Here is a 57671-nt window from a genome sequence, read left to right on the forward strand (position 1 = left end):
AGAACGGCAGCATCGGCTGGTTGTGGCAGCTGTACGAGGTACCGGCAGCGATGAACGACGACATGGCGCCGGCTTCGTTGATGCCTTCCTCGAGGATCTGGCCCTTCTTGTCTTCGCGGTAGAACATCACCTGGTCTTTATCGACTGGCTCGTAGAGCTGGCCGACCGACGAGTAGATACCCAGCTGGCGGAACATGCCTTCCATACCGAAGGTACGGGCTTCGTCCGGGATGATCGGCACGATGCGCTGGCCGATGTCCTTGTCCTTGACCAGCTGCGCGAGGATACGCACGAAGGCCATGGTGGTGGAGATTTCGCGGTCGCCCGAGCCGTCCAGGATCGCTTTCAGCGTTTCCAGAGGCGGGGTCGGCACGCTGAAGCTCTTGGCACGGCGCTGCGGTACGAAGCCACCCAGGGCTGCGCGGCGCTCGGCCAGGTACTTGGCTTCGGCCGAACCTTCTTCGGGCTTGTAGAACGGCAGGCTTTCAAGGTCGGCATCCTTGACCGGGATGTCGAAGCGGTCACGGAAGTGGCGCAGGCTGTCGACGTCGACCTTCTTGGTGTTGTGCGCGGTGTTCTTGGCTTCGCCAGCACCGGTGCCGTAACCCTTGATGGTCTTGGCCAGGATGACAGTCGGTTGCTCTTTGTGGTTGACCGCCTGATGGTAGGCCGCATAGACCTTGTACGGGTCGTGACCGCCACGGTTGAGCTTCCAGATCTCGTCGTCGGACAGGTCTTCGACCATGGCCTTGAGCTCTGGCGTGTTGAAGAAGTTCTCACGAACGTACGCGCCGTCTTTGGCTTTGTAGTTCTGATACTCGCCGTCGATGACTTCGTCCATGCGGCGCTGCAGGGCACCGTTGGTGTCTTTGGCCAGCAGTGGGTCCCAGAAGCGGCCCCAGACGACTTTGTTGACGTTCCAGCCGCCGCCACGGAACACGCCTTCGAGTTCCTGGATGATCTTGCCGTTGCCGCGAACCGGGCCGTCGAGGCGCTGCAGGTTGCAGTTGATGACGAAGATCAGGTTGTCCAGCTTCTCGCGGCCTGCCAGGGCGATGGCACCGAGGGATTCCGGCTCGTCGCACTCGCCGTCGCCCATGAAGCACCAGACTTTTTGCTTGCCGGCCGGAATGAAACCACGGGCTTCCAGGTACTTCATGAAGCGCGCCTGGTAGATCGCCTGGATCGGGCCCAGGCCCATGGAAACGGTCGGGAACTGCCAGAAGTCAGGCATCAGCCATGGGTGCGGGTACGAAGACAGGCCTTTGCCGTCCACTTCCTGGCGGAAGTTGTTCATCTGCTCTTCGTTGATGCGGCCTTCCATGAAGGCACGGGCGTAAACGCCTGGCGAAGCGTGGCCCTGGAAGAAGATCAGGTCGCCGCCGTGTTCTTCGGTCGGTGCCTGGAAGAAGTAGTTGAAGCCGATGTCATACAGGGTGGCACTGGAGGCGAAGCTGGAGATGTGGCCGCCCAGGTCCGAATCCTTCAGGTTGGTGCGCATCACCATGGCCAGCGCGTTCCAACGCACCATCGAGCGAATGCGGCGTTCCATGAACAGGTCGCCAGGCATGCGTGCTTCGTGGGTGACAGGGATGGTGTTGCGGTATGGCGTGGTGATCGCGTATGGCAGCTGGGAGCCACTGCGGGTGGCCAGCTCGCCCATGCGGGTCATCAGGTAATGAGCGCGGTCTTCGCCTTCTTTGTCGAGGACCGACTCCAGGGCATCCAGCCATTCCTGGGTTTCGATTGGATCGAGGTCTTGCATGGCTTGCTCCAGGGCGGAAAGGCCACCAGAATCGGGGGCCTGAGTTTGCGACTGGCCTTATGGGCAGACGTCGTGAATTCTTGGATTACCGGAGTGTGACCCGGCGGCGTGTAGTTTTACTACATTTGCTTTCGCATTTCATGCTTTTGCACGGTCGGGGTAGTAGTAAAACTACACAAATGCGACGTTTGGTCGCACCTTGGCTTGTGAGGAAAAACGTTCATGTTGGTTGGCGTTGTGCTGCGAGCGGGTGATTCTTGATGTTTCATGCCAATGATTCGTTTTTTTCAGCTATTTCCAACTTTTGTACGACAGTCCAACCGGGGTCCGGTTTCCTCGTGGCCGCTTTTTACTCTCACTTTCACGCCGATCAAGGATAGACCATGCGCCTGCCTTTGCCGCTCGAACTGCCTGCCTCCCTGCAACCGCTGGTCGCCCGTAATCGGCAGTTTCTGCTCGATGCCCTGAGCAGCCACCCGGCACTCGATCCGACCGCCTGGAGCCCGGCTCACCAGCACCAGTTCGACCAGGTGGCCGCCGCCAGCGACTTCGTGCTCGGCCTGGCCCAGCGTGAGCCGGCGATGCTGTTTGCCCTGCTGGCCAGCGGCGAGATGGACCGCCGGTATGCGCCGGGCGAGCTGCGTGGGCAGATCGCGGCAGCGGCCCAGGCGGCGTCGAGTGAAGAAGAGCTGGCACGCAACCTGCGCCGCGAGCGCAACCGCCAGCAGTTGCGCATCATCTGGCGTGATATCACCCGCCAGGCCGAACTGGGCGAGACCTGTCGCGACCTGTCCGACCTTGCTGACGCGGCGATCGACGAAGCTTATCAATGGCTGTACCCGCGCCACTGCCAGCAGTTCGGTACGCCTATCGGCAACCGCAGCGGTGAACCGCAGCATATGGTGGTGCTGGGCATGGGCAAGCTGGGGGCGGTCGAGCTCAACCTGTCATCGGATATCGACCTGATCTTCGCCTTCCCTGAAGGCGGTGAGACCGAAGGGGTCAAGCGCTCGCTGGACAATCAGGAGTTCTTCACCCGCCTGGGTCAGCGCCTGATCAAGGCGCTCGACCCGGTCACCGTCGATGGCTTCGTGTTCCGCGTCGACATGCGCCTGCGCCCCTACGGCTCGGCCGGTTCGCTGGTGCTCAGCTTCAATGCCCTGGAGCAGTACTACCAGGACCAAGGCCGCGACTGGGAACGCTACGCGATGATCAAGGCGCGGGTGGTGGCCGGCGACCAGGCGGCAGGCGCGCAACTGCAGGAGATGCTGCGCCCGTTCGTGTACCGGCGTTACCTGGACTTCTCGGCGATCGAAGCGCTGCGTACCATGAAGCAGCTGATCCAGCAGGAGGTTCGGCGCAAGGGCATGTCCGAGAACATCAAGCTTGGCGCCGGTGGCATCCGTGAAGTGGAGTTCATCGCCCAGGCCTTCCAGCTGATCCATGGCGGGCGTGACCTGAGCCTGCAGCAGCGGCCATTGCTGAAAGTGCTGGCGACCCTGGAGGGCCAAGGCTACCTGCCGCCAGCGGTGGTGGCGGAGCTGCGTGAAGGGTATGAGTTCCTGCGCTATACCGAGCATGCCATCCAGGCCATTGCCGACCGCCAGACACAGATGCTGCCTGATGACGAGACCGACCGTGAGCGCGTGGCCTATATGCTCGGCTTTAGCGGCTGGCAGAGCTTCCACGACCAGTTGATGCACTGGCGCGGCCGTGTCGATTGGCACTTCCGCCAGGTCATCGCCGACCCGGATGAAGAAGAAGGCGAGGGTGACCTGGTGGTTGGCGGTGAGTGGTCGCCCTTGTGGGAGCAGGCGCAGGATGAGGAGGCCGCCGGCCGTCAGCTGGAAGAGGCCGGTTTCAAGCAACCCGCCGAAGCCTTGCGCAGATTGGCGGGGCTGCGTGCCAGCCCCCAGTTGCGCTCGATGCAGCGTATCGGCCGTGAGCGTCTGGATGCCTTCATCCCGCGTCTGCTGGCCCAGGCGGTGGAGCATGACAACCCGGACCTGGTGCTGGAACGTGTACTGCCGCTGGTCGAAGCTGTGGCGCGGCGGTCTGCCTACCTGGTGCTGCTGACTGAAAACCCAGGGGCCTTGCGCCGCCTGCTGACCCTGTGTGCCGCCAGCCCGTGGATCGCCGAGCAGATCGCCCGTTACCCATTGCTGCTCGATGAGTTGCTCAATGAAGGCCGCCTGTTCAGCCCGCCGCTGGCGCCGGAGCTGGCCGCCGAGCTGCGCGAACGGCTGACGCGCATCCCCGAGGACGATCTTGAACAACAGATGGAGGCCTTGCGCCACTTCAAGCTGGCCCACAGCTTGCGCGTGGCAGCCTCCGAGATCAGCGGCAACCTGCCGTTGATGAAAGTCAGCGACTACCTGACCTGGCTGGCCGAAGCCATTCTCGACCAGGTGCTGGCCCTGGCCTGGCGCCAGACCGTGGCGCGCCACGGCCAGCCCAAGCGCAGCGACGGCAGCCTGTGCGACCCGGGCTTCATCATCCTCGGCTACGGCAAGGTGGGTGGCCTGGAACTGGGCCATGGCTCGGACCTGGACCTGGTGTTCATCCACGACGGCGACCCGCAGGCGGAAACCGATGGCGCCAAGCCGATCGACAGCGCGCAGTTCTTCACGCGCCTTGGCCAGCGCATCATCCATTTGCTGACCACGCAAACCAACTCCGGCCAGCTTTATGACGTCGACATGCGCCTGCGGCCATCGGGCGCGGCGGGGCTGCTGGTCAGCTCGCTGGGCGCGTTCGAGCGCTACCAGCAGAACGAAGCCTGGACCTGGGAGCATCAGGCCCTGGTGCGCGCCCGCGTGCTGGTGGGCTGCAAGCAGGTGGCGGCAGCGTTCGAGGGTGTGCGCGCCAAGGTTCTGGGCCAGGCCCGTGACCTGGACAAGCTGCGCAGCGAGGTCAGCGAAATGCGCGCCAAGATGCGCGACAACCTCGGCACCAAGGCCACCGTCGCGGGCACCGCGGCCAATGCCTTCGATGCCGGCGTGGCGTTCGATATCAAGCAGGATGCCGGCGGTATCGTCGATATCGAATTTATGGTGCAATACGCCGCTTTGGCCTGGTCCCACGACCATCCGGCCATACTGCGCTGGACCGATAACATTCGCATTCTGGAAGAGCTGGAGCAGGCGGGCTTGATGCCGGCCAGCGATGCGGTGTTGTTGCGTGAAGTGTACAAGGCGTTTCGCTCAGCCTCGCACCGCCAGGCCCTGCAGAAGCAGGCCGGGGTGATCGATGCGGCGCAGTTTGCCGATGAGCGTCGCGAGGTGCGGCGGATCTGGGGTGAATTGGGATTGGCATGAGATTGTTGGGGCTGCTATGCGGCCCTTTCGCGGCGCAAGGCCGCTCCACAGGGGCCTAAAGGCCGATGTTCCACCACCGGTGTTACACTGTCCGCCACATAGCCTGAATATAAAGAGGGGAGGCCAGGCTGTACCGCAGCCTGCAGCCTCCCCGAGTTTTTCTGGACTAAGCATGAGAATACTGATCATTGGCCCCAGCTGGGTCGGCGACATGGTGATGGCGCAAACCTTGTTCCAGTGCCTGAAACAGCAGCACCCCGACTGCGTGATCGATGTGCTGGCACCCGAGTGGAGCCGGCCGATCCTTGAGCGCATGCCCCAAGTGCGTCAGGCCTTGAGCTTCCCGCTCGGCCATGGCGCGCTGGAGCTGGCTACGCGCCGGCGCATCGGCAAGTCCCTGGCCGGCCAGTACGACCAGGCGATCCTGCTGCCCAACTCGCTGAAGTCGGCGCTGGTGCCGTTCTTTGCCGGCATTCCCAAACGCACCGGCTGGCGTGGCGAAATGCGCTTCGGCCTGCTCAACGATGTGCGCAAGCTGGACAAGGTACGTTACCCGCTGATGATCGAGCGCTTCATGGCACTGGCCTATGCGCCGGGTGCCGAGCTGCCGCAGCCTTATCCGCGGCCTGAGCTGCAGATCCAGGCGCCGAGCCGTGAGGCCGCGCTGGCCAAGTTCGGCCTGGAGCTGGACCGCCCGGTGCTTGCGCTGTGCCCAGGTGCCGAGTTCGGTGAAGCCAAGCGCTGGCCGGCAGAGCACTACGCCAGCGTTGCCGACGCCATGATTCGCCAAGGCTGGCAGGTGTGGCTGTTCGGCTCGAAGAACGATCACCCGGTCGGCGAGCAGATCCGCGACCGGCTGATCCCGGGCCTGCGTGAAGAATCTTATAACCTGGCGGGCGAAACCTCGCTGGCCGAGGCGATCGACCTCATGTCCTGTGCCAACGCGGTGGTGTCCAACGACTCCGGGCTGATGCACGTGGCGGCGGCGTTGAACCGCCCGCTGGTTGCCGTCTATGGTTCGACTTCGCCGGGCTTTACCCCGCCGTTGGCCGAGCAGGTCGAGATCGTGCGCACCGGCATCGAGTGCAGCCCATGCTTCGACCGCACCTGCCGCTTCGGCCACTACAACTGCCTGCGTCTGCTGGAGCCTGGCAAAGTCATCGCCGCCCTGCACAGCCTGGGTGGGCCGAACCTGATCGATACCGTGGCCGAGGTCGAGTAAGTGCGGGTACTGATCATCAAGACCTCGTCGCTGGGTGATGTGATCCACACCCTGCCGGCGCTCACCGATGCCGCCCATGCGATCCCGGGCATCCGCTTCGACTGGGTGGTGGAAGAAGGCTTCGCCGAGATCCCCAGCTGGCACCCGGCGGTCGACCAGGTGATACCGGTGGCCATCCGGCGCTGGCGCAAGAATGTCTGGCAGACCATCAAGAGCGGCGAGTGGAAGGCGTTCAAGCAACGCGTGCGCGAGCGCAAGTACGACCTGGTGATCGATGCCCAGGGGTTGGTCAAGTCGGCCTGGCTGACCCGCTACGTCAAGGCGCCGGTGGCCGGCCTGGACCGTTACTCGGCGCGTGAAGGCTTGGCCAGCCGCTTCTATGACCGGCGCCTTTCGGTCGCCGTCGGCCAGCATGCGGTAGAGCGCGTGCGCCAGCTGTTCGCCATGGCGCTGGCCTATGACCTGCCCGAAGGCATCGGCAACTACGGCCTGGACCTGGACCGCCTGCAACTGCCCCCGGCGGCGCCGTATGTGGTGTTTCTGCACGGCACTACCTGGGCGACCAAGCACTGGCCCGAGGCCTACTGGCGAGAGCTGGCTGAGCGGCTGGGCCGCAGCAGGCTGCAGGTATGCCTGCCATGGGGCAACCAGGCCGAGAAAGACCGCGCCGAGCGTATAGCCCAAGGCTTGAACAACTGCCAGGTGCTCCCCAGATTGAACCTTGCCGGCGTTGCCCGCGTGCTGGCGGCGGCAAAGGCCTGTGTGGCGGTGGACACTGGGCTGGGCCACTTGGCCGCTGCGCTGGATGTGCCGACCATTTCGCTGTTCGGCCCGACCAACCCGGGCCTGACTGGCGCCTATGGCCGTGTGCAGGTCCACCAGGCCAGCGATTTTCCCTGTGCACCGTGCCTGCAGAAAAAGTGCACCTACAAACCGAGCGCCGACGACCTGCGCCGGTTCGATCTCAAACGCGAGTGGCCATTGTGCTTCACTCGCCTGAATCCAGAGCATGTGGCGAGCCGCTTGAGCGCGTTGCTGCTGGCTGAGGATGTCCGTTGATGCAACTGGCTTTCGTGCTTTACAAATATTTCCCCTTCGGCGGGCTGCAGCGCGATTTCATGCGCATTGCCCTGGAATGCCAGAAGCGGGGCCACCAGATCCGTGTCTACACGCTGATCTGGGAAGGCGATATTCCGCCCGGTTTCGAAGTGCTGGTGGCGCCGGTCAAAGCGCTGTTCAATCACCGTCGCAACGAAAAACTCACTGCCTGGATGGAAGCCGATCTGGCCAAGCGCCCGGTAGACCGGTTGATCGGCTTCAACAAGATGCCGGGCCTGGACGTGTATTACGCGGCCGACGCCTGTTTCGAGGACAAGGCCCAGACCTTGCGTGGCGGCCTTTACCGCCGCTGGGGCCGCTACCGGCACTTTGCCGAGTACGAGCGGGCTGTGTTCGCCAAGGATGCGCGCACTGAGATATTGATGATTTCAGAGGTGCAGCAACCGCTGTTCGTCAAGCATTACGGCACCCCCGTTGAACGCTTCCACCTGTTGCCGCCCGGCATTTCCCAGGACCGCCGCGCACCGGCCAATGCCGCCGAGATCCGCGCGGAGTTTCGCAAGGAGTTCAACCTGGGCGATGATGACCTGCTGCTGGTACAGATCGGCTCGGGCTTCAAGACCAAGGGCGTCGACCGTAGCCTCAAGGCCCTGGCCGCGCTGCCAGCGTCTCTGCGCAAGCGCACCCGGCTGATGGTCATCGGCCAGGACGACCCCAAGGTGTTCCAGCTGCAGAGCGCAGCCTTGGGCCTGGGCGAACAGGTGCAGTTCCTCAAGGGCCGCAGTGATATCCCGCGCTTCCTGTTGGGTGCCGACCTGCTGATCCACCCGGCCTACAACGAGAACACCGGTACGGTGTTGCTCGAGGCGCTGGTGGCTGGCTTGCCGGTGCTGGTTTCCAAAGTTTGCGGCTACGCCCATTACATTGCCGAGGCCGACAGCGGCCTGGTGCTGGACGAGCCGTTCGAGCAGGAACAGCTCAACGGCTACCTGCAGCGCATGCTCGAAGCGCCAGAGGCGCGTGCCGAGTGGTCGCGCAACGGGCTGGCCTTTGCCGAAACCGCCGACCTTTACAGCATGCCGCAGCACGCTGCCGACGTGATTCTGGGGCAGGAGAGCGCATGAAGCTGATCCTGGCCGAACCGTTCAAGCGCCTGTGGGCCGGGCGTGATGCCTTTGATGCCGTGGAAGCCCTGCAAGGCGAGGTGTACCGAGAGCTGGAAGGCCGCCGCACGCTGCGCACCGAGGTCGATGGCGAAGGTTTCTTCGTCAAGATCCACCGTGGCATTGGCTGGGGCGAAATCTTCAAGAACCTGCTCACCGCCAAGCTTCCGGTGCTGGGTGCCGGGCAGGAATGGCGGGCCATCGAGCGCCTGCATGAAGTCGGCGTACCGACCATGACCGCAGTGGCCTATGGCGAGCGTGGCAGCAACCCGGCCACGCAGCACTCGTTCATCGTCACCGAAGAACTGGCGCCGACCATCAGCCTGGAAGACTTCAGCATTGACTGGGTCAAGCAGCCGCCTGAGCCGGCGCTCAAGCGCGCGCTGATCGCCGAAGTGGCGAAGATGACCGGCGGCATGCACCGCGCCGGGGTCAACCACCGTGACTGCTACATCTGCCACTTTCTGCTGCACACCGACCGCCCGGTGACGGCGCAAGACTTCAAATTGTCGGTAATCGACCTGCACCGCGCCCAGACCCGGGCGACAATCAGCCGCCGCTGGCGGGACAAGGACCTGGCCGCGCTGTACTTCTCGGCGCTGGATATCGGCCTGACCCGGCGCGACAAGCTGCGTTTCCTGCGCGGTTACTTCCAACGCCCGCTGCGCCAGATCTTGAGCGAGGAAGCCGCGCTGCTGGCCTGGCTCGACCGCAAGGCGCAGAAACTCTACGATCGCAAGCAACGCTATGGGGACGCACTCTGATGGCGGGCTGGACACTGGCGCCAGGCTACGAACACCTGGCGGCGGACTTCGGCAGCCTTGATGCGGTGTTTGCCCTGCAGGGTGAACGCCTGACCCGTGACCCGCTCAGCGAGGTGGTCCGCGTCGAGCGTGGCGGGGTCAACTATTACGTCAAGCGGTACACCGGTGCCGGCAAGCACATGCGCCGTTACCTGGGCCGGCCGCGCATCAAGGCCGAATGGCAGAACCTCAAGCAGTTCGCCAAATGGGACATCCCGACCGCTGAAGTTGTGGCCTGGGGCCTGGAGCGCAATGGCCTGGCATTTGGCCGCGGCGCGATGATCACCCGCGAGCTACCGCGCACCGAAGACCTGTCGGTGCTGGCTGAGCGCAATGATCCGCGCCTGGCTGATCGTGCTTGGGTCGACCACATCAGCCGACAGCTGGCGCGCCATACCCGGGTCATGCACGAACACCGTTTCGCCCACAACGACCTCAAGTGGCGCAACCTGTTGGTCGATGACCAGGGCACGCTATTCTTCATCGACTGCCCGACCGGTGACTTCTGGCGCGGCTTCATGTGGCGCCACCGGCTGATCAAGGACCTGGCATGCCTGGACAAGGTCGCCAAATACCACCTGACGGCGACCCAGCGCCTGCGCTTCTATTTGCAGTACCGCGGGCGCCAGCGCCTGAATGCGCGCGACAAGCGTCGGGTCCGTCAGGTACTGAGCTTCTTCGAGGGAAGGGAATGACCGATTACCTGGCCAGCGCGGACCTCGCGCTGCTCAAACGCCATGGCCTGAATGACTTCGAAGCGCTGTGGGCGCTGCAACTCGATGCCGTGGACGAACCCAATACCGGCCGTGGCGGCTGGAGCAGCGTCTATCGCCTGGAACTCGAGGGCAAAGGGTATTACCTCAAGCGCCAGAGCGACTACCTGACCCGCACCTTGCATCGCCCATTTGGCGAGCCGACCTTCGCCCGTGAGTTCCGCAACATCAGCCGTTACCAGAAGCTGCATATCCCGGCCCTGCAGGCGGTGTTCTACGGTGAGCGCAAGCACGCAGGCCAGCATCGGGCGATACTGCTGACACGTGCCCTGGATGACTGGAGCGACCTGGAAAGCCTGCTGGGCCAGTGGCCGCAGCTCAGTGACCCCGAGCGCAACGGCATCCTCCAGGCCTGTGGCCAGCTGGCGCGCACCCTGCACTGCGCCGGCCAGGTGCACGGCTGCTTCTACCCCAAGCACATCTTCCTGCGCCAACGCCGCGAGGGCTGGGACGCGCAATTGATCGACCTGGAGAAGACCCGGCCGCTGTTGTTCGGCATGCGTGACCGCCTGAAGGATCTGGAGCCGCTGCTGCGCCGTGCCCGCGCCTGGAACGAGGTGAACGTGCGCGCGCTGCTTGCCACCTATCTTGCCCAGCCGGCCGACAGCGTGCTGGTTGGCACCTGGTTGCAACGCCTGACGCAACGCCGTCGTGAAAAAGAGGCCCGCTGATGCGTTTGTCTGAATTGAAAGATGCCGGGCGCAGCCCTTTACTGCCGCTCTCGGTCAGCTTGGCCGACGCCGCTGGCGACGCCGAACTGCAGTTGCTCAGCCTGCTGCGCGTATTGCCGGGCCAGCGCTATGTCGGTGCCGGTGTATGGCGAGGTACGCCGGTGTTGGCCAAGTTGCTGGTAGGCGGCAATGCTGCGCGCCATTTTCAGCGTGAGCTGGAGGGTGTGAAGTTGCTGGCCGAACAGGGCCTGACAACGCCAAAGCTGCTTGCCGACGGGCTCAAGGAAGGTGAGGGTGGCTGGCTGCTGTTCGAGTTCCTCGACGGCGCCGAAAGCCTGGCCGATGCCTGGGACAAGGTGGCGAACCTGCCGGTGCTGGCCGACGAACAGCACCTGGTGCTGGGCGAAGCCCTGACCGCAGTGGCGCAGATGCACGCCAAGGGCCTCTGGCAGGAAGATTTGCACCTGGACAACCTGTTGCGCCACGGCGGCAAGCTGTACCTGATCGATGGCGCCGGCATCAAGGCCGAAACGCCGGGCCAGCAACTGTCGCGCCCGCGTGTGCTGGAAAACCTCGGGGTGTTCTTCGCTCAGTTGCCCAAGCGCCTGGAGCCATTCATCGAAGAGCTGCTGGTGCATTACCTGTTGGCCAATGCCGAGCACGCGTTGCCGATGGAAGCGTTGCAGAAACAGGTGGACAAGGTGCGCACCTGGCGCCTCAAGGATTACCTGGAGAAGGCCGGCCGCGAGTGCACGCTGTTCAGCGTCGAGCGCAGCCTTTCGGGCTTGCGGGCGATTCGCCGTGGCGAAGTCCAGGCCATGCTGCCGGTACTGGAACAGGCCGATACGCTGATCGACCAGGGCCACCTGTACAAGACAGGGGGCGCGGCCAGCGTGGCGCGTGTCGAGGTGGGTGGGCGCTCACTGGTACTCAAGCGCTACAACATCAAGAACACCGCGCACTGGTTCAAGCGGTTCTGGCGCCCGAGCCGGGCCTGGCACTCCTGGATTGAAGGCCACCGCCTGGAGTTCCTGGGCATCGCCACGCCGCGCCCGTTGGCGGTGCTGGAGCAGCGCGTCATGGGCCTGCGCAGCCGGGCGTACCTGGTCACTGAACATGTCGATGGCCCGGACCTGACCGCGTGCTTCGCGCCTTATGTGGAAAGCGGCGAGGTGCCTGAAGAGCAAGTCGATGCCTTGGTGGAGCTGATGCAGCAACTGATCCGCGAGCGTATCAGCCATGGCGACTTCAAGGGCCACAACCTGTTCTGGCACGACGGCCAATGGTCATTGATCGACCTCGACGCCATGTGCCAGCACGCCACCGGGCTCAGCTTTGCCCCGGCCTACGCCCGTGATCGGGCGCGGCTGCTGCGCAACTGGCCGAGCAGCAGTGCCTTGCATCAGCGGCTCGACCGGTTGTTGCCACGGCTCGGCGAGTAGTCATCCGGCAGCGCCAGCCAATCGCTGCTGCGCCCTGCCTGGCGCACGCGGATGCGCCACTGCCGGTCTTGCCAGCGCAGGATCGCCCACGGCACCACGCCGGCTTCCCGGGCGTGCGGAATCAACAGGTGGTAGCGCCCGGCGAGCAGGTGCGCGCGAACTGGCAGTTGCCCGGCAGGGGTTTGCAGATAAAGCTGGTCGTCTGCCCGACACAGCCCTGCCAGCGTGCCCACCGCCTCACCCGCCAACGGCGGCTGCAGGCGGCAGCTGGCCAACAACTGCGGCAGATCGGGCAAGCCGTCGTACCACAGCACCGGTGAGTCGATGACCCAGTTGCCATTGGCCAGGCGTTTGACCGGCTGCTGCAGGTAAGCGTCCGGTTGGGTCGGGTCGATGACCCGCCAACGGTGGCCGTCGAATGCGACCTTGTAATACCGGCCGTGGGCGTCCTGGATGAAATACTGAGTCAGCCCTTCGAACGTTGATGCTTTCTCGAACACGCCTTCGCCGTGTACACCGTCAATGGCGTAGCGCAGGTGTTCTAGCGCAGGCGTGATGCTGTAGCGCGAGGGCAGTGGCAACGGTGGTTGCGTTGGCATGCCACGCATTATCCGGCGCATCAGGCCGGTGCTGACGACGCTGGTACCGGCGTCGTTGGCATAGCTCAGGGCGTTGTAGGTATGGGTCAGCACGCCGTTGATATCATCCTCGCTGAAGGCTTCCAGACCATCCCAGGTTTCGATCACCATTCGTCCCAGGGCCAGGGGAACCTGTACAGGGGCAGGCAGCCCCAGGCTGATCAGGTCGAGCAGGCGCCATACCAGATCGATGCCCTGCTGAAGATCTGCCTCCCCGGTGGTGCGGCTCTGGGCATCGACCACTGCCAACCAGCCTCGCACCTCTGCCATGTAGTAGGCGAAGAACAGCTCTTCCTCAATTGCCGGGGTGCGCAGTGCGGTGCCGAGCCGGCCCTTGCTGAGTAGTTTATCGATGCGTACAGGTGCCAGCAGGGGCAGGCGGCTCGCCACGTAGGCGCGCAGGGCGGGTTGTTTGCGCAGCAACCGCATCAGTTCGCGGGCATTGCTCAGCCCGCGCCAGGCGCGGCGGTCGGGTGCGTCCGGTGTGTACAGGATGAAAGCGCCTGTGCCGGAGCCTTCGGCATTGATCAGCAGAACGCCTTGCAGGGTATGGCCATGGATTGTCAATTGGCGCACGGTGATGCGCTGGTTGTCCACCGGCGGGCGGAGCGCGTTGTGCGGGTAGTCCAGTACCTGCCGTACCCAACGGTAGCCTTGTTCACCCAAGGCGCGAAGGTGCCCGGCATAACGCGCCTTGGCTGCCTCGGCGCGCATGCGGGCTCGGTTGATCAGGGCATGGGCATTGAGCCTCCAGCCCCCGACCGGGGAGTCGATCAACTGGGTTTTCAGGTAGGCATGATAGCTGCCGCCGACATTCAGGTGCCTGATCATCGCTTTGATGTAGGCCGGGTTCAGCGTTTCGGGTAATGGCTTGTCGTGACCGTGTGTTACACGGGCGGTGAGCCAATAGTCGTAGTCGAACCAGTTCAGGTTGCGCAATGCCAGCTCGTGCAGCGGGTAGCTCTCCCGGGTCAGCTCGACCAACTGCCCACCGACGCGCTCGAAACCTCGCCAGGTGACGTAGCTCGATGGGTTGAAGGGGTTCAGCTGCGGACCTGCCTGACGGCTGTGCACCACATGTACCATGATGTCGGCGGCTGCGTAGCGCAGGCCATGATCGTGGCGCAGGCGTTCCTCTACGCGCGCGCGGGCCCAGCCCTGCAAGCTGCGCTGCTCGCGGAACTGCGCCAGGGTGAGGATGCCTGGCGCGGCGATGCGATTGCCGGCGGCGACCAGTTGTTGCATGGTCTGCATGATGTGCGTAAGCGCCTGGGGCCCTGCCGTGCTCAACCAGTTGGGCAGGTTTTTTTCCAGCAGCAGGCCGTAGCGCGTGTCGAGCAACGCTTGTTTGCCGACTTCGGCTTCCAGTGACAGGGCATTGTGCAGCGCCTCGGCGGCGGGTGCCAGGGCGCCATGGGCGCTTGCCCAGGCGTGGTTGACACGCAGGCGCTGCGCTTCGATCAGGGTGTCGACCTGGGCTTGCACCGGGTCATCGGCATACCATTCGTAGCGCAGGCGGTCGGCCTTGGCGGCGTTCTCTATACGTTCGGCATCGACCAGCAGGCGCAGCAGTGGCGGGCCCTGCAGCGGGTCGTCGAGGCGCTCGCACAGCTCAAGGTGCAAGCCGGCCAGCGAGGCGTAGGCTTCGATGCCTTGGGTCAGGCCGCACAGCAACGCTGGCCCGCGGGCATGCTCCGGGGTGAGTTCGGCAGCCTCGTCGTTACCGGTGATGACCACGAACATGCCTGGCAGCACCGCTCGGCTGTGGGGCTGGCTACGGCTGAGGACCAGGCGGTACACCTGGGCACGTGTGGCCATCGCTTGGGGCCGGCGTTGCCAGGCGTTGGGCAGGTCCAGGCACAGGCTCAGGGCATCGGCCTGGGGGGCGGGCAAGGTCCGGTCGCCCTGGCGCAGGGTCAACTCGGCATGCATCAGGGCGCGGCGCAGATCGCACAGGCGGACCCTGCGCGAGCGGCCCTGGGGGTCGCAGGCTGCCCAGTATTCAGCCAGTTCGCCTTGTAGCTGCTGACGGGTGAGTCCCGGCCGGTCGGGGCTTGGCAATTGTGCCAGCAGGGCGATGATCTGTTGGTCGACGAATTCGATACGTTCCAGCGGTAGCATGTTGCGCTCCTTCGGTCAGGGAGGCGCAACGGTAGGGCCCAGGGCAAGGACCGAAGCGGTAGCCGGTTATCGCCGGCACAACCCGCGCAGGCTGAGGATGACGGGCACGCCCAGGCCCAGCCAGGCCAGGGCATCCCACGCACCGTCACCCAGCAAGGCGGCAAACAGGCCGGCGGCACCGAGCAGGCCGATGGCGGCCGGCCAGGTAAAGATGCGCAGGGTCGGTTGCGATTTGTGGCTCATGCCCGCGCCTCCCGGGGTTTGCGCTGTTTGCCCCACCATAGGTAAAGGCCGCTGCCGAGCACGATGATGGTCAACACATCGAGCACTGCCCAGAGGATCTGCATCGGGCGCCCGCCGTAATCGCCAAAGTGCAGTGGCTGCGAGAGGCCCATGGCGTCCATGTACCAGGGGCGTTCGCCCACTGCCGTCACCTGCAGGCTGCGCGCATCGATCAGCACGGGCGTGAGCAGGTGCGATGTCAGGTGGGTGGCGCCTTTCATGAACACGGCGTAGTGGTGCTCGCTGGAGAACCGCGTGCCGGGGAAGGCGATGAAGTCCGGGCGCATGCCGGGTGCGGCCTGCTCGGCGATGTCCAGCAGGCGGCTGGCCGGTGCACGCTCGGTGAGTGGCGGGGCGTCACGGTAGGGCGCGACCATTGCGGCCAGGCTGTCGTTGCGCCAGGCGGCGATGACCAGGTCGGACAGGGCGCTGATGACCCCGGTTACACCGACGGTCAGCGCCCAGGCCAGTGTCACCACCCCGATCAGGTTGTGCAGGTCGAGCCAGCGCAGGCGGCGGGATTTTTCGTGGCGCACCGTGGCGAATTGCAGGCGGCGCATGAACGGTGCGTAGAGCACTGTGCCGGAGATGATCGCGATAACGAACAGCACACCCATGAACGCCAGCAGCAGCTTGCCGGGCAGCCCGGCGAACATGTCGACGTGCAGGCGCAGCATGATCATCATGAAACCGCCGTTGGCGGCCGGCATGGCGACGGCTTCGCCGGTGCGGGCGTCGAGCATGAAGGTGTGTGACGAATTGGGTTCGGTGCCGGCAGTGGCAGCGGTGATCGCCACCACGCCGTTGCGTTCGTCTTCGTCATAGCCGAAGTACTGCATCACCTCGCCGGGACGATGCTGCTCGGCCTTGAGCACCAGCTGTTGCAGGTCCAGGTGTGGGGTGCCTGCAGGCATCTCGCGCAGCTTTGGTGCGTCACCGAGCAGGTGTTCGATTTCGTGGTGGAAGATCAGCGGCAGGCCGGTGAGGGCCAGCAACAGCAGGAACAGGGTGCAGACCAGGCTGCTCCAGGTGTGAATCACGGACCAGCGGCGGATGGTTTGGCTTTTCATCACGGTACCGAAATTTCTCATGGGGGCCGCTTAGCGGCCCCTGGGTACTCAGAACTTGTAGCTGGCGCTGGCGACGACGCTGCGCTCGTCACCGTAGTAGCAGTAGAAACTGTCACAGGTGGAGATGTAGTCCTTGTTGAACACGTTGGTCGCGTTGACCGCTACCGATGCGCCCTTCAAGCTGGTGCTCAGGCGCCCCAGGTCGTAGTGCACGGAGGCATCGAACACGGTGTACGCATCGGCCTTGCCCAGCCAGGTGTTGCCCTGGTCGCCATAGGTATTTCCGGTGTAGCGCGCGCCGGCGCCGATGCCGAAGCCGTCGAGCACGCCGGTGTGCCAGGTGTAATCGGCCCACAGCGAGGCCTGCTGGTTAGGCATCAGCTGCAGGCGGTTACCTTTGTAGATGCCGTCCTGCACTTCGGATTTGGCCAAGGTGTAGGCCGCAGTCACCTTCAGGTTTTCGGTGACGTCGGAGACGGCTTCCAACTCCAGGCCACGAACCTTCACTTCGCCGGTCTGGCTAGTGACGGTCACACCGCCCTCGTTGTTGGTGACCGAGACGTTTTTCTGGGTCAGGTCATACACGGCTGCGGACAACAGGGTGTTGGAGCCCGGTGGCTGGTATTTGATGCCCAGCTCCCACTGCTTGCCTTCGGTCGGCTTGAAAGACTCCGTGGCGGATGCGGCAGCATTGCTGACCGGCTGGAACGACTCGGCATACGAAAGGTAAGGCACGAAGCCCGAGTCGAAGACGTAGCTGATGGCCGCGTTGCCGCTGAATTTCTTGTCTCTCTGGGTGTTGGTGGCATCGCCCTGGTTCAGGAACCTGGTGCTGGTATGCACCCAGTCTTCACGACCGCCCAGCGTCAGGCGCCAGTTGCCCAACGCCATCTGGTCCTGAACATACAGGCCGGTCTGGCGGGTTTTCTGGTTGTAGTCATAGAACGCCGTGGAGCGATCCGGGCGTGTGATTGGCAGCCCGTAGACCGGGTTGATGACGTTGCTGTCAGGCACGTTGAAGCCGAAGATCGACAGGTAGTTGGTGTTGACGCGTTGGTGGTCCAGGCCGATCAGCAGGGTGTGGCTGATGTCCCCAGTGGTGAAGTCAGCCTGAAAGTTGTTATCCACTGCGAATTGGCTGATGTCTTCATCGGTGTTGGTGGACATACGGCTGACGGTACCGTCGTCCTGCACCGGAGGATTGGTTGTGTTGTAGCTGCCAGGGGTGATGGTCTGAAAGGACAGGTCAGTCTTGGTATAGCGAAGGTTCTGGCGGAACTGCCACACATCGTTGATCCGGTGCTCGAAGGCGTAGCCCAGCGCGTAGTAGGTACGGTCGTAGAACTCGTAGTCCGGATCCCCCAGGTTCTTGTGGTGGGAGATCTTACCGAATGGCATGTCGATCTTGGTGCCCTGGATGGGGCGGAACTGGCTGGTAGCGCCTGTATCGTCGCGGGTGAACTGGGTCAGCAGGGTCAGTGACGTGTCGTCGTCGATGTTCCAGGTCAGGCTTGGGGCAATGTTGTAGCGTTTGTCGTCTATATGGTCGATCTGCGTTCCGCCATCGCGAATCACGCCACTGACGCCGTACAGGAACTGCCCTTGGTCATCGATTTTGCCGGTGCTGGCGAAGTTGATCTGGCGGTGGTTGTCGCTGCCGTACTGCACTTCGATTTCGTTAGCGCTTTCGGCCTGCGGACGGCGGCTGACCATGTCCAGCAGGCCGCCGGGTGGGGTCTGGCCATAGAGTGAGGATGCCGGGCCACGCAGTAATGCGAGGCGGTCCAGGTTCCAGGTTTCGGCTTTCGGGTTAGCGTAAACGCCACGGGGCAGCGGCAGGCCGTCGAGGAACTGAGTCGGTTCGAAGCCCCTCACGCGCATCCAGTCATAGCGCGTGTCGCTGCCGAAACTGGCCGAAACGATGCCGGGCATGTAGCGCACCGCATCATCCAGGCTGTGGACGCCGCGGTCGCTCATCTGCTGACGGGTGGCGACGGAGATCGACCGAGGAATTTCGACCAGCGCGGTATCTGTCTTGGTGCCCGCGGCGCTGCGTTTGGCCAGGTAGCCCTCAACCGGGCCCCAGGCGCTTTCGTACGATGCATTGGCATTGATCGCGGTCTCGGGCAACGCCAGAGTGCCATCAGGAACAGCCACCAGGCTGTAGCTGCCGACAGTGCTCTGCTGCAGCTGCAGGCCGGTACCGAGCAGGGCGGCCTGCAGGGCGCCGAGGCCGTCGTACTGGCCGTTGACCGGCGCCGAGTTTCGGCCGCTGACCAATGCCGGGTCGATGGCCAGGGCGATGCCCGACTGGCTGGCGATCTGGTTCAGGGTGGTGGCCAGCGGGGCGCTGGGCAGGTCGTAGGCACGCTGTGCGGACTGCTCGGCGGCGAACAGGGCAGTGCTGGCCAACGGGGCAGCCAGGGCGATGGCCAAGGCCATCAGGCTGGGGCGCAGGATACGATCAACGGCACGGGACATGCAGCGGTTCCTCGACGGATAAGTGCTAATTGCTTCCTTGCCGAGCGAGATTTCAGAAGTGACAGGGGTATCTGGAAAAAAAGTGGAAATGGTTTGTATTTGTACGCAGCCAGCTTAGGCCTTCATTGCCGGCAAGCCGGCCCCACGGGGGCGCTATGGTGCTATTTGGGCACCACGCTCACCCACCACTGGGTATGCCGCTCGATCTTCACCGGCAACGCGGGCACCAGCGAAGCGAGGGCCAGGTCGGTATCGGTCAGCGGGAAGCTCCCCGTCACGCGCAGGTCGGCCACTTCATCGGCCACGCCCAGGTGGCCGCTACGGTATTGGCCCAGCTGCGCTACCAGGTCGGCCAGGCGGATGTTGTCCACCACCAGCATGCCGCGGGTCCAGGCATCCGCACCGGCTTGCACGGGCGCGATACGGCCCAGGCCATTGGCGTTCATGAGCACCTGCTGACCTTCGCGCAGTACCTGCTCGTCGCCACTGTTGAGCGGCTGCGCTGCGACCGAGGACTGCAACACCTCCAGGCGGGTACCGTTATTTTCGCGACGCACCAGAAAGCGCGTGCCCAGAGGGCGCAGGCGGCCATCGTCGGTGCGCACCAGCAACGGGCGAGGGTCCTGGTGGCCGGTCTCCACCGAGATTTCACCCTGGTGCAGCACCAGTACACGCTGGTCGCCTTCGTAGTCGATGTCGACCGCGGTATGAGTATTCAGGCTCAGCAGCGTGCCGTCCTCCAGGCGCAGGGTCCGCAGTTCGCCGGTGGCGGTGCGCTGATCGGCCAGCCAGTAGCTTGCCGATAGCGATGGCGCGCCAACCCAAGCCAACAGTGAGCCGAGCAGGAACATGCCAGCCAGGCCGCCGCCCACCTTGGCCACCCGCCGGCGCAACCCTGCGCGCGATTGCTGCAGGGCCTGGCGCGCGGGGCCGGCTGCGGCACTGACCCGCTGATCGAGGGTGCCCAACTGGCGCCAGGCGCGAGCGTGTTCCTCGCTGGCGGCATGCCAGCGCATGAACTCGCTGCGTTCGTCGGGCGTACCGGTACCGTCGTCCAGGCTCAGTTTCCAGGCGATGGCAGCTTCAAGGACCCCGGCAGAAACCGGTGAGTTGTTCACGTCGGCTCCCCATACAGGGCCACATAGCACTGGCGCATGCCTTGGGCGATGTACTGGCGCACCCGCGATACCGATACGCCCAGGCGCTCGGCGATTTCGGCGTGGCTCATGCCGTCCAGGCGATTGTGCAGGAACGCCGTGCGTGCCTTGCTCGACAGCTTGCCGAGCAGGCGGTCGATGGCCTTGAGGTCTTCGAGGATCAGGTGCTGGAGTTCCGGGGAGGGCTGCTCGGCTTCCGGCAAGCGGGCCAGTTCGGCCAGGTAGGCCTGCTCCAGGGCTGCGCGGCGAAAGTGGTCGAACATCAGCCCCTTGGCCACTGCGGCCAGGAAAGCGCGCGGCTCACGGGGGGTGTCCAGTTGTTCGCGCCCGAGCAGGCGCACGAAGGTGTCCTGGCTCAGGTCTTCGGCACGCTGGCGGCAGGCCATGCTGCGTTGCAGCCAGGCAAGCAGCCAGCTGCGATGGTCGCGGTACAGCGCACCGACCAGTTCGGCGTGTGGGCTCTGAGCAGAAGACAAGCAGTGTCCCCCCCGGAACGAATGCGTTAACTAACGATAATTATTCGCGATTGTTGCAGAGGCGGGGGGCGCGGCGCAATGGACGCTTATCGGGTTGCCACTGTCATGGTGGGCGCGGTGCTTGATATCACAGGTGCAGCCCCTTCAAAGGGTATGTTTCTAAAGCCCATGCCCCTGCACATTGCGCCGCCGCCACCCGCGCAAGCGCTGCTCCAGCTGCAATGGGCTGTCCAGCTGCTGGCGACGGGCCTGGCTGAACAGGATCAACGCCAGTTCAGCGGTGACTTGGGCATCAGCGCTGGCGTGGTGGCGCTCATCCACCTGCAGCCCGAAGCGCGCCACCCAGTCATCCAGCCCTGCTTCGCGCAGTACCGTGTCAGGGTTGAGCATGGGCGCCAGTTCAGCAACATCGAGGAAGGGCTGTTGCAGGCGATGCCCAAGGGTTTCTTTCAATGCCCGAGCCAGCATGCGCTGGTCGAACGGTGCATGGAACGCCAGCACCGGGCTGTCACCGATGAACTCGAGCAGGTCGAGCAACGCCTCGGCCGGGTCGCTGCCTGCGGCCAGGGCGCTCGGGCCCAGGCCATGGATGAGTACACTGGCGTTGGTTTTCTGGGCCGGGCGGTGCAGGGTACGCTCGAACTGCTGGGAGAAGTCGATGGCGCCGTCTTCGATGGCTACGGCACCGATCGACAGCACCTGGTCGCGGTTGGGGTTCAGGCCGCTGGTCTCAAGGTCCAGCACCACCCAGCGCTGCTCACGCAGCGAGCACACGCCCAGCGGTGCGGGTTTTGGCAGGCGCGACAGGCGTTGATGCAGTGCACCGTCCAGGGCCGGCGCGGCAGGGCGCAGCCAGGCGAACAGGCTCATAGCTGGTACCGCAGGGCCAGGCTGCTTTGCAGGCGCTGCGCCTGGCGCAGGGACTCACGCAGGATGCGCCGGTCCAGATGGTTGAGGCTGTCCGGATCGAGGCGGTTGGAGTACGGCTGATTGTCGCGGGTCTGGCGCTGGTGCTGCTGCATGCGCGTTTGCTGGATGAAATGGTAGGCCTCTTCGTAGGCCGCGCCGTCGAGCGCCTCGATAACGCCTTTGTCGACCAGCTGGCGCAGGCGCTCCAAGGTGTTGCAGGCGCCGATGCCATTGGCCAGGGCCAGCAGCCGCGCACCATCGACGAAGGGTGTCAGGCCCTGGACCTTGAGGTCCAGGGTAGCGGCCTTGTCGTTGCCTTGGCGGGTCAGGACGAATTCGCGCAGGCGGCCTACCGGAGGCCGCTGACGCAAGGCGTTATCGGCCATCATGCGCTGGAAAATGCGGTTCTCGGCTACTTGTTCCAGCATGCTTTGGCGCAGCTGTTCGCAACCCTGTTCGTCGCCCCAGACCACACGCAGGTCGAAATAGATGCTCGAGCCGAGCAGGTTCTCTGGGCTGGCTTCACGGATGAAGCCGGCGAAGCGCCGTGCCCATTCAGTGCGCGACAGGCACAGCTCGGGGTTGCCTGCCATGACGTTACCCTTGCACAGGGTGAAGCCGCATTGGGCCAGGCATTGGTTGATGTAGTGGGCCAGAGGTAGCAGGCGGGCGCGAATGGCTTCGGCTTCGCTGCTGTCAGCTGCCTCGAACAGGATGCCGTTGTCCTGGTCGGTATGCAGGGTCTGTTCACGGCGCCCTTCGCTGCCAAAGCACAGCCAGCTGAACGGCACCCCAGGGTCGCCGCGTTCGGCCAGAGCCAGTTCGATTACCCGGCAGACAGTGTGGTCGTTGAGCAGGGTGATGATCTGGGTAATCTGGGTCGAGGAGGCGCCGTGGGCGAGCATGCGCTCCACCAGCTGGCCGATCTCGCCACGCAGCGCCACCAGCGAGTCCAGGCGCGGTGCATGGCGGATGGTGCGGGCCAGGTGCACGAGGTCGACCCGTTGCAGGGAAAACAGGTCGCGCTCCGAGACCACGCCGCACAGGCGCTGGTTGTCCACCAGGCAAACATGGGCAATGTGTCGCTCGGTCATGGCCATGGCCGCGTCGAAGGCGCTGGCCTGCGGGCTGAGGTAGAAGGGTTTGACGGTCATGTGCCGTTCGATGGCGGCACCGAGGTCGGCATCGACAGTAGCCACCACTTGGCGCAGGTCACGCAGGGTGAAGATGCCCACCGGGTAACGCTGCGCATCGACCACCACGATGCTGCCGACCTGCTGGTCGTGCATCGACCGCACGGCGTCGCGCAGCGGCGTGTCCGGGGTGCAGACCACCGGGTGACGCATGGCCAGTTCACCCAGCGGGGTGTTCAGTGAGTATTGGGTGCCGAGTGTTTCCACCGCTCGTTGGCGCACCTGCTGGTTGACCTGGTCAAGCAGGCTGCTGACACCGCGCAGCGCAAAATCCCGAAACACATCCGACAGGGAAAACACACGGATGAAGGCGGCTTTGTTCAATTGCAGGCAGAACGTGTCCTCGCCCGCCAGGTGCTCGGTGCGGGTAGCGCGCTCGCCGAGCAGGGCGGCCAGCGGGAAGCACTCGCCGCTGGTGATCTCGAAGGTGGTTTCCACGCCAGGCTTGACCAGGTGCTGGCGCTCACCGACCACGCGCCCCTGTTTGACGATGTAGAAGTGCTCCACCGGGCCGTCAGCGGGTTTGATGATGCTTTCCCCGCTGGCGTAGAAACGCAACTGGCACTGTTCCACCAGGAACGCCAGGTGGCTGTGTTCCATTTGGTTGAACGGCGGGAAACGCTGCAAAAACTGCAGGGTGCCCTGAATGTTCTGCAGAACGGCAGTTCTGCCCGCCTGGCTGTAGGCGTCGTTTTTGCTCATGACACTGACCGTATCGCTACGCCGAACTATATATATCTATATATAGGTGCGGCCTTGTTGTTCTCGGTCCCCATGGTCGGCTGACGGCCGTGCGGTGCCCATTGGACGTAAGTCTATGAGCGTAGTGTGATCAATATCGCAAGCTGCGGTCTTACCGGTGAGCAAGACTATTTGATGAGACGACCATGGTTGAGCATGACGACATCCTGAGTGACGCCGAACGTGAGGCACTGGCCGGGTTGAGTGCACCTGTTGCGCCCAGGCCGGTGGTATTGGTGGTTGATGACAACCCGGTGAACAGTGAGGCCCTGTGCCTTTACCTGAAGAGCAGGGGGATCGACTGCATGCAGGCCGATGGTGCTCAGGAGGCGATGTTCAAACTGCATTACGAACCGCGCATCGCCCTGATGATCACCGACCTGCGCATGCAGCCCAAGGATGGCCTGGAGCTTATCCGGCAGATTCGTGAGTCGGAACGGGCGGCGTTGTCGATCATCGTGGTGTCAGGCGACACCGATGTGAAGGAGGCGGTGGATGTGATGCACCTGGGGGTGGTGGATTTTTTGCTGAAGCCGGTGGATCTGGGGAAACTGCTGGGGTTGGTGAAGAAAGAATTGAAGCTTGAGTGAGCGGGATTGGGGCTGCTTTGCAGCCCTTTCGCGACACAAGGCCGCTCCTACAGGGGAATGCGATCCTCCTGTAACTGATGGAGCGGCCCCGGTGTCTTACAGCCCGTTACGCGCCTTGAACTCGCGGCGGCGACGGTGCAGTACCGGCTCGGTATAACCGTTCGGTTGCTTGGCACCCTCGATTACCAGTTCCACTGCAGCCTGGAATGCCACGTTGTCGTCGAAGTTCGGCGCCATCGGGCGGTACAGGGCGTCACCGGCGTTCTGCTTGTCGACCACGGCGGCCATGCGCTGGAGGCTTTCCAGCACCTGCTCCTGGGTAACCACGCCATGGCGCAGCCAGTTGGCCAGCAGCTGGGCCGAGATACGCAGGGTAGCGCGGTCTTCCATCAGGCCCACATCGTTGATGTCCGGCACTTTGGAGCAACCCACGCCCTGGTCGATCCAGCGAACCACATAGCCGAGGATGCCCTGGGCGTTGTTGTCCAGCTCATTGCGGATCTCTTCGGCCGACCAGTTGGTGTCAGCTGCCAGCGGGATGGTCAGGATGTCGTCGACCGAGGCCGGGGCGCGGCTGGCCAGCTCGCGCTGACGCGCCTGCACGTCGACTTTATGGTAGTGCAGGGCGTGCAGGGTGGCGGCGGTCGGCGACGGTACCCAGGCGGTGTTGGCACCGGCCAGCGGGTGAGCGATCTTCTGCTCGAGCATGGCAGCCATCAGGTCCGGCATGGCCCACATGCCTTTGCCGATCTGCGCACGCCCTTGCAGGCCGGTGGCAAGGCCGACGTCGACGTTGTTGTTCTCGTAGGCACCGATCCACTTTTCGTTCTTCATGGCGCCCTTGCGCACCACGGCGCCGGCCTCCATCGAGGTGTGGATTTCGTCACCAGTTCGGTCGAGGAAGCCAGTGTTGATGAACACTACACGCTCGGCTGCCGACTTGATGCAGGCCTTGAGGTTGACCGTGGTACGGCGCTCCTCGTCCATGATGCCGACCTTGACGGTGTTGCGCGGCATGCCCAGCAGGTCTTCGACGCGGCTGAAGATCTCGGCGGCGAACGCCACTTCTTCAGGGCCGTGCATCTTCGGTTTGACGATGTAGACGCTACCGGTACGGGTGTTCTTGCGGCTGGTGTTGCCGTTGAGGTTGTGCAGGGCGATCAGGTTGGTGAACAGCCCGTCCTGGATGCCTTCGGGAATCTCGTTGCCTTGGGCATCGAGAATGGCCGGGTTGGTCATCAGGTGGCCCACGTTGCGCACGAACAGCAGCGAACGACCGTGAAGGGTCACGGTGCCGCCATTGGGCGCTGCGTACTCGCGGTCCGGGTTCATGGTGCGGGTGAAAGTCTTGCCGCCTTTGCTGACGCTCTCGGCGAGGTCGCCTTTCATCAGGCCCAGCCAGTTGCGGTAGACGATGACCTTGTCGTCGGCATCGACGGCAGCGACCGAGTCTTCACAGTCCATGATGGTGGTCAGCGCCGATTCCATCAGGATGTCTTTGACACCGGCGGCGTCGGTGCTGCCGACCGGGGTGCCGGCATCGACCTGGATTTCGAAGTGCAGGCCATTGTGCTTGAGCAGCACGGCGGTTGGCGCGGCGGCATCGCCGTGGAAGCCGATCAGCTGGGCGTCGTCCCGCAGGCCGCTGTTGCTGCCACCCTTGAGGGCAACGACCAGCTTGCCGCCTTCGATGCGGTAAGCGGTGGAGTCGACGTGCGAGCCAGCGGCCAGCGGCGCGGCTTCGTCGAGGAAGGCGCGGGCGAAGGCGATGACCTTGTTGCCACGGACCTTGTTGTAGCCCTGGCCTTTTTCGGCGCCGCCTTCATCGCTGATGGCATCGGTGCCGTACAGTGCGTCGTACAGCGAGCCCCAGCGGGCGTTGGCGGCGTTCAGGGCAAAGCGGGCGTTCATCACCGGCACGACCAGCTGTGGGCCGGCCATGTGGGCGATCTCTTCGTCCACGTTCTGGGTGGTGGCCTGGAAATCGTCGGCTTGTGGCAGCAGATAGCCGATTTCCTGAAGGAAGCTTTTATAGGCGACGGCGTCGTGTGCCTGGCCTTTGCGTGCCTGGTGCCAGGCGTCGATCTTGGCTTGCAGCTCGTCGCGCTTGGCGAGCAGGGCTTTGTTCTTTGGGGCGAGGTCGTTGATGATCTTTTCTGCCCCGGCCCAGAACGCATCGGCCTTGACGCCGGTTCCAGGGATCGCTTCGTTGTTGACGAAGTCGTACAGGGCCTTGGCGACCTGAAGGCCACCGACTTGAACGTATCCAGTCATTGCTTGCCTCACCTTTGCTCAGCTATTTCGCTTTCGCTCTTCTGTATTAAGCCTGTAGCGCTTCTCTAAACACGGCACCAGTACATGCTCTCACCACTCACGAGAGCGGCTGGGTGCGGCTCGCCAGAAAGGCTGGCGGGCGGTTGGCGTATTTTCACAGGCGCCTTGGCAGACATCGTAACGACGTTTTGTAGTCCGCGCCGAGGCATACTACATGAAGCAGCAGGCCGGTGAACATCAGACTAAAAGCGTCGCTCCGCGACCGATTGGTCGCGGAGGGTCACGCTGGGAGTGGCTATGTTCGCAAAAAACCGGTGGATTGTTCCAGATAAATCTTGAAACAGTACACGATTAGTTCGGCAGACCGTCCTGCGGCAGGTTGCCGCGCCTTGCCTATACTGAACCAATCCCCCCGTATTCTCGCCGCTGCAGGCGGCACGACGCAGAGGAAGCCCTGTGGATCATCTTGTACTGACCGTGATTGCTCCTGACAAGGCCGGCCAGGTCGAACGGATTGCCCAGTGCATCGCCGACCACAACGGTAACTGGCTGGAGAGCCGTATGTCGCGTATGGCCGGGCAGTTCGCCGGCATCCTGCGGGTCGCGGTGCCGGCAGAGAGCTACGATGAGCTGGTGAAATCACTTCAGGCCCTGGGGCAGTACGATATCCGTGTGCTGATCGCAGAAAGCGGCATCGAGCCTTCCTGTACCTGGAAGCCGATCGCGATGGAGTTGGTGGGTAATGATCGCCCAGGCATCGTACGTGATATCACCCGCTTGCTCGCTGACCAAGGGGTGAACCTTGAGCGCTTCACCACCGAAGTGCGCCCGGCGCCGATGAGCAGCGAGCCGTTGTTCCATGCCGATGCCTTGCTGGCGCTGCCATTGACTTTGTCGCTGGATGATCTGCAGCAGAAGCTGGAGAGCCTGGCGGATGACTTGATGGTGGAGTTGAAATTGCGGCCCCAGGATTGAGCCGAGGCGGTAGCAGGTTATCCCGATTAACCGGGGACGGCCCTGTGGATAACCTGGGGGCGCTCCTCGCTAGCCCAGAGACGGCGAGCTCTCCCGCTGTTTGGTCAAAAAACAGCCACTAATCAATGGCTTGTGCACAAAGCACGGGGACGAGGGTGTGGATAACCTCTGGAGATGTTCTGCCAGGCCACGGCCGGCGTGGCCTGCAGAGTTTTGATCGTTTTTTGATCAGGCGCGCTTGCGCAGGTTCAGCCAGGCATCGACGCTGTAGAGCGCCAGGCCAGCCCAGATGCACAAGAAAGCCATCAGGCTGCTGGAAGACAGGTGCTCGTCAAATAGCAGTACCGCTTGCAGCAGTACCAAGGTCGGCGCCAGATACTGCAGGAAGCCCAGGGTGGTGTAGGGCAAGTGCCGCGCAGCGGCGTTGAAGCACACCAGTGGTATCAGCGTTACCGGCCCGGCTGCGATCAGCCATAGCGCTTCGCTGCTGGTATAGAAACTGCCTTGTGCACTCATCGCGGCAGGGTGCAGCAGCAGCCAGCCAAGCGCCAGGGGCACCAGCATCCAGGTTTCCACCACCAGGCCGGGCAGCGCCGCCACCGGTGCCTGCTTGCGGATCAGGCCGTAGAAGCCAAACGTCAGCGCCAGTACCAATGACACCCAAGGCAGGCTACCGACTTGCCACACCTGTTGCGCCACACCTACTGCGGCCATGCCCACTGCCAGCCACTGCAGGCGGCGCAGGCGCTCACCCAGCAAAAGCATGCCCAGCAGCACGTTCACCAGCGGGTTGATGTAGTAGCCCAGGCTGGCCTCGAGCATGCGCCCGTTATTGACCGACCATACGTAAGTCAGCCAGTTGCCGGCAATCAGGGCGCCACTGAGGGCAAGAATGGCCAGGCGGCGGGGGTTGTCGCGCAGCTCGCGCCACCACCCTGGGTGCTTCCACACCAACAGCAGCAGCGAACCGAACAAAGCAGACCAGAGCACCCGGTGCACGATGATCTCAACCGCCGGGACACTTTGTATGGCTTTGAAATAGAGGGGGAACAAGCCCCAGATGATGTAGGCCGAGAGGCCAAGAATGTACCCGCGACGCGGGTTTGCGGCGTGCATGCAGAATCCTTGCTTAGGTAGCTAAATACAGCGACGCCTATTGTAGACAGACCTTTGCAGGCATTTAGAACAATTTCAGGGGTTGCTCGTCGAGTGCCGCTGTTTGCTCGCGCAGGGCCAGGATCTGATCGCCCCAGTAACGCGGTTGGCCAAACCAGGGGAAGCTGCGCGGGAATGCCGGGTCGTCCCAGCGCCGTGCCAGCCAGGCGCTATGGTGCAGCTGGCGCAAGGCGCGCAGCGGTTCGATCAGGGGCAGCTCGCGCGGGTCGAAATCGTGAAACTCGTTGTAGCCGTCGATCAGCTCTGCCAGTTGGCCCAGGCGTTCTTCACGGCTGCCGGCCAGCATCATCCACAGGTCTTGCACGGCCGGGCCCATCCTGCAGTCATCGAGGTCGACGACGTGGTAGACGTCGTCGCGATGCATCAGGTTGCCGGGGTGCAAGTCGCCGTGCAGGCGCATGACCTGATGTGGGGTGCGTGCGTAGATGTCTTCGACCCGTTTGAGCAGCTCGCGCGCTACAGACTCGAACGCGGGCAGCAATTCCCGAGGTACGAAGTTGCCATCAAGCAGGGTTTGCAGGGAGGCGTGGCCAAAGTTATCCACAGTCAAGGCTTCGCGATGCTCGAACGGGCGTGTTGCCGCCACGGCATGCAGGCGGCCCAGCAACTGGCCCAGACGGTAGAGCTGGTCGAGGTTGCCTGGCTCCGGTGCGTGGCCGCCGCGGCGGGGAAATAGTGTGAAGCGAAAGCCCTGGTGCTCGAACAGGGTCTGTTCATTGTGTTGCAGCGGGGCGACCACCGGCACTTCGCACTCAGCAAGCTCGGCGGTGAAGCGGTGTTCTTCAAGAATCGCTTCATTGCTCCACCGGCCGGGTCGATAGAACTTGGCGATCAGTGGTTGCTCGCCTTCGATACCCACTTGGTAGACGCGGTTCTCGTAGCTGTTCAAGGCCAGTACGCGGGCGTCGCTGAGAAAGCCGAGGCTCTCCACGGCGTCCAGTACCAGGTCGGGGGTGAGGGTCGCGAAGGGGTGAGACATGGTGGCTCCGGGGTGGGCTGCAAGGGCTCATGGTATCAGTGCCGGCCCTCTGGCGGGGTGGCGCGACCAACCTACACCGGTACCCCCAGCAATACATGGGAGGGATGAAACTGCACCCGGACCTGGCTACCTGTTGTCACTGCCTCTTGTGCCAGCCAGTGCGCATCGGCAAACGCGCAGAGTGTCTGGCCATTACCCAGCGCCAGCCTCACTTCACTGGTGTTATGCCCATCCGCTATCACCTCTTCCACGGTGGCCTTGAGCACATTGCTGCCCGCTTCGGCTTCATCTGCGGCGCTCGATAACCGCACCCACCCGGCCTTGAGCAACGCCACCACCATGGTTCCGAGCGTCAGCTCCAGGCGTGAAGTGCTGTCGTGTGTGATCAGTGCCTCGATTTCCAGCCCGCCACCCAGCGCCAGGCTCACGCGGTCGTGCCGCCCCTCGCGGCGCAAGCCGCTGACCTGGCCTTGCAGCTGGTTGCGGGCACTGGTGCGCAACATCAGGCGCCCAAGCAGGTCAAGGTCGCTGGATTCTTCGGCAGCCTCGAGAATCTGGGCCTGCAAGGCCTGCAAGCGTTGGTAAAGGCGCAGTACCCGCTCGCCTTCGCCCGACAGGCGAGCGCCACCGCCGCCGCGCCCGCCGGTGCTACGCTCGACCAGCGGCTGGCTGGCCAGGTTGTTGAGTTCGTCTATGGCGTCCCATGCGGCTTTGTAGCTTATGCCTGCCGCCTTCGCGGCGCGGGTGATCGAACCTTGCTCAGCGATATGCTGAAGCAAAGCGATGCGCTGTGGGCGGCGAGCGATGTGCTGGGTGAGCAGGGCGGGCAGGGTCATGATGGCGCCTATCTGGGACTGACCGGTCAAGCTTGCCCCGGTTTTGCCGTGCGTGCCAGGCAATACACATCAACGCGGCGTGCGCCGGCGCCGCGCAGCAGGGCGGCGATGCTTTGCGCCGTGGCACCGGTGGTCAGCACGTCATCGACCACGGCCACATGCAGGCCGTGCAATGCGCTTTCATCAACCACCGCAAAGGCCTGCTGCAGATTACGCCGTCTGGCCTTGGCATCCAGGCTTTGCTGCGCCGGTGTTTCGCGGGTGCGCCGCAGCAATCGCTCGTTGCAGTCGATTGCCAGGGCCTTGGCCAACCACTTTGCCAGCATGCCTGCCTGGTTGAAGCCACGTTCGCGCTGTCGACGCTTTGCCAGTGGCACAGGCAACAGCAGCGATGGCCTGGCCAGGCCATCGGCAAAGCGGTGGCGCAAATCCAGGCTGAGCATTTCGGCCATCAAGCGCCCCAATGGCCACTGGCGATTGTGTTTGAAGCGGCTGATCAGTGTGTCCACGGGAAAGCCGTAATACCACGGCGCCACCACTTGTTCGAAGGCCGGGGCACGGCGACTGCACTGGGCGCAGGTCAGGCCGGCCATTGGCAGCGGTAGCGCGCAATGCATGCAGTACTCACTCAGCCAGGGCAGGTCCTCCTCGCACGCAATACAGATGGGGTGGGGCTGCTCGGCAGAAGTGCCGCACAGCAAACAGGTATGTTCAATATTTGTACACTTGTAAACCAGTGCTTTTAACCAAGGTTGACAGTTCATAGGCCTTCCATGACTATGCGAGCTATCCGTGATGCGCTGGCGGGCATTCCTGTCCCGGCGCCAGCTACAGCCTAAACAAGGAAACGCCGATGAGCGCCAGCACAACTGCAACAACACGTCACGACTGGTCCCTGGCCGAGGTGAAGGCCCTGTTCCAGCAACCGTTCAACGACCTGCTGTTCCAGGCGCAAACCGTGCATCGGGCGCATTTCGACCCTAACCGCGTACAGGTTTCCACGCTGCTGTCGATCAAGACCGGCGCCTGCCCGGAAGATTGCAAATATTGTCCACAGTCCGGCCACTACAACACCGGGCTGGAAAAACAGAAGCTGATGGAAGTGCAGAAGGTGCTGGAAGAAGCGGCGCGGGCCAAGGCCATCGGTTCTACCCGCTTCTGCATGGGCGCCGCCTGGAAGCACCCCTCGGCCAAGGACATGCCCTACGTGCTGGAAATGGTCAAAGGGGTCAAGGCCATGGGGCTGGAAACCTGCATGACCCTGGGCAAGCTCGATCAGGACCAGACCCAGGCGCTGGCCCAGGCAGGCCTGGACTACTACAACCACAACCTCGATACCTCGCCGGAGTTCTACGCCAGCATCATCACCACCCGCACTTACAGCGAGCGTCTGCAGACCTTGGCCTACGTACGCGATGCCGGGATGAAGATCTGCTCCGGTGGCATTCTCGGGATGGGCGAGTCGCTCGACGATCGTGCAGGCCTGCTGATCCAGTTGGCCAACCTCCCCGAGCATCCCGAGTCGGTGCCGATCAACATGCTGGTGAAAGTGGCCGGCACCCCCCTGGCCGAAGAAGAAGATGTCGACCCGTTCGACTTCATCCGCATGCTGGCGGTCGCGCGGCTGCTGATGCCCAAGTCGCACGTGCGCCTGTCCGCCGGGCGCGAGCAGATGAACGAGCAGATGCAAGCGCTGGCCTTCATGGCCGGCGCCAATTCGATCTTCTATGGCGAGAAGCTGCTGACCACTGCCAACCCACAGGCCGACAAGGACATGCAGCTGTTCGCCCGCCTGGGCATCAAGCCTGAAGCGCGTGAAGAGCATGCCGACGAAGTGCACCAGGCCGCCATCGAACAGGCGCTGGTCGAGCAACGCAGCAGCGAGCTGTTCTATAACGCCGCGTCTGCCTGAGATGGCCTTCGATCTTGCAGCGCGTCTTGCCGAACGGCGCGCTGCAGACCTGTATCGGCAGCGGCCGCTGCTACAGAGCCCGCAAGGGCCGAACGTAGTGGTCGACGGCCAGCCGTTGCTGGCTTTCTGCAGTAATGACTACCTGGGTCTGGCCAACCACCCTGAGGTGATTGCCGCTTGGCAGGCCGGCGCCGAGCGTTGGGGTGTCGGTGGCGGAGCCTCGCATCTGGTGGTCGGCCACAGCACGCCGCATCATCAGGTCGAAGAGGCGCTGGCCGAATTGACCGGTCGCCCGCGTGCCTTGCTGTTTTCTACCGGCTACATGGCCAACCTCGGGGCCATCACCGCGCTGGTGGGGCAGGGCGATACGGTATTGCAGGACCGCCTCAACCATGCCTCGCTGCTCGATGGCGGTTTGCTCAGTGGTGCCCGCTTCAACCGTTACCTGCACAACGATGCAGTCAGCCTGGCCAACCGCCTGGGCAAGGCCTGCGGCAATACCTTGGTGGTCACCGACGGTGTGTTCAGCATGGACGGTGACCTGGCCGACCTGCCTGCACTGGCCGAAGTCGCGCGTGCGCGTGGTGCCTGGTTGATGGTCGACGACGCTCACGGCCTGGGTACCTTGGGTGCACAGGGCGGCGGAATCGTCGAACACTTTGGCCTGGGCATCGATGACGTGCCCGTGCTGATCGGTACGCTGGGCAAGGCTTGCGGCACAGCGGGGGCCTTTGTTGCGGGCAGCGATGATTTGATCGAGGCACTGGTGCAGTTCGCCCGGCCTTACATCTATACCACCAGCCAGCCGCCGGCACTGGCCTGCGCCACGCTCAAGAGCCTTGAGCTGCTGCGCCGCGAAACCTGGCGCCGTGAGCACCTGGCCGGGTTGATCCGGCAGTTCCGCGAGGGTGCCGTGCAGATCGGCCTGCAGCTGATGGACAGCCCTACCCCGATCCAGCCGATCCTGATCGGCGACAGCGCACAGGCACTGCGCCTGTCGCAGATGCTGCGCGAACGAGGCCTGTTGGTCACCGCCATCCGCCCGCCTACCGTACCTGCTGGCAGTGCACGGCTAAGGGTAACCTTGAGCGCTGCGCACAGTGAGGCGCAGGTACAGCTATTGTTGAATGCATTGGCCGATTGTTATCCACAGCTGGAGGCCGCCGATGCGTAACCGACTGATCCTGCTACCCGGCTGGGGCCTGGGTACTGCGGCCCTGGAGCCGCTGGCCGCCAGCCTGCGTGCGCAGGACGCGCGTCTGCAGGTCGAGCTGGCGCCCCTGCCGGAGCTGGCCGACGCCGATGTCCAGGCGTGGGTCGACTACCTTGACCGCAAACTGCCCAGTGATACCTGGCTGGGCGGCTGGTCGCTTGGCGGCATGCTCGCCAGTGAGCTGGCTCGCAAGCGTGGCGACCACTGTTGCGGGCTGCTGACCTTGGCCAGCAACCCCTGCTTCGTGGCACGGGCGGATTGGCCGCATGGCATGGCCGATGACACCTTCGGGACCTTCCTCGACGGTTGCCGCAGCCACGCCTCGGTGACCCTCAAGCGTTTTCGTACCTTGTGCAGTGACGGCGCCCTGCAGCCGCGCACGTTGCTGCGCCAGCTAGGCGTAGGGGTACCGGACACCGACCCACTGTACCTGGCCACCGGGCTTGAGGTGCTGGCTCAGTTGGATACCCGCGAAGCGCTGCAGGCGTATGGCGGCCCGCAACTGCACCTGTTCGCCGGCAGCGATGCGTTGGTGCCCCCCGAGGCGGCCAAAGCGCTGAGCGAGTTGTTGCCCGACGTTGAAGTCGGCCTGGTTGAAGAGAGTTCCCACGCTTTCCTGCTGGAGTACCCGCAGGAGCTGGCGGCGGGCATCAAGAGTTTCCTGCATGAGAGTGGCGATGACTGACCTTTCCCGTCCAACCCTGCCCGGCGCGCTGCCGGACAAGCGCCAGGTAGCGGCCTCGTTCTCCCGCGCGGCAGCCAGCTACGACAGCGTGGCGGCCTTGCAGCGCGCGGTGGGCATGACCCTGCTGGAGCAGTTGCCGGACGCACTGACGCCATCGCGCTGGCTCGACCTTGGCAGTGGTACGGGGCATTTCAGCCGGGTGCTGGCCGAGCGCTTCACGCCGGCGACGGGCGTGGCGGTGGACATCGCCGAAGGCATGTTGCGCCATGCCCGAGGCGAGCAGGGCGGGGCCCGCTACCATGTGGCAGGCGACGCCGAGCGGCTGCCGCTGCTTGATCACAGCGTCGACCTGGTTTTCTCTAGCCTGGCGGTGCAGTGGTGCGCGCAGTTCTCCAGCGTGCTGGAAGAAGCACGGCGGGTATTGCGCCCGGGCGGTGTGCTGGCTTTCAGCAGCCTGTGTGTCGGTACCCTCGATGAATTGCGCGCCAGTTGGCAGGCCGTGGATGGCATGGTGCATGTCAACCGCTTCCGCCGGTTCGAGGACTATCAGCGACTGTGCGCGGCAAGCGGCCTGGAGCAGCTTGGCCTGCGTCAGCAGGCGCATGTGCTGCACTACCCGCATGTGCGCGGCCTGACCCATGAGCTAAAGGCACTTGGCGCCCACAACCTCAACCCTGGGCGGCCGTCGGGCCTGACTGGCCGTACCCGCATGCAGGGGCTGCTGCAGGCGTATGAAGCATTCCGCCAGCCGCAAGGGCTGCCCGCCACCTATCAGGTGGTCTATGGTGTGTTGCGCAAGCCAAAGGCGTGAGAGGAGCGAAATGAGCCAGGCCTATTTCATCGCGGGTACCGATACCGATGTCGGCAAGACCACCATCGCAGCCGGGCTGTTGCATGCCGCACGGCTGCAGGGCCTGAGTACGCTGGGGGCAAAGCCGGTGGCGTCCGGCTGCACAGTGACCGCAAAGGGGCTGCGCAACGCTGACGCCCAGGCATTGATCGACGAGAGCACGCTCAAACTGCCTTATGAAGCGATCAACCCTTTTGCATTTGAACCTGCCATCGCGCCGCACGTGGCGGCGCGTGAAGCGGGTGTGACGCTGGAGGTGCCGGCCCTGCTCCAGGCCATGCGTCACGTGCTGGATCAGGGCGCGGATTTCACCCTGGTCGAAGGTGCCGGTGGCTGGCGCGTGCCGCTGTCCGGCCATGCCAATCTGTCCGACCTGGCAATCGCCCTCAAGTTGCCGGTGATTCTGGTGGTAGGGGTGCGTCTTGGCTGCATCAACCATGCATTGCTCAGCGCCGAGGCAATCGCCAGGGACGGGTTGCAACTGGCAGGCTGGGTGGCCAATGTCATCGACCCGCGTACGTCGCGGTTGGAGGAGAACCTCGCCAGCCTGGCCGAGCGCTTGCCAGCGCCTTGCCTGGGGCGGGTGCCCAAGCTCAAGCAAGCGACTGCCGATGCAGTCGCGGAACATCTACAGCTGGACTTGCTGGACTGAGCGCCATGCCTCACGTCTATCAGATAGCACGGGGCCATTAGCGATTTAAACGGGCCTTTATGGCCCGGGCCTGTTTTAATCAGGCCTGTACACATCCAGCGTCATTGGAGTTTTGACATGGAAATCACCGGTAGCTCCGCCTACTACGCGGGCCTCAGCGCCATACAGAGCGGGCAGAACCGCGTCGACCAGGCGGCCAGCCAGATCGCCAGCAACACTGTCGAACGCGCCGCCACCAGCCAGTCCAGCGATTTTCAGGCCGAGCGCCTGCGTGCGGTTGACCGCAGCCAGCAGATGGACCTTGCCACCAGCACTGTACAGCTGGCGCTGGGCAAAACCGAGGTCGAACTGGGCGCGAAAGTCGCCAAGGCTTCCGACGAAATGCTCGGTCGGTTCATCGATACCTACGCCTGAAGGCACGGCACTTTCACAAACCTGCACAGTGCTCTGTGGATGCGGGCCCGCCTGCGGATGCGTTTGATCAGGCTGGATTTTTTGCCTGAGCCGACGCCTTCGTGGGCAGGCCCGCTGCCATTGTCGTGGGCGTCTTTTCAGGCGATGGCATAAACGCCATGTTTCGCGGCATAAATGGCACCATAGTCCCTCCTTGACATCGGTCAGTCCTAAACGTAAGTTTCAAACAACTGTTTGACCGAAAGCCGGCAAGAGCTGGTCGGTATCAGCGGTCTCCCTACCGGACTCATCACAGAGGTTCATCGCAATGCCTGATTACAAAGCCCCCTTGCGTGATATTCGCTTCGTTCGCGACGAGCTGCTTGGCTATGAGGCGCACTATCAGAGCCTGCCGGGTTGCCAGGACGCAACGCCCGACATGGTCGACGCGATCCTCGAAGAAGGCGCGAAATTCTGTGAGCAGGTGCTGGCCCCGCTGAACCGTGTCGGTGACCTGGAAGGCTGCACCTGGAGCGAGTCCGGCGTGAAGACCCCGACCGGTTTCAAGCAGGCCTACGAGCAGTTCGTCGAAGGCGGCTGGCCAAGCCTTGCCCATGATGTCGCCCATGGCGGCCAGGGCCTGCCAGAGTCGCTGGGCCTGGCGTTGAGCGAGATGGTGGGTGAGTCGAACTGGTCGTGGGGCATGTACCCGGGCCTGTCCCATGGTGCGATGAACACCATTTCTGCGCACGGTACTGTAGAGCAGCAGGAAACCTACCTGACCAAACTGGTATCGGGCGAATGGACAGGCACCATGTGCCTGACCGAACCGCACTGCGGCACCGACCTGGGCATGCTGCGCACCAAGGCCGAGCCGCAAGCTGACGGCTCCTACAGCATTTCCGGCACCAAGATCTTCATTTCTGCCGGCGAACACGACATGGCCGATAACATCGTCCACATCGTGCTGGCCCGCCTGCCGGATGCCCCAGCCGGCACCAAAGGTATCTCGCTGTTCATCGTGCCGAAGTTCCTGCCCAGCGCCGAAGGCGGCGTGGGTGAGCGCAACGGCGTGAGCTGCGGCTCGCTCGAGCACAAGATGGGCATCCACGGCAACGCTACCTGCGTGATGAACTTCGACAGCGCCACCGGCTACCTGATCGGCCCAGCCAACAAGGGCCTGAACTGCATGTTCACGTTCATGAACACCGCCCGCCTGGGCACCGCGCTGCAGGGCCTGGCACATGCCGAGGTGGCCTTCCAGGGTGGCCTGAAGTACGCCCGTGACCGCCTGCAGATGCGTTCGCTGACCGGCCCCAAAGCGCCTGACAAGGCTGCTGACCCGATCATCGTGCACCCGGACGTTCGCCGCATGCTGCTGACCATGAAGGCCTTCGCCGAAGGCAACCGCGCCATGGTCTACTTCACCGCCAAGCAGGTGGATATCGTCAAATACAGCCAGGACGAGGAAGAGCGCAAGAAGGCCGACGCCCTGCTGGCCTTCCTGACCCCGATCGCCAAGGCCTTCATGACCGAAGTCGGCTTCGAGGCGGCCAACCACGGCGTGCAGATCTACGGCGGCCACGGCTTCATCGCCGAGTGGGGCATGGAGCAGAACGTGCGCGACAGCCGTATCTCCATGCTGTACGAAGGCACTACCGGCATTCAGGCCCTCGACCTGCTGGGCCGCAAAGTGCTGATGACCCAGGGCGAAGCGCTCAAGGGCTTCACCAAGATCGTGCACAAGTTCTGCCAGGCGCAGGAAGGCAATGAGGCGGTCAGGGAGTTCGTCGAGCCGCTGGCTGCGATCAACAAGGAATGGGGCGAACTGACCATGAAAGTGGGCATGGCCGCCATGAAGGACCGCGAAGAAGTAGGCGCTGCATCGGTGGATTACCTGATGTACTCCGGTTATGCGTGCCTGGCGTACTTCTGGGCCGACATGGCACGCCTGGCTGCCGAGAAGCTGGCTGCCGGCACTTCGGAAGAAGCCTTTTACACCGCCAAGCTGCAGACGGCGCGCTTCTACTTCCAGCGTATCCTGCCGCGTACCCGCACGCACGTGGCGACCATGCTGTCCGGTGCCAGCAACCTGATGGCGATGGACGAAGAGCACTTCGGCCTGTCCTACTAAGCCGCAAGGCGTCACTGAAACCCGCTTGCCTTCACCGGCAGGCGGGTTTTCGTATTTTTGGGGCCGCTACGCCCCAAGATCCGGTTACAAGAAAAGCTCAAGCCCTCCGCCCCTGCTGCCGTTAACCCCCCGTGCATTCATCTATTCATGTGCGCTGCCGATGAAGTAAAGGCACAATGCCATTATTGATCTGCCGGGTCGGAGATTACCCTTGTTTCGTTTAAACGCTGTACGCGCAAGCCACTTCCTGCCTTCGCTGTTCCTCTTGCTGGCAGGGCTTGCGGCGGCATACGTGAGAGACCTCAGCGTCTTCTTCACATCACTGTTCAATGTCCTGCCCACCTTGGTCCTGCTGCTGGGTGGCGCCTACTGCGCGGTCTACCGTCGCCAGCGTGAGCTGTTCTTGATGGTCACGGTGTACATCGCCTACTTTCTGCTCGATACCCAGACCGACTACTACCGTGACCATGGGCGTGTGCGCGAGGACGCAGCGGTGATTTTCCATCTGGTGTGCCTGCTGCTGCCTGCATTGTTCGGGCTATTTGGCGCCTGGCAGGAGCGCACCCACCTGGCCCAGGACCTGCTTGCCCGGTTTGCTGTGCTGTTCGCTGTGGGTAGCGTGGCAGTGGCACTGGAGCAAAGTTTTCCCCAGGCACTGCTGGCCTGGTTGGCGGAAATCCGTTGGCCGTCGCTGCATGGGCAGTGGATGAGCCTGATCCAGATGGTCTACCCGTTGTTCATCGGTGTCTTCATGCTGCTGGTGGTGCAGTACCTGCGTGAGCCAAGGCCCTTGCATGCGGCCCAGATCATCGGGCTGATCGGTATCTTCTGGATGCTGCCCAAGACGTTCATCCTGCCGTTCACGCTGAACATCATGTGCAGCCAGGTAATGCTGATGATCGCTGCGGCGGTCTCTCACGAGGCCTACCAGATGGCCTTCCGTGACGAACTGACCGGCCTGCCTGGGCGGCGCGCGTTGAACGAACGCATGCAGCGCCTGGGGCGCAACTACGTGATTGCCATGACCGACGTCGATCACTTCAAGAAATTCAACGACACCCATGGCCACGATGTCGGTGACCAGGTATTGCGCCTGGTCGCCAGCCGGCTGTCGAAGGTCACCGGTGGTGGGCGCGCCTACCGCTACGGTGGCGAGGAATTTGCCTTGGTCTTCGCCGGCAAGACCGCCGAGGAATGCGTGCCGCATGTGGAAGCCGTGCGCGAGATGATCGCCAACTACACGATGCAACTGCGTGACCAGAACAACCGGCCACAGGACGATTCCGCCGGGCGCCAGCGCCGCAGCGGCAGTGGTGCTGGCACGGTATCGGTGACCATCAGTATCGGCGTCGCTGAACGCCTTATCGAACACCGCAACCCCGAAGAAGTGCTCAAGTCAGCCGACCAGGCGCTTTACAGCGCCAAAGGTGCCGGCCGTAACTGTGTCATGGTTTACGGCCAACAATCACGGCGCGGAGCCGTTCGCACTGCGTGACCATAATTGACTATATGGTCGCGTGATGACCCTATGTCTCGCAAAAGTTGTTCGGTTACACTGGATTCAACCCCGTGCTGCGGTCCTTCGAGACCGCCCCGACCCCACCAGCGAGAGGTTGTCATGGCTGAATATAAAGCGCCGCTGCGCGACATGCGCTTCGTTCTGAATGAAGTCTTCAACGTGGCAGAGCTGTGGGCGCAATTGCCTGAGCTGGCCCAAACGGTCGATGCGCAAACCGCACTTGCCGTGCTGGAAGAAGCAGGCAAGGTCACCAGCAAGTCCATCGCCCCGCTCAGCCGAGCGGCTGACGAAGAGGGCTGTCACTGGGAAAACGGTGCGGTAAGCACCCCGGCTGGCTTCATCGAGGCCTACAACACTTACGCCGAGGGCGGCTGGGTGGGTGTGGGCGGCGATCCCCAGTACGGTGGCATGGGCATGCCCAAGGCGATTTCGGCCCAGGTTGAAGAAATGGTCAACGCGTCGAGCCTGGCGTTCGGCCTGTACCCGATGCTGACTGCGGGTGCCTGCCTGTCGATCAACGCCCACGCCAGCGAAGCGCTCAGGGAAAAGTACCTGCCGAACATGTATTCCGGCGTGTGGGCAGGTTCCATGTGCCTGACCGAGCCGCATGCCGGTACCGACCTTGGCATCATCCGGACCAAGGCCGAGCCCCAGGCCGATGGCAGCTACAAGGTCAGCGGCACCAAGATTTTCATTACTGGCGGCGAACACGACCTGACCGAAAACATCATCCACCTGGTGCTGGCCAAGCTGCCTGACGCACCGGCCGGGCCAAAGGGCATCTCGCTGTTCCTGGTGCCCAAGTTCCTGGTCAACGATGACGGCAGCCTTGGGGCACGTAACCCGGCTACCTGTGGCTCGATCGAGCACAAAATGGGTATCCAGGCTTCGGCAACGTGTGTGATGAACTTCGATGAAGCTGTAGGTTACATCGTCGGCGAGCCGAACAAGGGCCTGGCGGCGATGTTCACCATGATGAACTACGAGCGCCTGGGCGTGGGCATTCAGGGGTTGGCCACGGCCGAACGCTCCTACCAGAATGCCGTCGAGTATGCCCGCGACCGTTTGCAGAGCCGTGCGCCCACCGGCCCGCAGGCCAAGGAAAAGGCGGCCGACCCGATCATCGTCCACCCGGATGTGCGCCGCATGCTGCTGACCATGAAAGCGCTGATCGAAGGTGGCCGCGCCTTCTCCACGTACGTGGCAATGCAGCTGGACAGCGCCAAGTACAGCGAAGAGCCGGGTACGCGCAAACGCAGTGAAGAGCTGGTGGCGCTGTTGACGCCGGTAGCCAAGGCGTTCCTCACCGACCTGGGCCTTGAGTGTGCGGTGCATGGCCAGCAGGTGTTCGGTGGCCATGGCTACATTCGCGAGTGGGGCCAGGAGCAACTGGTACGCGATGTGCGCATTACCCAGATCTATGAAGGCACCAACGGTATTCAGGCCCTGGACCTGATGGGCCGCAAGGTGGTGGCCAGTGGTGGTGCCTACTACAAGCTGTTCTCTGAGGAGATTCGCCAGTTCATTGCCAGCGCGGGTGGCGACCTGGATGAGTTCGCCAAACCGCTGGGTGCCTACCTCGATCAACTCGACGGCCTTACCGAGTGGGTACTGGAGCAGGCCAAGGGCAACCCGAATGAGATTGGTGCTGCGTCGGTCGAGTACCTGCATGCCTTTGGCTATGTCGCCTATGCCTACATGTGGGCGTTGATGGCGCGGGCGGCCAAGGCGCGCGAGGGCGATGAGGCGTTCTACTCGGCCAAGCTGGGGACGGCGCGGTTCTACTTCGCCAGGCTGCTGCCGCGGGTGGATTCGCTGGTGGCTTCGGTCAAGGCGGGGAGCGAGTCGTTGTACTTGCTGGATGCCGAGCAGTTCTGACGACTGGGATACACGCCCGCCGTTTGTTGATGAACGTTGTTTGTAAGCATTTTCCTACATCACGCGGTGACTTTTCGCCACTGGTGTCAGATTGGATCCACGGCTAATCTTGCTACATGGACGTTGCGCAGGAAGCGCAAAGGACAGAACAGGGACAAACGAAGGATTTCCTGCCAGGACGGTGGGGCGATAGGGATGTCACAGGGAAAAAGTCTGGGAAAACCCCGCTTCGGCGGGGTTTTCTTTGCGCGCGTGTATTTCAGCCAAGCACATCCAGCGGTGAAGCCCCCAGTTGCCGTGTGTCGGCTTCTTCCTCGAGCAGCGTGCGCAGCAACTCGACCGATGCCTGCTGGCGCTGGGCATCGCGAAATACCAGGCCAACCTTCAACGGCACCCGCGGCTCGCTCAATGGTTTCCACAGCAACCCTTGGTCATCGTCGGCAGCCTCCTTGGCGCGGCCAGGCAGGATAGTGGCCAGTGCGGTGTGGGCCAGGCTGTCGAGAATGCCGCCCATGTTGTTCATCTCCGCCTGAACCTGCGGCCTGCGCCCCAGGCTGGCCAACTGTTGCTTCCAGATCTGGCGGATCTGGAACTCCTCGCCAAGCATCAGCATCGGCAGTTCTGCAGCTTGTCTGATAGAGACTTTCTTGAAGTCCTTCAACGGATGGGTATCAGGGATCACCAGCTGCAGTTCATCTTCGTACAGTAGCAAGCCGTGTAGCCCAGGTTGGCGTGGCGGCAGGTAGCTGATACCGATATCCAGGTTGCCGTTGAGCAGGCGTCGTTCGATTTCCAGCCCCGACAGCTCATAGATCTGTACCACAAGATGCGGTTGGGCCTTGCGCAACCGCTCAAGCAACTGCGGCACCAGGCTCGGCCGAACCGTCTGTAGTACGCCGATGGCCAGCGTGCGCAAGGACTGGCCCTTGAAGTTGCGCATCGCTTCGTGGGCGCGCTGCAGCCCATCGAGCAGGGGCAGGGCGTGGTTGTACAGGGTGTGGGCCGCCAAGGTCGGCAGCAGGCGCTTGTTGCTGCGCTCGAACAGGCTCAGATCAAGGCTGTGCTCAAGCTGGCGGATCTGCTGCGAGAGGGCCGGCTGAGACAGTGACAGGCGTTCAGCAGCGCGGCCGACATGGCCTTCTTCATACACCGCGACGAAATAACGCAGTTGGCGAAAATCCATAAGTATTACTTATCGAAAAAGCTGAAAAAACGGAATGGCCGCAAGCGCCGCCGAGGCCTAGTCTATCGCCGTATTCCAGCGGGTTACAGCGATCAATTCGCGCATTGTTACCCCGTTTGAGAAACACTTTTGATAGGAAAGGCAAAATTATCAAGCGCCGGCGCCAAGACCGGACGTTGCCCTTTGCCGTGACTGGCCGGAGCCCCCGATGAACCTGTTCAACCTGCGCCGATCGGCCCCCGCCGCGGCTGTCGTGCCCAAGCGTGCGCCGGTAAGCGTGCCAGACGCATCGGCGTTGTCCCGCGAGCGCCTGATGCCCGGCGCCGAACGTGCGCCACAAGTGTTCGTGCGTGGCCAAGGCTCCTGGTTGTGGGACAACCAAGGGCATGCTTACCTGGATTTTACCCAGGGCGGCGCGGTAAACAGCCTGGGCCACAGCCCCAGCGTGTTGGTCAAGGCGCTGGGCAATCAGGCCCAGGCGTTGATCAACCCAGGGGCCGGTTTCCATAGCCGTGGTTTGCTGACGCTGGCCAACCGCTTGTGCCAGAGCACCGGTAGCGATCAGGCGTACCTGCTCAACAGTGGCGCCGAGGCCTGCGAGGGGGCGATCAAGCTGGCGCGCAAATGGGGCCAGCTGCACCGCAACGGCGCTTATCACATCATCACTGCCAGCCAGGGCTGCCATGGCCGCAGCCTGGGGGCCCTGTCGGCATCCGATCCGCTGCCGTGCAACCGCTGTGAACCCGGCCTGCCGGGTTTCAGCAAAGTGCCATTCAATGACTTGGCGGCGCTGCATGCAGAAGTCGACTCGCGAACTGTGGCAATCATGCTCGAGCCGGTCCAGGGCGAGGCAGGCGTGATTCCCGCGACAAGGGAATACCTCAAAGGCGTCGAGCGGTTGTGCCGTGAGCTGGGCATCCTGCTGATCCTTGACGAGGTGCAGACCGGCATTGGCCGCTGCGGAGCATTGCTGGCCGAGGAAACCTACGGGGTGCGCGCTGACATCATTACCTTGGGCAAAGGCCTGGGAGCCGGCGTGCCGCTGGCGGCCTTGCTTGCTCGTGGTACCGCTTGCTGCGCGGCCCCCGGCGAGCTGGAGGGCAGCCACCACGGTAATGCGCTGATGTGCGCTGCAGGCCTTGCGGTACTGGATACCGTACTGGAGCCGGGCTTTTTCGAGCATGTCCAGGACAGTGGCCGCCATCTGCGCGATGGCCTGAGCCGCCTGGCCGGCCGCTATGGCCAGGGCGAAGTGCGCGGCCAAGGGCTGCTCTGGGCGCTTCAGTTGCAGGAACATCTGGCCAAGGACCTGGTGCAGGCAGCCTTGCACGAGGGCCTGCTATTGAATGCGCCGCAGGCCGATGTGGTGCGTTTTACACCGGCGCTGACGGTGAGCAAAGGCAATATCGATGAAATGCTCCTGCGCCTGGCCCGGGCCTTCGCACGCCTGCACGCGCAGCAGCATGCCCGCCGTGAAGTCTCGGCCTGATAAGAATTCTACGAACCGTCTGGCGTTCCTGCGCATCGCCCCTGGCCTGATTCATTTGGCCCGGGGCGTTTTTTTTGTGGTGTGGCAGGCCTTTGCGAGGCGGCTGCGGCCTGCAAAAAACCGCGACGTGCACCAGTGGAACCTCTGTGATGCCCAGCTAGTCTCTGTTTAGACCCTTTGAGGAGAAACTTGCATGGACATCATTCGCATCATCATCGCCATCATCCTGCCGCCGCTGGGTGTGTTTCTGCAGGTCGGCTTCGGCGGGGCGTTCTGGCTGAATATCCTGCTGACCTTGCTGGGGTACATTCCGGGTATCGTGCATGCGGTGTATATCATCGCCAAGCGCTGAATCTGCTGGGGCCGCATCGCGGCCCCAGGTTTCACAGGGCCAGCACCCGGCAATAGAATTTCCATTCCTCCTCAAGGGCATGTGCAAGGTTTTCGGCCTTTCGAAAGCCATGCCGTTCGCCCGCATAGAAGTGCCCCTCGGCCTCGATGCCATTGGCCGTTAACGCTTCAAGCATCGAGCGCGTCTGCTCCGGCACCACCACAGCATCCAGTTCACCCTGAAAGAAAATCACCGGTACGTTGATCTGCTCGGCATGCAGCAGTGGAGTACGTTGGCGATAGCGCTCGGCATCCTGTTGCGGGTCACCGATCAGCCAGTCGAGGTAATCGCCTTCGAACTTGTGCGTGGCGCGGCCAAGCGCAACCGGGTCACTCACCCCGTAGAGGCTGGCACCGGCACGGAAGACGTCATGGAACGCCAGGGCGCACAGGGTGGTATAACCGCCGGCACTGCCGCCACGTATGAAGGCTTTGCGGGGGTCTATCAAACCGCGTTCGGCCAGGTGTTCGACCGCCGCGCAGGCATCCTGTACATCGCTCTGGCCCCAGCGCAAGTGCAGGGCCTGGCGATATTCGCGACCATAACCAGTACTGCCCCGATAGTTCAGGTCGGCAACGGCGAAGCCACGCTGGGTCCAGTACTGAACCCGTGGGTCCAGGACCGGATAGCAGGCTGAGGTTGGCCCACCATGGATGAACACCACCAGCGGGGAAGGCCCTTTGGCGCCGGCTGCCGGGTAAAAGAAACCATGGGAAACCTCGCCGCCACTGTCGTAGAGGATGGATTGCGGCTGGCTGATGCAATCGGCTGGCAGTAACTCGGCGCCGCCTGCCAGAACCCGTACTTCGTGGCTTGCCCGGTCAATGGCAATGACGGCTGGCGGGCTGATCGGCGAGGCAGCGATTGCGTAGAGATGCCCGGCGTCGATGGCCAGGCTACGAAAACGGCTATAGGCACTGGCGAAACGCTCCATCTGGCCGTCGACGGTGCGTAGCCCGAGTTGCCCAACGCCACCTTCGAACCAGCTGGCCAGGTAGCTTTGTGGTCCGATTGCCAGCCAGGTGCTGTTGCCCAGTTGCCAGGGTGCGGCAGCGTGGTCTGCAGGCTCGGCGGGCAAGGCTTGCCATAGCCCGCCCAACTCGCCCCAGGGCTGCCAGAAACCATTACGGTCGGACAGGCAGTACAAGCGCCCTTGCGCGTCGAAGCGAGGTTGCTGGAGGGACTCGTCATTCGCCGCGATGCAGCGCGCCGCGCCCCAGCTACCGTCACTTTGCCGTTCGCGACACATCAGCCGTGTGACTGTCCATGGCTGCGCCGGCCGGTCCCATTCGATCCAGGCCAGGCGTGTGCCATCGGCGCTGATCGTGGGGGATGCATAGAAATCAGCGCCTGCGGCGAGCACTTCAACGGCGGTCTCACCCAATGCCACCAGGCGATGTTCCACACTCTCGCCATGGCACTCCTCGACCGCCAGCACTTGGCCGTCGTGCCATTGCAGGTCGCCGTAACGGCATTGGGCATTCTGGGTCAACGCATGCGGTGGCGCGCCATCAAGTCCCTGGTGATAGATCTGCTGGTCCTTCTCGTTGACGAACACCACTGCGTCATCGCTCAGGCAGAAACTGCCTCCACCGTATTCATAGACCCGGCTGCGCACGCTGAAGCCGTCAGGCGTGAGGCAGCGTGCCTGCTGGTCACGCCAGCACCAGATGCGGCAAGCACCGTCGGCCGGGCGAAATTCATTCCAGAACAGGCCTTGGGGGCTGGCTTTGAGTTCGGCGAAATCGGTGCCGGCGGCGACAGCCTGCGCGGCACTGAATTCACCCGCGGGCAATGACACGTGAGTTGCGCTCATTACGGAAGGTCATCTGTTCAATGGCGAGGTCGGCTGTTTCTGCCTCCTCGCGGGCCTTGAGGATGATGCCGTGGTCGCTCGACTTGGCGCACACCGGGTCGGCGTTGCTGGCATCGCCGGTGAGCATGAAGGCCTGGCAGCGGCAGCCGCCGAAGTCCTTTTCTTTCTCGTCGCACGAGCGGCAGGGCTCGGGCATCCAGTCATAACCACGGAAACGGTTGAAGCCGAACGAGTCGTACCAGATGTGCTTGAGGTCGTGATCGCGGACATTCGGGAACTGCACCGGCAGCTGACGTGCGCCATGACAGGGCAGGGCAGTGCCGTCCGGCGTGATGGTCAAAAACAGGCTGCCCCAGCCATTCATGCAGGCCTTGGGGCGCTCCTCGTAGTAGTCCGGCGTGACGAAGATCAGCTTGCACGGGTTGCCTTCGGCCTTGAGCTTTGCACGGTACTCGTTGGTGATGCGTTCAGCGCGCTCAAGCTGCTCACGGGTCGGCAGCAGGCCCAGGCGGTTGAGGTGCGCCCAGCCATAGAACTGGCAGGTTGCAAGTTCGACGAAGTCGGCTTCCAGCGCTACGCACAGCTCGATGATGCGGTCGATCTTGTCGATGTTGTGCCGGTGGGTGACGAAGTTGAGCACCATCGGATAGCCATGGGCTTTCACTGCCCGGGCCATCTCCAGCTTCTGTGCGAAGGCCTTTTTCGACCCCGCCAGCAGGTTGTTCACCTGCTCGTCGCTGGCCTGGAAACTGATCTGGATGTGGTCCAGGCCGGCGTCCTTGAAGTTGGCGATACGTGCCTCGGTCAGGCCGATGCCGGAGGTGATCAGGTTGGTGTAGTAACCCAACCGGCGCGCTTCGCCGATCAGCTCGGCGAGGTCCTGGCGCACCAGCGGCTCACCGCCGGAAAAGCCGATCTGCGCGGCACCCATTTCACGGGCCTCGGCCATCACCTTGAACCACTGCGCGGTCGACAGCTCCTTGCCCTGTTCGGCGAAGTCGAGGGGGTTGGAGCAGTACGGGCACTGCAGCGGGCAGCGATAGGTCAGTTCGGCCAGCAGCCACAGCGGCAGGCCGACCGGTACCTCAGGCGAGTGTGATCCAGTGTTCGCCACGGGCCACCTCCATGAATTGCTCGATGTCATCAGCGACTTCGGGCACACCAGGGAATTGCTGTTCGAGCTCGGTGATGATCGCGTTCACATCACGTTTGCCGTCGATCAGGCCGCCTATGAGGGAGGCGCTGTCGTTGAGCTTGATCATGCCCTCAGGGTAGAGCAGCACGTGGCCTTTCTGCGCCGGTTCGTACTGGAACCGGTAACCGGGGCGCCAGTTCGGCACTTGCTTGCGGTCGAAACTCATAGGGCAATCCCCTTGTGCCATACCCGTTGCTGGGTGACGGTGTGATACGGCGGGCGGTGCAGCTCGTAGGCCATGCTCATGGCGTCGAGCATGCTCCAGAGGATATCCAGCTTGAACTGCAGGATTTCCAGCATACGCTCCTGGCCCGCCCGGGTGGTGTAGTGCTGCAAGGTGATCGTCAGGCCGTGCTCGACATCGCGCCGGGCCTGGCCCAGGCGGGTGCGGAAGTACTCGTAGCCGGCAGGATCGATCCACGGGTAGTGTTGCGGCCAGCTGTCCAGCCGCGACTGGTGGATCTGTGGGGCGAACAGTTCGGTCAGCGAGCTGCTGGCCGCTTCCTGCCAGCTGGCACGGCGGGCGAAGTTCACGTAGGCATCGACGGCGAAGCGCACACCTGGCAGCACCAGCTCCTGGGAACGCAGCTGGTCCGGGTCGAGCCCCACGGCCTGGCCCAGGCGCAGCCAGGCTTCGATACCACCGTCTTCGCCCGGGGCTCCGTCGTGGTCGAGCAGGCGCTGGATCCACTCGCGGCGCACTTCGCGGTCCGGGCAGTTGGCCAGGATCGCGGCATCCTTCATCGGGATGTTCACCTGGTAGTAGAAGCGGTTGGCTACCCAGCCCTGGATCTGTTCGCGGGTAGCGCGCCCTTCGTACATCGCCACGTGATAGGGGTGATGAATGTGGTAGTAGGCGCCCTTGGCGCGCAGGGCCTGCTCGAATTCGGCAGGCGACAGTGGCAGTGCCTCGCTCATCGGGCCTCCTTACAACTCGATGCTCATGCCGTCGAAGGCGACTTCCACACCGCGGCGCTGGACCTCGGCGCGTTCGGGGGAGTCTTCGTCCAGAATCGGGTTGGTGTTGTTGATGTGGATAAGTACCTTGCGCTGGCGTGGGAAACCGTCCAGCACCTCGAGCATGCCGCCGGGGCCGTTCTGCGCCAGGTGACCCATTTCGCGGCCAGTGCGGGTGCCGACGCCGCGGCGCTGCATTTCATCATCCTCCCACAGCGTGCCGTCGACCAGCAGGCAGTCAGCGCCGTGCATCATTGCCAGCAGCTTGTCGTCGACCTGGCCCAGGCCGGGCGCGTAGAACAGCTTGCCGCCGGTGCGGGTGTCTTCCACCAGCAGCCCCAGGTTGTCGCCCGGATGTGGGTCGAAGCGGTGCGGGGAGTAAGGCGGTGCGGCGCTGCGCAGCGGGAACGGAGTGAACCTGAGGTTGGGGCAGGCCGGGATGACAAAGCTGCCCTCGAGCTCGATGCGGTTCCACTGCAGGCCACCGTTCCAGTGGCTGAGCATGTTGAACAGCGGGAAGCCGGTGGTGAGATCCTGATGGACCATGTCGGTGCACCAGACCTGATGCGGGCAGCCTTCGCGCAGGCTGAGCAGGCCGGTGGTGTGGTCGATCTGGCTGTCGAGCAGGACGATGGCATTGATGCCGGTGTCGCGCAGGGCACGGGCCGGCTGCATTGGCGCGAAGGCCTGCAGTTGGGCACGGATGTCGGGTGAGGCGTTGCACAGGATCCAGTGCACACCGTCGTCGGACAGGGCAATCGACGACTGGGTGCGTGCCGTGGCGCGCAGGCTGCCATCGCGATAGCCCTTGCAGTTGGCGCAGTTGCAGTTCCACTGCGGGAAGCCACCGCCGGCGGCGGAACCGAGAATCTGGATGTACATGGTTGCTCTCTATCCGAACTGTCCGAAGAACCGTAGCCGAAAAAACGACAACGCCCCGGCTGGCCGAGGCGTTGAAACGCAGGCAGTGCTTAGCGGCTTGCGAAGTACATGGTCACTTCGAAGCCGATACGCAGGTCAGTGTATGCAGGTTTGGTCCACATGGTTTTTGCTCCTTCCGGGTTAGGGTAGAGGGTTCAGCTATTTGTTTGGCGTCGCCTCGCGCCGAAGGTTCCGGCGGCTGAGATAGCGTTATCTTACAAGAAAATCTTGTACCGAAAGGTTAATTCTTCGAAAAGCGCCCTTGCGGTATACGTAACAATTGACCCCGGATCAGTGCCAGGCCCCCGCTGGCGCAGGCCCATTGGCCAGGCAGAGCAAGGGTGAATCGGCTGCGAGCAAGCGGCCCAGCAAATCGTCCAGATGCGCCTGTTGCGTCTTCAGGATAGCCACGCGTAACGCGGGCAGATCGTCGGGTAGTGTAGCCAAGTGTGTCTGCCATGCCCAATCGGCAAGCTCCGCGTTGGCCATGGCTGGCTCGTCGAACTGCGCCGCCAACCTTTGCCGTGCAGCAGCGTCGAGACATACACCTTGGCGCAGGAGGGTGAGCAGGTGACCGAGGATCTCGGCGTGGGTGGCACGGGGCGATTGCACGCCGAACAGCAGCCCGCCGATGCCCTCGACCTGACGAAAGGTACTGAATACGGCGTAACCCAGCTGCAATTCCACCCGTAGCCTTTGGTACACGGGCCCTTGCAGCAACTGGGCGAGAAGCCGGCCGCAGGCTTGCTGATGGTCAGGCACGGGGCAAAAAAGCAACAGTGCGGGTTCGCTGCCCGGCACCTTGGCGTGATGCCAGCGGCGGCCGTGCCAGTCGGGCGGAGGTACCGGCATGCCAAACTGCCCGGGGCAGCCTTGCAATGCTGCGCTCAGGGCCTGCAGGGCGGTTGCGTCGAACCCCACAGCCAGGCCATGCCATCGGCTGTGCTGCCATGCATCGTCGAGTGCCTGTTGATTGAGCGCGCGGGTTGGTTCGGGCTTTGGCACTGCGCCGGTGAGTGCATCTGGCAGTTGGTTGAGCAGGGCCCTGATCGGGATCAGCAAGGGGGGCTGTTGTGTCGCAGGCTCCCAGTCAGCGGGCGAACGCAAGCACGCCATCGCGAGTTCGACGGCCCTCGTGACCGCTGCGGGCAGGCCAGTGCAACGCAGCTGCCAATTTTCGCCTGCGGCACTGAACTGCAGTTGCAACGCGGCACGCTCGCATCGCGCCTGTAGCGGCTGCAGGGCGCGTTCGAGCACGGCGTGCAAGCCCTGGCGCAGGGCCGAAGGCACTTGCCAGCGCAGGTGAACTGCCCCGTATTGGCGTGCCGCCGGCAGTTGTTCACTGACCGTCAGCGCTGCAGGCAATTGAGGCGTCTGCGTGGGGGGCAAGCCGGTAAACAGCAAAGGCTCGGGTGCTGGCAGCTGCCATTGCCCATGCTTGCGCGATGGCAGGCCTTCGAGCAGTGCCTGAAGTGCGCAGAGTGCTTGTGCATCAAGTGCCGCCAATGGCTGGCCTGCGCTGTCACGGCGGGCCAACTCGAGGGGGCTGGCGTTGCGTTCGCGGCTCTGTTGCAGAAGGCCGAACTCGGCGTTCAGGTCCGCCGGGCCGGATTGCCGGATAAAGCCGAACCATCCGTGCAGCAGGGCGTGTACTTCCTCTGCGCAGGCGTCTGCGCTGAGTTCGAGCTCGATGTGCCAGAGCATCTGCCCGGCGAAGGCGTACAGCATTTCTGCCTTGAAAGTTTGCAGCCAGCTGCGCTGGCGCAGTGCATCCAGCCAGGTGCCCGGCCTGCTGTCGCTCAAACCGGCAATCAGCAACTCCAATGCTCGTTCGCCACCAAGGGGCAGGTTTTCATGGGTGAATACCAGGGCTGTGTTCGTGTTCGACAGGGCAGGTGGCGGTGTTTGTGGCGTGCGTTCGCCGAAGGCAAACAAACCAGCGTAGTGCCTGCCAAGCTGTTCGAGCTCATCCAGCGGTTGCGGCCCACACAGGCTCAAGGTGATCTGGCCACCGTGGTAGTAGCGTTGATGGAAATCTGTGAGGGCCCGCTGAAAGGCAGGATCCTGCAACGCCAGGGTATACCGGTTGCCAGCATGAAAACCGCCTAGCGGATGGCCAGCCGACACTGATTGCAGCAGGGCAAAATCCTTCTGGGCCTTAGGGTTGCGCGACCAGGCGATGAATTCGGCATGGATCACTTCACGCTCGCGGCGCTGGCGTTCGCTACCCAGGTCGGGTTCGGCGAGCATCTGGCAAAGGCGCTCCAGCCCGCCGGCCAAGGCTGCGGGCGGGACTTCAAAGAAGAAATCTGTGGTGCGTTCGCGGGTGCTGGCGTTGACCTGCCCGCCGAGGGTCTGGACGTAGCGCATCAGGCCGTCATCCAAGGCGAATCGAGGAGTGCCGAGGAAGAACAGATGCTCGAGAAAGTGCGCGAGCCCAGGCCATTTTGCCGGAGCATCGTGGCTGCCCGCGTGGACCCTCAGCGCAGCAGCCGAGCGCTTGAGCCGCGGGGCATGGCGCAGGGTGAGCTGCAGGCCGTTGGCTAATACGAGGTGGCGAGTGGCATCAGGCATGGGGGCTCCGGGGTAAGCACTCATGCTAACAAATTAGTTGGCCTGACCGCCGGCAAAGGCTGTTCTCAGCCCCGCCGCAGGTGCAATTCCTGGCGCAGATCTGCGAGGTAAGGAAACGCTTTGCGGCCCTGCACCACCTGTTCATGTTCCAGTTGTGCCAGCAGCTGGCACTCATCCCGACCGGCCATGGCCAGCAGGCTGCCATCCGGCCCGATGATGCTGCTCTGGCCGCAGTACTGGATCTCGCCCTCGGCCCCGCAATAGTTGGCATACACCAGGTAGCACTGATTTTCCTGGGCCCGGGAGCGCACGGTCACCTGACAGACAAAATCATACGGGGTCATGTTTGCGGTCGGCACCAGGATCAGCTCAGCGCCATCCAGCGCCAGGCGCCGGGCATTCTCCGGAAACTCGATGTCGTAGCAGATCAGCAGCCCCACCTTCCAGCCCTCCAGCTCGACCACCGGAAAGTGGTCGGCACCGGGGCTGAACATGGCGCGGTCCAGCTCACCGAACAGGTGCGTCTTGCGGTAATTGCACAGGCTGCGGCCATGGGCGTCGATCAGTTGCACGCTGTTGTAGATCGCGCCATCGTCAGTGCGCTCGGGGTAGCCGTAGACGATGGCGATGCGATGCGCCTGGGCGATCTCCACCACCTCCATGGCCGACGGGCCATCATCGGCCTCTGCCAGGCGTTCTACCTGTGCCAACCCGATGTTGTAGCCGCTCAGGAACATCTCCGGACACACCAGCAACTGCGCGCCGCGCTCGGCCGCCAACTGCGCCTGGTGGCGCAGCCGTTGCAGGTTGCCGGGCACGTCCAGCGGGTTGGGCGTGCCCTGGAACAGAGCGATGCGCATGCTGCCTCCTTGTCTCAGTCTGCCAGGGCGATCGGCCCGATCTCGTCGAACACGTCGCCTGGGCCTGGATTGTCCGGATGGGTCTGGCCACCGAAGTGGTTCATGATACCCCACACCGCATTCAGCGAAGTCTGCACTGCCCCCTCGACCCAGGCCGGGGTCCACGACACGTCATCGCCGGCAATGAACATCCCGCGCTGCTCCATTGGCATGTCCTGCTGCATGAAGTGCGCGTACATCCGTTGGTTGTAGCGATAGTGGCCAGGCAGTGCGCCCTTGAAGGCACCGAGGAAGTGCGGGTCGGCCTCCCAGGAAATGGTGATCGGGTCGCCGATGATATGCCCGGCGATATCGGTCTTGGGGTAGATCTTCTTCAGTGCATCCAGGGCCAGTTGCACGCGTTTTTCCACTGGGTGCGGGAGCATCTTCAGGGCGTCGCTCATCCAGGCGTAGGACAGGCAGATCACGCCGGGCTTGTCGTCGCCGTTATCGAACAGGTAGGTGCCGCGGGTCAGCCGATCAGTGAGGGTCATGCTCATCAGGTCGCGGCCGGTTTGCGGGTCTTTGTCCTTCCAGAACGGGCGATCGACCATGACGAAGGTTTTCGACGACTGCATGTAGCGGGTACGGTCCAGGGCCATCCACATCTTTTGCGAGAACAGTGATTCTTCACAATCGATCTGGGTGGTCAGCAGCCAGCTCTGGCAGGTGGCGAGCACGGCGCCGTAGTGGCGGGTGTCGCCCCAGTTGTCGGTGACGGCCAGGCGCCCGTCGGCTGCGCGGGCGATGCGCTTTACCCCGGTGCGTGGTGCGCCGCCATGCAGCGCGCTCAGGCTGGTGCCCTCGGGCCAGTGGGCGCAGCGCTCAGGTACATGGCGCCAGATGCCCTGCGGTACCTGCTCCACACCGCCGACGATCAGGTGCTGGTGGTCGTCGCAGTTGGTCATCACCACACGGAAGATTTCCAGCATCGAGTTGGGGAAGTCCGAGTCCCAGCCGCCTGTGCCGAAGCCGACCTGGCCGAACACCTCACGGTGCTGGAAGCTCAGTTGGGCGAACGAGCGCGAGGTGGCGACGAAGTCGTAGAAGGTGCGGTCGTCCCACAGCGGCACCAGCTTGTTCCACAGCGCTTTGAGGCGCGGAACATCGCGATCGCGGATCGCCTGCTGGATATCGGCGAACTGCGCGCCGCTTTCCAGTGCGTCGGCCCAGGCATCGGCTACCTCGTGGAACAGTTTGGGCAAATCGCTGACTTTTTCGGCGTAGTAGGTCTGGCCTTCCAGGTCGATCACCGTGCTGCCGGATGCCGGTGTCAGCGGGTTGGGGAAGGGCTTGGTTTCCAGGCCCAGCTTGTCCACATAGTGGTAGAAGGCGGTGGAGGACACCGGAAAGCGCATGCCGCCGAGCTCGGCGATGACCCCGTCGGTGCCGTTGAAGGCCTGCGAGCGCAGTCGGCCACCCATTTTCGAGGCCTCATACACCACAGGCTTGAGCCCCAGCTTCATCAGCTCGTAGGCCGCCACCAGGCCTGCGATGCCGGCACCGACGATAGCGACTTCCGCACCGTGGCGATCAGCCGGAATACTGCCCAGCCCAGCCGGGTGCTCCAGCCAGTCGTCGAAGCCGAACGGGAAGTCCGGGCCGAAGATGGTGATGGGTTTCTTGCCGTCGGCCGGGTGGCGGTTTTTCTTGTTCATTGCTGTGACCTTGCCAGAGCGGCTGCGCAGGGGCGGAGCCTGAGTATAGGAGATGCCTGGTGGTCATTTTAGGGAGCGGGGTGTTCGTAATTAAGATGCAAAATGCCGTCGTATTGGCTTTTTTTTCGTCATAACGACATGGCTATAAATACTTGTGACGATTTTTGCTCGGCAACTGTACCGCTGTCATCTAGAAGGGCTGGCCGCGGTCCACTTTGCTGCTGAGGATGATCGAGGTGGTGGTCTTCTCCACGCCCTCGACGCTACCGATCTGGTCCAGCAGTTGGTCCAGTTGTTCTGGCGAATCGCTGCGCAGCCACGCTACGTAATCGAACTCACCGCTGACCGCGCACAATTGCTGCACTTGCCCCATGGCAGCCAGGCGCCGCACCACGTCCTTGCCGGAGCGCGGTTGCACCTTGATCCCGACATAGGCTTGCAGGCCGCCATCGACCAGGCGCTGGCCCAGTCGCACGCCGTACCCGGTGATGACTTTTCCCTTCTCCAGCCGCGCCAGGCGCGAGTTGACGGTGGTGCGAGCGATACCCAGATGGCGGGCAAGGGTGGCGACGCTTTCGCGGGCATTGATCTGCAGCAGGGCGATCAGTTGGTGATCGATTTCATCGAGGGCGATTGGGCGGGGATTCGACATGGCGAGTCTCTACAGTGGGCTTGGTAGCCTAGCCACGCAGCGCCAATCAGGGCAAGGCAAAGTGCTGCTGCGTGGCTGACTTAATTGCGGCATGATAATTGGCAGACTTTAGTGGACCCACCGTGTGAACTTCGAAACTTTGCTGGAATGCTGGCGGCAGGAAGTCTCCAACAAGAAAAAGCCCGGGCGCCGTACCAGCCTGTTCTTCAACGTGCTGCGACGTGCGCGCAAGGACAACAAGCTGCGCTTTCTTTTCGCCTACCGCCTGGCGCAGTACCTTGATGCCCGCGGCGGCCTGAGCAGGCGGTATGCCCGCAGCATGCAGCAGCGGCTCAATCTCAAGTACGCCGTGGACATCGACATCGGCGCGCAAATAGCTCCCGGCCTTCGTATCGCCCATCTGCCAGGCGTGGTGATCACTCGCCACGCAAGCATCGGGCGTAATTTTTTCATACGGCAGAATTGCTCGGTCGGGATCAAGACCCTTGGCCTGGACCATTACTCGCTGTGCATAGGCGAGAACGTCAGCCTCGGTGCCAATAGCTGCATCGTTGCTGACCACATCAGCATCGGCAACAACGTGGTCATTGGGGCCATGTCTCTGGTGACCCGAGACATTCCTCCCGATAGCACCTTCTACAACCCGCGCCAGCGGAACCTACAGCCACGGCAGGATTCTTGAGAGCCTGAAAATGAAGAAAGCCGCGCAATCGCGCGGCTTTCTTGTATCGGGTGTCCACACGGACTCGAATTGGCGTAATGGCAGGATCGTGTCGCGTTGCGCTGTTTTGTCGCTGCGAGGTCAGCCTTGAGCGTTTTCCGGGTGCTGTAGCTGGTAGCGCGTGCTGCGCCCGCCGCCGGGCAGTCGGGCAAGGCAGCCCTTCTCGACAAGATCGCTCAGGTGGCGCGTGGCGGTGGCTTTCGAGACCTTGGCCACGGCCTGGTATTGCGCGGCGCTGATGCCGTTCTCGAAACCTCTCTCGCCGCCATCGAGCAGGCGGTTAAGCACTTTGACCTGCTCGGCAGATAAAGCTTGGCTGCGGTGAGCCTGCCAGAAGCGCGCCTTGGCCAGCACGCGGTCTATACGAGCAAGGGCTTGCTCCAGACTCTTGAGCAGCGTTGCGAGGAACCATTGCAGCCAGGCGGTGATATCCAGCGTGCCCTTCTGGCTGGCCTCCAGGATGCGGTAATAGCCGGCACGATCGTCGAGGATGCTAGCCGACATGGCGTAAAAGCGGATAGCCTGCTGTTCGCCCTGAGCCAAAGCCAAGTCGGTGATGGCGCGTGTAAGACGACCATTGCCGTCATCGAATGGGTGCAGGGTAACGAACCAGAAGTGCGCAATGCCGGCACGCAAGAATGGGTCGAGGCTCGCATCGCTGCGGCTGCTCTGGAACCAGGCAAAGAAGTCGTCCAGTTGCGCTTCCAGCCCGGCGCGAGGTGGGGCCTGGAAATGTACGGTAGGGCGCGCGAGACGACCGGAAACTACCTGCATGGGCTCTTCGCCGCGCAGCATGCCGACGCGTAGCGGGCGGGCCATCAAGTGGTCATCGCTGGGGAACAGCCAAGCATGCCAGGCGAACAGCCGCTGCAGAACGAGCGGCTGCTGATAGGCGCGGGTGGCATCGAGCAGCAGTTGCGCCAGGCCTTCGGATCGAGAGGTGGTGCGACCTTCCTCGTTCAGCCCCAGGCGCCGTGCCAGCGACGAGCGCACCGAGCCGACATTCAGCTGCTCACACTCGATGGCGGATGAAGTGACGATATTCTGCAGTAGGGCATCCAGGCTGCTCTGCACTTGCGTGTCACTACTTACAGCTCCCAGCATCCCGAGCAAGCGGCCTTGAGCCTGGCCGCAAGCGCGCAGCAGCGGGGCAAGTGCATCGGCTTGCCAGCTAAAGTGCGCCCAGTTGGGCTGCTGCCAGATCCAGAGCGGTTCATTCATGGAGGGGTGCTCTTTTTTGAGCCGATTAACGAGCTTATTCGGCTCATTTGGTGAGCCGATAATGCCGGCTATTCGGCTCCCTGTCTAATTTTAAAGCCAGGTTGGCTGACTTAATGAGTGCACCTGATTTGTGGGTGTTGAGCCAGCTCACGCGACTGCTTCCAGCAATTCAGAAACACTCTTGAATCGATAAAAGAACGCATCACGATCCAGTTCGGCCAGCTTCAGGGCCTGAGCCAAAGAGCGATCGCCCGGATGCTTGATCGCAGCCCCTCGACCGTTAGTCGTGAGCTTCGCCGTAACGCCGCCAGTACCTCGCCCTATTCTGCCAGCCAGGCTCAGCAACAAATGCGCCTGCGTCGCAAGGCGTGCCGACCTGCGCGCAAGCTTGAACCAGGTGGCGAACTGGGGATTCCATGACCATCCGGACACCCATTCCACCAACATCCGGACACTGATTCCACGTTGATCCGGACACTCATTCCACAAGTATCCGGACACCGATTCCACGGCCATCCGGACACTTTCAGGCAGGCAGCAACGCAGGATTATTCACTACCATCGGCCTCTTTTATCGAAGCGAAGTGGTCGTCGTGGAGCGTTTATCCATGCGTAAAATCCGAGAGGTACTACGCCTAAAGTTCG

48 protein-coding genes and 1 pseudogene (1 of these 49 only partly in view) are annotated in these 57671 nt (G+C 63.1%); 23 read left to right on the top strand and 26 right to left on the bottom strand.

All coding sequences use genetic code 11. The features are described from left to right. On the bottom strand, positions 1 to 1765 hold the 5' portion of the coding sequence (aceE, locus tag IWW33_RS13035; protein WP_012316622.1) for a pyruvate dehydrogenase (acetyl-transferring), homodimeric type. It extends 881 nt beyond the left edge of the window; only the first 1765 of its 2646 coding nucleotides appear in the window; the start codon lies at positions 1763 to 1765; its stop codon lies off the left edge, out of view. A 383-nt stretch (positions 1766 to 2148) separates the two neighbouring features. On the opposite strand from aceE, the gene glnE reads away from it, so the two are divergent. From glnE to IWW33_RS13075, 8 genes are all read left to right on the top strand, one after another. After that, positions 2149 to 5082, top strand: coding sequence for a bifunctional [glutamate--ammonia ligase]-adenylyl-L-tyrosine phosphorylase/[glutamate--ammonia-ligase] adenylyltransferase (gene glnE, locus IWW33_RS13040; protein WP_174141953.1), 2934 nt, complete (start codon positions 2149 to 2151; stop codon positions 5080 to 5082). A 172-nt stretch (positions 5083 to 5254) separates the two neighbouring features. Further along, positions 5255 to 6304, top strand: a complete 1050-nt coding sequence (waaF, locus tag IWW33_RS13045) for a lipopolysaccharide heptosyltransferase II (protein ID WP_115273070.1) — start codon at positions 5255 to 5257, stop codon at positions 6302 to 6304. Continuing rightward, positions 6305 to 7363 (top strand): lipopolysaccharide heptosyltransferase I, encoded by a 1059-nt coding sequence (gene waaC, locus IWW33_RS13050; RefSeq protein WP_119687894.1) that lies wholly within the window; start codon positions 6305 to 6307, stop codon positions 7361 to 7363. It abuts the gene before it with no gap. Next, a complete protein-coding gene (locus IWW33_RS13055) occupies positions 7363 to 8487 on the top strand; it encodes a glycosyltransferase family 4 protein (RefSeq protein ID WP_115273068.1) in 1125 nt (374 codons plus the stop codon). Before waaC ends, IWW33_RS13055 begins: the two co-directional genes overlap by 1 nt. After that, positions 8484 to 9290, top strand: coding sequence for a lipopolysaccharide core heptose(I) kinase RfaP (gene rfaP, locus IWW33_RS13060; protein WP_115273067.1), 807 nt, complete (start codon positions 8484 to 8486; stop codon positions 9288 to 9290). The genes IWW33_RS13055 and rfaP overlap by 4 nt, the downstream gene beginning before the upstream one ends. Beyond that, positions 9290 to 10024, top strand: a complete 735-nt coding sequence (locus IWW33_RS13065) for a lipopolysaccharide kinase InaA family protein (protein WP_046787532.1) — start codon at positions 9290 to 9292, stop codon at positions 10022 to 10024. The genes rfaP and IWW33_RS13065 overlap by 1 nt, the downstream gene beginning before the upstream one ends. Next, positions 10021 to 10773, top strand: a complete 753-nt coding sequence (locus IWW33_RS13070; protein ID WP_125924605.1) for a lipopolysaccharide kinase InaA family protein — start codon at positions 10021 to 10023, stop codon at positions 10771 to 10773. Before IWW33_RS13065 ends, IWW33_RS13070 begins: the two co-directional genes overlap by 4 nt. Then, on the top strand, positions 10773 to 12215 hold the full coding sequence (locus IWW33_RS13075) for a lipopolysaccharide kinase InaA family protein (RefSeq protein WP_115273064.1): 1443 nt from the start codon (positions 10773 to 10775) through the stop codon (positions 12213 to 12215). The genes IWW33_RS13070 and IWW33_RS13075 overlap by 1 nt, the downstream gene beginning before the upstream one ends. On the opposite strand, the gene IWW33_RS13080 is transcribed toward IWW33_RS13075, so the two are convergent. From IWW33_RS13080 to IWW33_RS13115, 8 genes are all read right to left on the bottom strand, one after another. Then, positions 12176 to 14974, bottom strand: coding sequence for a DUF6543 domain-containing protein (locus tag IWW33_RS13080; RefSeq protein ID WP_174141952.1), 2799 nt, complete (start codon positions 14972 to 14974; stop codon positions 12176 to 12178). The genes IWW33_RS13075 and IWW33_RS13080 overlap by 40 nt on opposite strands. 66 nt (positions 14975 to 15040) lie before the next feature. Continuing rightward, the gene (locus tag IWW33_RS13085) at positions 15041 to 15217 is read right to left on the bottom strand and encodes a hypothetical protein (protein WP_174141951.1); all 177 of its coding nucleotides are present in this window, start codon (positions 15215 to 15217) and stop codon (positions 15041 to 15043) included. Further along, positions 15214 to 16326: a PepSY-associated TM helix domain-containing protein gene (locus IWW33_RS13090; protein ID WP_174141950.1), complete on the bottom strand. Its 1113-nt coding sequence runs from the start codon at positions 16324 to 16326 to the stop codon at positions 15214 to 15216. The genes IWW33_RS13085 and IWW33_RS13090 overlap by 4 nt, the downstream gene beginning before the upstream one ends. A gap of 48 nt (positions 16327 to 16374) precedes the next feature. Beyond that, positions 16375 to 18807, bottom strand: a complete 2433-nt coding sequence (locus IWW33_RS13095; protein ID WP_174141949.1) for a TonB-dependent siderophore receptor — start codon at positions 18805 to 18807, stop codon at positions 16375 to 16377. A gap of 161 nt (positions 18808 to 18968) precedes the next feature. Next, complete coding sequence (locus IWW33_RS13100) at positions 18969 to 19925, bottom strand: FecR family protein (RefSeq protein WP_125924610.1); 957 nt, start codon at positions 19923 to 19925, stop codon at positions 18969 to 18971. Further along, positions 19922 to 20440 (bottom strand): RNA polymerase sigma factor, encoded by a 519-nt coding sequence (locus tag IWW33_RS13105; protein ID WP_115273059.1) that lies wholly within the window; start codon positions 20438 to 20440, stop codon positions 19922 to 19924. Before IWW33_RS13105 ends, IWW33_RS13100 begins: the two co-directional genes overlap by 4 nt. A 159-nt stretch (positions 20441 to 20599) precedes the next feature. Then, positions 20600 to 21310, bottom strand: a complete 711-nt coding sequence (locus IWW33_RS13110; protein ID WP_119687886.1) for a 3'-5' exonuclease — start codon at positions 21308 to 21310, stop codon at positions 20600 to 20602. After that, complete coding sequence (locus IWW33_RS13115; RefSeq protein ID WP_115273058.1) at positions 21307 to 23244, bottom strand: putative nucleotidyltransferase substrate binding domain-containing protein; 1938 nt, start codon at positions 23242 to 23244, stop codon at positions 21307 to 21309. Before IWW33_RS13115 ends, IWW33_RS13110 begins: the two co-directional genes overlap by 4 nt. A 185-nt stretch (positions 23245 to 23429) precedes the next feature. On the opposite strand from IWW33_RS13115, the gene IWW33_RS13120 reads away from it, so the two are divergent. Further along, positions 23430 to 23873, top strand: coding sequence for a response regulator (locus IWW33_RS13120; protein ID WP_012316605.1), 444 nt, complete (start codon positions 23430 to 23432; stop codon positions 23871 to 23873). A 96-nt stretch (positions 23874 to 23969) separates the two neighbouring features. On the opposite strand, the gene IWW33_RS13125 is transcribed toward IWW33_RS13120, so the two are convergent. Beyond that, complete coding sequence (locus tag IWW33_RS13125) at positions 23970 to 26147, bottom strand: malate synthase G (protein WP_174141948.1); 2178 nt, start codon at positions 26145 to 26147, stop codon at positions 23970 to 23972. A 456-nt stretch (positions 26148 to 26603) separates the two neighbouring features. Between IWW33_RS13125 and IWW33_RS13130 the strand changes: the two genes are divergently transcribed. Beyond that, positions 26604 to 27122, top strand: a complete 519-nt coding sequence (locus IWW33_RS13130; RefSeq protein ID WP_012316603.1) for an ACT domain-containing protein — start codon at positions 26604 to 26606, stop codon at positions 27120 to 27122. A 228-nt stretch (positions 27123 to 27350) separates the two neighbouring features. On the opposite strand, the gene rarD is transcribed toward IWW33_RS13130, so the two are convergent. The 4 genes from rarD to IWW33_RS13150 form a co-directional block, all read right to left on the bottom strand. Next, positions 27351 to 28238: an EamA family transporter RarD gene (gene rarD / locus IWW33_RS13135; protein WP_046787543.1), complete on the bottom strand. Its 888-nt coding sequence runs from the start codon at positions 28236 to 28238 to the stop codon at positions 27351 to 27353. Between the two features lie 64 nt (positions 28239 to 28302). Further along, positions 28303 to 29277, bottom strand: coding sequence for a serine/threonine protein kinase (locus IWW33_RS13140; protein ID WP_039602860.1), 975 nt, complete (start codon positions 29275 to 29277; stop codon positions 28303 to 28305). A gap of 71 nt (positions 29278 to 29348) precedes the next feature. Beyond that, positions 29349 to 30113, bottom strand: a complete 765-nt coding sequence (locus IWW33_RS13145) for a TOBE domain-containing protein (protein ID WP_174141947.1) — start codon at positions 30111 to 30113, stop codon at positions 29349 to 29351. A gap of 26 nt (positions 30114 to 30139) precedes the next feature. After that, on the bottom strand, positions 30140 to 30877 hold the full coding sequence (locus IWW33_RS13150; protein ID WP_174141946.1) for a ComF family protein: 738 nt from the start codon (positions 30875 to 30877) through the stop codon (positions 30140 to 30142). Between the two features lie 89 nt (positions 30878 to 30966). Between IWW33_RS13150 and bioB the strand changes: the two genes are divergently transcribed. The 9 genes from bioB to IWW33_RS13195 all read left to right on the top strand — a co-directional run bounded on the left by bioB (position 30967) and on the right by IWW33_RS13195 (position 41349). Continuing rightward, entirely contained in the window at positions 30967 to 32025 is a 1059-nt protein-coding gene (bioB, locus tag IWW33_RS13155) for a biotin synthase BioB (RefSeq protein ID WP_046787546.1), read from the top strand. 1 nt (position 32026) lies between these two features. Continuing rightward, a complete protein-coding gene (gene bioF, locus IWW33_RS13160; protein ID WP_119687883.1) occupies positions 32027 to 33199 on the top strand; it encodes an 8-amino-7-oxononanoate synthase in 1173 nt (390 codons plus the stop codon). Next, entirely contained in the window at positions 33192 to 33923 is a 732-nt protein-coding gene (locus IWW33_RS13165; RefSeq protein WP_174141945.1) for an alpha/beta fold hydrolase, read from the top strand. The genes bioF and IWW33_RS13165 overlap by 8 nt, the downstream gene beginning before the upstream one ends. Next, a complete protein-coding gene (gene bioC, locus IWW33_RS13170) occupies positions 33916 to 34734 on the top strand; it encodes a malonyl-ACP O-methyltransferase BioC (protein WP_046787549.1) in 819 nt (272 codons plus the stop codon). The genes IWW33_RS13165 and bioC overlap by 8 nt, the downstream gene beginning before the upstream one ends. 10 nt (positions 34735 to 34744) lie before the next feature. Beyond that, positions 34745 to 35425 (top strand): dethiobiotin synthase, encoded by a 681-nt coding sequence (gene bioD / locus IWW33_RS13175; RefSeq protein WP_174141944.1) that lies wholly within the window; start codon positions 34745 to 34747, stop codon positions 35423 to 35425. 117 nt (positions 35426 to 35542) lie between these two features. Then, positions 35543 to 35839 carry a hypothetical protein gene (locus tag IWW33_RS13180; protein ID WP_012316593.1) on the top strand — a complete coding sequence of 99 codons (297 nt, stop codon included), beginning with the start codon at positions 35543 to 35545 and terminating at the stop codon, positions 35837 to 35839. 307 nt (positions 35840 to 36146) lie between these two features. Beyond that, entirely contained in the window at positions 36147 to 37952 is a 1806-nt protein-coding gene (locus IWW33_RS13185; RefSeq protein ID WP_174141943.1) for a phenylacyl-CoA dehydrogenase, read from the top strand. A 211-nt stretch (positions 37953 to 38163) separates the two neighbouring features. Continuing rightward, positions 38164 to 39447, top strand: coding sequence for a GGDEF domain-containing protein (locus IWW33_RS13190; RefSeq protein ID WP_115273049.1), 1284 nt, complete (start codon positions 38164 to 38166; stop codon positions 39445 to 39447). Positions 39448 to 39570: 123 nt separating this feature from the next. Next, entirely contained in the window at positions 39571 to 41349 is a 1779-nt protein-coding gene (locus tag IWW33_RS13195; protein ID WP_174141942.1) for an acyl-CoA dehydrogenase C-terminal domain-containing protein, read from the top strand. A 259-nt stretch (positions 41350 to 41608) separates the two neighbouring features. Here the strand turns inward: IWW33_RS13195 and IWW33_RS13200 are convergent, their stop codons facing one another. Continuing rightward, positions 41609 to 42532, bottom strand: a complete 924-nt coding sequence (locus IWW33_RS13200) for a LysR family transcriptional regulator (RefSeq protein WP_119687879.1) — start codon at positions 42530 to 42532, stop codon at positions 41609 to 41611. A gap of 208 nt (positions 42533 to 42740) precedes the next feature. Between IWW33_RS13200 and IWW33_RS13205 the strand changes: the two genes are divergently transcribed. Further along, on the top strand, positions 42741 to 44021 hold the full coding sequence (locus IWW33_RS13205) for an aminotransferase class III-fold pyridoxal phosphate-dependent enzyme (RefSeq protein ID WP_115273048.1): 1281 nt from the start codon (positions 42741 to 42743) through the stop codon (positions 44019 to 44021). Positions 44022 to 44214: 193 nt separating this feature from the next. Further along, a complete protein-coding gene (locus IWW33_RS13210; RefSeq protein WP_012316587.1) occupies positions 44215 to 44373 on the top strand; it encodes a YqaE/Pmp3 family membrane protein in 159 nt (52 codons plus the stop codon). 31 nt (positions 44374 to 44404) lie between these two features. Here the strand turns inward: IWW33_RS13210 and IWW33_RS13215 are convergent, their stop codons facing one another. The 10 genes from IWW33_RS13215 to IWW33_RS13260 all read right to left on the bottom strand — a co-directional run bounded on the left by IWW33_RS13215 (position 44405) and on the right by IWW33_RS13260 (position 55084). Further along, complete coding sequence (locus IWW33_RS13215) at positions 44405 to 46228, bottom strand: S9 family peptidase (protein ID WP_174141941.1); 1824 nt, start codon at positions 46226 to 46228, stop codon at positions 44405 to 44407. Next, positions 46194 to 47342 (bottom strand): pyrroloquinoline quinone biosynthesis protein PqqE, encoded by a 1149-nt coding sequence (pqqE, locus tag IWW33_RS13220; RefSeq protein ID WP_119687876.1) that lies wholly within the window; start codon positions 47340 to 47342, stop codon positions 46194 to 46196. The genes IWW33_RS13215 and pqqE overlap by 35 nt, the downstream gene beginning before the upstream one ends. Continuing rightward, on the bottom strand, positions 47314 to 47589 hold the full coding sequence (pqqD, locus tag IWW33_RS13225) for a pyrroloquinoline quinone biosynthesis peptide chaperone PqqD (protein ID WP_012316584.1): 276 nt from the start codon (positions 47587 to 47589) through the stop codon (positions 47314 to 47316). The genes pqqE and pqqD overlap by 29 nt, the downstream gene beginning before the upstream one ends. After that, a complete protein-coding gene (gene pqqC, locus IWW33_RS13230; protein WP_046787558.1) occupies positions 47586 to 48341 on the bottom strand; it encodes a pyrroloquinoline-quinone synthase PqqC in 756 nt (251 codons plus the stop codon). The genes pqqD and pqqC overlap by 4 nt, the downstream gene beginning before the upstream one ends. A gap of 9 nt (positions 48342 to 48350) precedes the next feature. After that, the gene (gene pqqB, locus IWW33_RS13235) at positions 48351 to 49262 is read right to left on the bottom strand and encodes a pyrroloquinoline quinone biosynthesis protein PqqB (protein ID WP_046787559.1); all 912 of its coding nucleotides are present in this window, start codon (positions 49260 to 49262) and stop codon (positions 48351 to 48353) included. An 89-nt stretch (positions 49263 to 49351) separates the two neighbouring features. Beyond that, entirely contained in the window at positions 49352 to 49423 is a 72-nt protein-coding gene (pqqA, locus tag IWW33_RS13240) for a pyrroloquinoline quinone precursor peptide PqqA (RefSeq protein WP_008365141.1), read from the bottom strand. Between the two features lie 169 nt (positions 49424 to 49592). Next, positions 49593 to 51875 carry a pyrroloquinoline quinone biosynthesis protein PqqF gene (gene pqqF, locus IWW33_RS13245; RefSeq protein WP_174141940.1) on the bottom strand — a complete coding sequence of 761 codons (2283 nt, stop codon included), beginning with the start codon at positions 51873 to 51875 and terminating at the stop codon, positions 49593 to 49595. Between the two features lie 65 nt (positions 51876 to 51940). Next, on the bottom strand, positions 51941 to 52735 hold the full coding sequence (locus IWW33_RS13250; RefSeq protein ID WP_046787561.1) for a carbon-nitrogen hydrolase family protein: 795 nt from the start codon (positions 52733 to 52735) through the stop codon (positions 51941 to 51943). Between the two features lie 14 nt (positions 52736 to 52749). Next, on the bottom strand, positions 52750 to 54432 hold the full coding sequence (locus IWW33_RS13255) for an NAD(P)/FAD-dependent oxidoreductase (RefSeq protein ID WP_125924622.1): 1683 nt from the start codon (positions 54430 to 54432) through the stop codon (positions 52750 to 52752). 190 nt (positions 54433 to 54622) lie between these two features. After that, complete coding sequence (locus IWW33_RS13260) at positions 54623 to 55084, bottom strand: Lrp/AsnC family transcriptional regulator (RefSeq protein WP_115273044.1); 462 nt, start codon at positions 55082 to 55084, stop codon at positions 54623 to 54625. A 124-nt stretch (positions 55085 to 55208) separates the two neighbouring features. Here IWW33_RS13260 and IWW33_RS13265 point away from each other — a divergent pair, with 124 nt between their 5' ends. Continuing rightward, entirely contained in the window at positions 55209 to 55766 is a 558-nt protein-coding gene (locus tag IWW33_RS13265) for a serine acetyltransferase (RefSeq protein WP_174141939.1), read from the top strand. Positions 55767 to 55886: 120 nt separating this feature from the next. On the opposite strand, the gene IWW33_RS13270 is transcribed toward IWW33_RS13265, so the two are convergent. Continuing rightward, positions 55887 to 57026 carry a Fic family protein gene (locus IWW33_RS13270; RefSeq protein WP_174141938.1) on the bottom strand — a complete coding sequence of 380 codons (1140 nt, stop codon included), beginning with the start codon at positions 57024 to 57026 and terminating at the stop codon, positions 55887 to 55889. Positions 57027 to 57215: 189 nt separating this feature from the next. Here IWW33_RS13270 and IWW33_RS13275 point away from each other — a divergent pair. Continuing rightward, positions 57216 to 57431, top strand: a pseudogene (locus IWW33_RS13275) (helix-turn-helix domain-containing protein); the annotation flags it as partial. Positions 57432 to 57671: the final 240 nt, after the last annotated feature.

It is taken from the genome of Pseudomonas sp. M2 (assembly GCF_015751845.1).
Classification (GTDB): Bacteria; Pseudomonadota; Gammaproteobacteria; order Pseudomonadales; family Pseudomonadaceae; genus Aquipseudomonas; species Aquipseudomonas putida_E.

Excerpts from the sequence above, each read along its gene's own strand:
- glnE (WP_174141953.1), top strand. The coding sequence starts at position 2,149 with ATGCGCCTGCCTTTGCCGCTCGAACTGCCTGCCTCCCTGCAACCGCTG.
- waaF (WP_115273070.1), top strand. The coding sequence starts at position 5,255 with ATGAGAATACTGATCATTGGCCCCAGCTGGGTCGGCGACATGGTGATG.
- IWW33_RS13055 (WP_115273068.1), top strand. The coding sequence starts at position 7,363 with ATGCAACTGGCTTTCGTGCTTTACAAATATTTCCCCTTCGGCGGGCTG.
- rfaP (WP_115273067.1), top strand. The coding sequence starts at position 8,484 with ATGAAGCTGATCCTGGCCGAACCGTTCAAGCGCCTGTGGGCCGGGCGT.
- IWW33_RS13065 (WP_046787532.1), top strand. The coding sequence starts at position 9,290 with ATGGCGGGCTGGACACTGGCGCCAGGCTACGAACACCTGGCGGCGGAC.
- IWW33_RS13070 (WP_125924605.1), top strand. The coding sequence starts at position 10,021 with ATGACCGATTACCTGGCCAGCGCGGACCTCGCGCTGCTCAAACGCCAT.
- IWW33_RS13075 (WP_115273064.1), top strand. The coding sequence starts at position 10,773 with ATGCGTTTGTCTGAATTGAAAGATGCCGGGCGCAGCCCTTTACTGCCG.
- IWW33_RS13080 (WP_174141952.1), bottom strand. The coding sequence starts at position 14,974 with ATGCTACCGCTGGAACGTATCGAATTCGTCGACCAACAGATCATCGCC.
- IWW33_RS13085 (WP_174141951.1), bottom strand. The coding sequence starts at position 15,217 with ATGAGCCACAAATCGCAACCGACCCTGCGCATCTTTACCTGGCCGGCC.
- IWW33_RS13090 (WP_174141950.1), bottom strand. The coding sequence starts at position 16,326 with ATGAAAAGCCAAACCATCCGCCGCTGGTCCGTGATTCACACCTGGAGC.
- IWW33_RS13095 (WP_174141949.1), bottom strand. The coding sequence starts at position 18,807 with ATGTCCCGTGCCGTTGATCGTATCCTGCGCCCCAGCCTGATGGCCTTG.
- IWW33_RS13110 (WP_119687886.1), bottom strand. The coding sequence starts at position 21,310 with ATGAGCCTGTTCGCCTGGCTGCGCCCTGCCGCGCCGGCCCTGGACGGT.
- IWW33_RS13115 (WP_115273058.1), bottom strand. The coding sequence starts at position 23,244 with ATGAGCAAAAACGACGCCTACAGCCAGGCGGGCAGAACTGCCGTTCTG.
- IWW33_RS13120 (WP_012316605.1), top strand. The coding sequence starts at position 23,430 with ATGGTTGAGCATGACGACATCCTGAGTGACGCCGAACGTGAGGCACTG.
- IWW33_RS13125 (WP_174141948.1), bottom strand. The coding sequence starts at position 26,147 with ATGACTGGATACGTTCAAGTCGGTGGCCTTCAGGTCGCCAAGGCCCTG.
- rarD (WP_046787543.1), bottom strand. The coding sequence starts at position 28,238 with ATGCACGCCGCAAACCCGCGTCGCGGGTACATTCTTGGCCTCTCGGCC.
- IWW33_RS13140 (WP_039602860.1), bottom strand. The coding sequence starts at position 29,277 with ATGTCTCACCCCTTCGCGACCCTCACCCCCGACCTGGTACTGGACGCC.
- IWW33_RS13145 (WP_174141947.1), bottom strand. The coding sequence starts at position 30,113 with ATGACCCTGCCCGCCCTGCTCACCCAGCACATCGCTCGCCGCCCACAG.
- IWW33_RS13150 (WP_174141946.1), bottom strand. The coding sequence starts at position 30,877 with ATGAACTGTCAACCTTGGTTAAAAGCACTGGTTTACAAGTGTACAAAT.
- bioB (WP_046787546.1), top strand. The coding sequence starts at position 30,967 with ATGAGCGCCAGCACAACTGCAACAACACGTCACGACTGGTCCCTGGCC.
- bioF (WP_119687883.1), top strand. The coding sequence starts at position 32,027 with ATGGCCTTCGATCTTGCAGCGCGTCTTGCCGAACGGCGCGCTGCAGAC.
- IWW33_RS13165 (WP_174141945.1), top strand. The coding sequence starts at position 33,192 with ATGCGTAACCGACTGATCCTGCTACCCGGCTGGGGCCTGGGTACTGCG.
- bioC (WP_046787549.1), top strand. The coding sequence starts at position 33,916 with ATGACTGACCTTTCCCGTCCAACCCTGCCCGGCGCGCTGCCGGACAAG.
- bioD (WP_174141944.1), top strand. The coding sequence starts at position 34,745 with ATGAGCCAGGCCTATTTCATCGCGGGTACCGATACCGATGTCGGCAAG.
- IWW33_RS13180 (WP_012316593.1), top strand. The coding sequence starts at position 35,543 with ATGGAAATCACCGGTAGCTCCGCCTACTACGCGGGCCTCAGCGCCATA.
- IWW33_RS13185 (WP_174141943.1), top strand. The coding sequence starts at position 36,147 with ATGCCTGATTACAAAGCCCCCTTGCGTGATATTCGCTTCGTTCGCGAC.
- IWW33_RS13195 (WP_174141942.1), top strand. The coding sequence starts at position 39,571 with ATGGCTGAATATAAAGCGCCGCTGCGCGACATGCGCTTCGTTCTGAAT.
- IWW33_RS13200 (WP_119687879.1), bottom strand. The coding sequence starts at position 42,532 with ATGGATTTTCGCCAACTGCGTTATTTCGTCGCGGTGTATGAAGAAGGC.
- IWW33_RS13205 (WP_115273048.1), top strand. The coding sequence starts at position 42,741 with ATGAACCTGTTCAACCTGCGCCGATCGGCCCCCGCCGCGGCTGTCGTG.
- IWW33_RS13210 (WP_012316587.1), top strand. The coding sequence starts at position 44,215 with ATGGACATCATTCGCATCATCATCGCCATCATCCTGCCGCCGCTGGGT.
- IWW33_RS13215 (WP_174141941.1), bottom strand. The coding sequence starts at position 46,228 with ATGAGCGCAACTCACGTGTCATTGCCCGCGGGTGAATTCAGTGCCGCG.
- pqqD (WP_012316584.1), bottom strand. The coding sequence starts at position 47,589 with ATGAGTTTCGACCGCAAGCAAGTGCCGAACTGGCGCCCCGGTTACCGG.
- pqqC (WP_046787558.1), bottom strand. The coding sequence starts at position 48,341 with ATGAGCGAGGCACTGCCACTGTCGCCTGCCGAATTCGAGCAGGCCCTG.
- pqqB (WP_046787559.1), bottom strand. The coding sequence starts at position 49,262 with ATGTACATCCAGATTCTCGGTTCCGCCGCCGGCGGTGGCTTCCCGCAG.
- pqqF (WP_174141940.1), bottom strand. The coding sequence starts at position 51,875 with ATGCCTGATGCCACTCGCCACCTCGTATTAGCCAACGGCCTGCAGCTC.
- IWW33_RS13250 (WP_046787561.1), bottom strand. The coding sequence starts at position 52,735 with ATGCGCATCGCTCTGTTCCAGGGCACGCCCAACCCGCTGGACGTGCCC.
- IWW33_RS13255 (WP_125924622.1), bottom strand. The coding sequence starts at position 54,432 with ATGAACAAGAAAAACCGCCACCCGGCCGACGGCAAGAAACCCATCACC.
- IWW33_RS13260 (WP_115273044.1), bottom strand. The coding sequence starts at position 55,084 with ATGTCGAATCCCCGCCCAATCGCCCTCGATGAAATCGATCACCAACTG.
- IWW33_RS13270 (WP_174141938.1), bottom strand. The coding sequence starts at position 57,026 with ATGAATGAACCGCTCTGGATCTGGCAGCAGCCCAACTGGGCGCACTTT.